Here is a 57,671-nt window from a genome sequence, read left to right on the forward strand (position 1 = left end):
GCCGGCACCATGACGACCTCCGGGATCGTCGAGGCCCAGGCGGGCGGGAACACGATGTCCCTGTTCGGCAACGAGGTGTGGGCGCCGTCGTGGTTCGCGATCCTGCTGCTCCCCTCGTTCGTCATCTACCTGATCACCATGGTGGGGGAGACGAACCGGCTCCCCTTCGACCTCGCCGAGGGTGAGGGCGAGATCGTCGGTGGGTTCCACACCGAGTACTCGTCCCTGAAGTTCGCGATGTTCTTCATCGCCGAGTACATCAACATGGTGACCGTGTCCGCGCTGGCGGTCACGCTGTTCCTCGGGGGGTACCACGCCCCTCCGCCGCTCACGGCGGTGTGGGCCGGCGCCAACGAGGGGTGGTGGCCGCTCCTGTGGTTCATGGTCAAGCTGGCCGCCGTACTGTTCCTCTTCATCTGGCTGCGCGGCTCCCTGCCGCGCGTCCGCTACGACCAGCTTATGAAGCTCGGCTGGAAGATCCTGATCCCGATCCAGTTGGTGTGGATCGTGGCGATCGCCGTCATGCGCCAGATGCGCAACGACGACGTGACCCTTCCCGTCGTCGCCGCGGTCGTCATCGGCATGGTGATCGCCGTGGGCGGAGTGATGATGCTCTGGTCCAACGCAGCGGAGCGGGAGCGGGAACGCGAGGCGGCGCGGGTGAGCGCGGAGGACGAGGCGCTGCGCAGCGACCCGACGTACGGCGGTTTCCCCACGCCGCCCAAGAGCGCGCCGCACTACGGCAACAGCGTGGACGCGGAGTCCGCCACGCCCGCGCAGGAGCGACGCAAGGAGGTCACTGGTGCTTGACTTCTTGAATCCCGTCAAGGGTTTCGGGGTCACCTTCCACGCGATGTTCAAGAAGGTGGTGACCGAGCAGTACCCGGAGGATAAGCGGGCCACCATGCCCCGGTTCCACGGCCGACACCAGCTCAACCGCTGGCCCGACGGTCTGGAGAAGTGCATCGGCTGCGAACTGTGCGCCTGGGCGTGTCCCGCCGACGCCATCTACGTCGAGGGCGGCGACAACACCGAGGACGAGAGGTACTCCCCCGGAGAACGCTACGGCCGGGTGTACCAGATCAACTACCTCCGGTGCATTCTCTGCGGCCTGTGTATCGAGGCGTGCCCGACCCGTGCTCTGACCATGACGAACGAGTACGAGCTCGCCGACGACAACCGCGAGAGCCTCATCTGGACCAAGGAACAGCTCCTCGCCCCCCTGCGGGAGGGGATGGAGGCCCCGCCGCACCCCATGCGGTTGGGCGACGACGAAGCGGACTACTACTCGATGGGGCGCGAACGGGGCCCGGCCGGGAGTGGCTCCGACAGTGACGGCAATGTCAGGGACGGCAGGGTCGCGCAGTGAGTACCAACCAACCCTTCCAGCTCGCGAGCACCGCCATGGGTGGCGGGCCGATCTCCGGTGGCGAGACCGCGGCGTTCTGGATCCTCGGCGTGATAGCGGTCGCCGCCGCGATCGGGGTCGTGATCTCCCGACGGGCGGTCCACTCGGCCCTCATGCTCGCCGTCGTGATGATCACCCTGGCCGTGTTCTACGGCATCCAGCAGGCACCGTTCCTGATGGTGGTGCAGATCGTCGTCTACACCGGCGCTGTGCTGATGCTGTTCCTGTTCGTGGTCATGCTCGTGGGCGTCGGCTCGGCCGACTCCCTGGTCGAGACCATCCGCGGCCAACGCGTGATGACGGGGATCCTCGCGGTTCTCATCCTGGGCGCCGTGGTCTACGGCCTGACCCGGGCGGTGCTGGGGGATCCAGCCGGCCTCGCCGCCGGCACAGAGGAGGCTGGGGGCAACGTTCCGTGGCTCGCCACGGAACTGTTCCACCGCTACGTGATCGCCTTCGAGGCCACCGGGGCGCTCCTGATCGTCGCGGTGCTCGGGGCCCTGGTCCTCGCACACACCGAGCGCCTGCGTCGCCGCAGCCAGCGGGACATGTCCAAGGCGCGGGTGCGCAGCGGCCACCCCACACCCCTGCCCGGGCCGGGTACCTTCGCGCGTCACAACGCGATCGACACCCCCGCCCTCCTACCCGACGGCACCCCGTCGGACCTCGCGGTCAACCCGGTCCTCGCGGCCCGGGAGGAACGGCGTCAGGAACCGCTGGGCGAGGTCGGCCCCCGGGACGAGCCCACCGAGGAGCCCGACGTGGGCGACCGTGACCCAGGATCAGGATCACCCCCCGGCGACGCTCCGGACCCCGGTAGCTCGGACCACGACAGCACGGCCACCGATGGTGCGGACACCACCGGCGACGTCGAGGGCACCGACGGTGGCGGTGACGCCGCCGACGGGGACGGCCCCGACGACGCAGGCACCGAGCGGAGGGACCAGTAGCCGATGGACCCCATCAACTACATCGTGCTCGCAGCGATCCTGTTCACGATCGGTGCCGTCGGTGTCCTGGTACGCCGCAACGCGATCATCGTCTTCATGTGCGTCGAGCTCATGCTCAACGCGTGCAACCTGGCGTTCGTCAGCTTCGCCCGCATGCACGGGACGATCGAGGGCCAGGTCATGGCCTTCTTCGTGATGGTGGTCGCCGCCGCGGAGGTCGTCGTGGGCCTGGCGATCATCATGCAGATCTTCCGGACCCGCAGGTCGGCGTCGATCGACGACGCCAACCTGCTCAAGCACTGAGGGACAGCTTGTGAACGAGACCTCAGCCTGGCTTCTGATCGCCCTGCCGCTCGTCGGCGCCGCCGTGCTCCTGCTCGGTGGCCGCCGCACCGACTCCTGGGGCCACTGGCTCGGAGTGGCGACGCCCGTCGCCAGCTTCGCGCTCGCCGTGACCTACCTGGTCGAGCTGCTGGGCCGCACCCCCGACAACCGCGAGATCGCGGTGACGGTCTACGAGTGGATCTCGGTCGGCACACTGTCGATCGGTGTGGATCTCCTCATCGACCCGCTGTCCATCAGCTTCGTCCTCCTGATCACCGGAGTGGGATCCCTTATCCACATCTACTCCGTTGGCTACATGGCCGAGGACGCGGGCCGTCGCCGGTTCTTCGGATACCTCAACCTCTTCGTCGCCGCGATGCTCATCCTGGTGCTCGCCGACAACTACGCCCTGCTCTTCCTGGGCTGGGAAGGGGTCGGGCTCGCGTCCTACCTGCTCATCGGGTTCTGGCAGTTCAAGCCGTCCGCGGCGGTGGCGGCGAAGAAGGCGTTCCTCGTCAACCGGGTCGGCGACATGGGCCTGCTGTTGGCGATGATGCTGATGTTCACCACATTCGGCACGGTCGCCTTCACCCCGGTGTTCAGCGAGGCGGGATCCGCCTCGAGCGCGATGACCACGGCGATCGGACTGCTCCTGCTCCTGGCGGCCTGCGGTAAGTCGGCACAGCTCCCACTGCAGTCCTGGTTGCTGGACGCGATGGAGGGCCCCACCCCCGTCTCCGCCCTGATCCACGCGGCGACCATGGTCACGGCCGGTGTGTACCTCATCGTCCGCTCGGGCCCCATCTTCGAGCTCGCTCCGGCGGCCCAACTCACCGTGGCCATCGTCGGTGCGGTCACCCTGCTGGCCGGTGCCGTCATCGGCTGCGCCAAGGACGACATCAAGAAGGCCCTGGCCGGTTCGACGATGAGCCAGATCGGCTACATGATCCTGGCGGCGGGACTCGGGCCGATCGGCTACGTCTACGCCATCGCCCACCTGGTGACCCACGGCTTCTTCAAGGCCGGCCTGTTCCTCGGTGCCGGCTCGGTCATGCACGGCATGAACGACGAGGTCGACATGCGGAAGTACGGCGGGCTACGCGGCAAGATGCCCGTCACCTTCGCGACGTTCGGCCTGGGCTACCTGGCGATCATCGGTGTCCCCTTCCTGTCCGGCTGGTGGACCAAGGAAGGGATCATGGCGGCCGCCTTCGGCGCCGACTCCCTCCCCGGCGGCGCCACCACCGGCTACGCGCTCGGCGCGGCGACCCTGATCGGTGCCGGACTGACGGCGTTCTACATGTCGCGCATCATGTTCCTCACCTTCTTCGGGGAGCGCCGGTGGGCCGAGGACGCCCACCCCCACGAGTCGCCGCGCACCATGACCTGGCCGATGATCGTGCTGGCCCTCGGGTCCGTGGCACTGGGCGGACTGCTGGTCTACGGCTACCGGTTCGCCGAGTTCCTCGCTCCCGCGACCGGCGCTGAGGTCGGCCACTTCGACCTGGCGCACATGCTGCTCGACCCCGTGGGGCTCGCCGCGTTGGCCCTGCTGATCGTCGGGGTCGGCTACGCGTGGATGCGCTACGCCCGCGCGTCCGTACCGCGGGAACAGCCCGCCGGCTCCTTCGTGACGGTGGCCGCACGGCGGGACCTCTACGGCGACGCCCTCAACGAGGCGGCGTTCATGCGGCCCGGCCAGGTGCTGGTCCGCGCGCTCGCCGTCGTGGACAGCCGGGCGGTGGACGGGATCGTCAACGGCATCGCGCTCGGTGTGCGCCGCAGCTCGGAGTCGCTGCGCCTGACGCAGACCGGATTCGGCCGTAGCTACGCCCTGACCATGGTCTTCGGCGCCGTCCTCGCGGTCGCCGCGACGCTGGCGGTGACCCTTGCCTGAACATGAGGTGGCTCTGTGACGACTATCCCCTGGCTCACCCTCGCCATCGCGGCCCCCGCCGTGGGCGCGCTGGTGGTGGCTATGCTCCCCCGCGAGCAGGCGGCGCTGGCCAAGCGGATCGCCTTGGGTTTCACCCTGGCGACCCTTGCCGTCGTCGCCGTGATCGCGGTCAACTTCGATCCGAACGGGCCGCGCCTGCAGTTCGCGCAGGAGCACCCGTGGATCGAGAGGTTCGGGGTCCACTACGCGGTCGGCGTGGACGGGATCTCCCTCGTCCTCATCGCCCTGTCGGCGGTCCTCGTGCCGCTGGTCATGGTGGCGTCCTGGTCGGGACGTGACGGCGCTTCCGCGGATTCCGACGGCAGTACCCCGGACCAGGGCAAGGCCTACTTCGGCCTGATCCTGATCCTCGAGGCGATGATGATCGGGGTCTTCGCCGCCGCGGACGTGTTCCTGTTCTACGTCTTCTTCGAGGCGATGCTGATCCCGGTCTATTTCATGATCGGGCGCTACGGACGGGGCGACGCCGGCGAACGACGCCGCGCGGCCCTGAAGTTCCTGCTGTACAGCCTCTTCGGTGGCCTGTTGATGCTGGTCGCCGTGATCGGCGTCTACGTCTACGGCGGAACGTTCCTGTGGAGCGAGCTCGTCGGGGCCGACGGCGCCCTGTCCGACCTGGACTCCACGGTCGGGATCTGGCTCTTCCTCGGCTTCTTCGTCGCCTTCGCGATCAAGGCGCCGATGTGGCCCGTGCACACCTGGCTGCCGGCCGCGGCCGGGTCCTCCCGTCCCGGCACCGCGGTGCTCCTGGTCGGTGTGCTGGACAAGGTCGGCACCTACGGAATGCTTCGGTACTGCCTGGAGATGTTCCCGGCCGCCGCCCAGTGGTTCGTCTGGCCGGTCGTCGTGCTCAGCCTGATCAGCATCATCTACGGCGCCCTGCTGGCGATCGCACAGACGGACATGATGCGCCTGATCGCCTTCACCTCGGTGTCGCACTTCGGGTTCATCACCCTGGGCATCTTCGTGATGACGACACAGGGACAGTCCGGCGCCGCCCTGTACATGGTGAACCACGGGCTGGCGACCGGAGCGTTGTTCCTCGTGGTCGGGTTCCTGATCGCACGCAACAACTCCGCCTCGATCACCGACTACGCCGGTGTGCAGCGCATCGCGCCACTGCTCGCCGGATCGTTCCTCGTGGCGGGTCTGAGCAGCCTCTCGCTGCCCGGCCTGTCGCCGTTCGTCAGCGAGTTCCTCGTGTTCCTGGGTGCCTACGCCTTCCACCCCGTGCCCGCGATCATCGCCGTGATCGGCATCGTCCTGGCCGCCATCTACATCCTGTGGATGTACCAGCGCACCATGACCGGCGCGACGCCGGACCGGTTCCGGGGATGGGCGGACCTGTCGGGGCGGGAACTGTGGGCCGTCGGTCCGTTGGTCGCTCTGCTGGTCGTGTTCGGGGTCTACCCGAAGCCGCTGCTGGACACCATCAACCCGGCCGTCGAACAGACGATGGACCAAATGGACGTCTCAGATCCGGCTCCGGCGTTCCCGGCCGCGCAGTCGGGCAGTGAGGAAGGGGAAGCCGAGTGAGTTCGTTCCTGGCGTCGCCCGGCGGGATACTCGCCGCACCGGAGGTGACCGAGCGGGCGCCCGACCTCAACTATGGCCTGTTGACGCCGATGATCGTGATCCTCATGGCCGGCGTCCTCGCTGTCCTCGTGGAGGCCTTCGTGCCACGCGAACGGCGTCGCGAGGTGCAGGTCACCCTGTCGCTCGGCGCGATCGGGATCGCGTTCGTCGTGATCCTCGGCCAGGCGGTCGGCTACTTCGGGGCCCCGTTCGAGGGCGGAGCGGCGGGCCAGCTCATCGCCTACGCGACCGTGGCCATCGACCGTCCCACCCTGTTCCTTCAGGGCGCCGTTCTGATCATGGCGTTCCTGAGCCTGTTGCTGATGTCCGGCGCCCGTCAGGTGGAGCACGCCTTCGCCGCGCAGGCCGCCGCCGTCCCCGGCGGTGAGGAGGAGCGGGAGCACGTCCTCGCCGGCTCGCGGCACACCGAGGTCTACCCGCTGGTGCTGTTCGCCGTCCTGGGCATGATGCTGTTCCCGGCGAGCAACGACTTCCTGACCATGTTCATCGCGTTGGAGGTCCTCAGCCTGCCGCTGTACCTCCTGTGCGCGCTGTCGCGGACCCGTCGTCTGTTCTCGCAGGAAGCCGCGGTCAAGTACTTCCTGCTCGGCGCGTTCGCCTCCGCGTTCTTCCTCTTCGGCATCGCGATGATCTTCGGATACGCGGGGTCGGTGCACTTCGCCGACATCTCCGCCGCGGTCGACTCCCACGGCACCGGTCTGGTGACCGAGGGAGAGACGTTGCTGATGATGGGCATCGCGCTCGTCGCGGTGGGGCTCCTGTTCAAGGTGGGCGCGGTGCCGTTCCACAACTGGAAGCCCGACGTCTACCAGGGTGCCCCCACTCCGGTCACCGCGCTGATGGCGTCCGCCACCCTCATCGCGGGCTTCGGCGCGCTGCTGCGGGTGTTCGCCTCCGCGTTCGACGGAATGGCGTGGGACTGGCGTCCCATGCTGTGGATCATCGCGATCCTGACCATGGTCGTCGCCTCGATCATCGCCGTGACCCAGCGTGACATCAAGCGTCTGCTGGCCTACTCGTCGGTGATCCACGCGGGGTTCATCCTCACCGCGGTCGTGGCGTTCGGCCCGGACCAGGCGATCAACGCCTCGGCCCTGTCCGCGGCCCTGTTCTACCTCGGTGCCTACGGCTTCGCCACCGTGGGAGCGTTCGCCGTCGTCACCCTGGTGCGGGTGCGTGGCGGCGACGCGGAGGCGGGCGACCTCGCCGCGTGGGCTGGGCTCGGTCGCACCGCGCCGTGGCTCGCCGGGGCGCTCACCCTGTTCCTGCTGGCGTTCGCGGGCATCCCGCTCACCAGCGGGTTCATCGGGAAGTTCGCGGTGTTCGAGGCCGCGATGTCGGCGGGTGCCTGGCCTCTCGTCGTCATCGGTGTTCTGGCCAGCGCCGTCACCGCGTACTTCTACCTGCGGATCGTCGTCCTCATGTACTTCCAGGAGGCCCCGGAGGACGGGCCCCGGGTCGTTGCTCCGAGCTGGCTGACCGGCTCGGTGATCACCGTGGGCGCGGCCGCCACGATCGCGTTGGGGGTTCTGCCCGGACCGGTGTTCAACACACTCCTTCCCGACCCGGATCAGAGCGCCGAGGCCGTGGCCGAAACCCCTGCCCCCGGTACCGAGCAGGTGGAACCAGTCGATATGTTCGTACGGTGAGTCGTTAGTGCCGATCGGCGGTGTGACGTTGGGGCGCGGGGTGGGTTCGACTACCTTCGTGTCGGTGCCGCGATGCACCGCCGGACGGTGGATCCTGCTGGAGGACGTTCCACGGGACGCCACTCGACCGCGAAGGCCTGGAACGCCAGGCCCAGAAGACGATTGTGGTTCCGCGAGCGTGCCAAGGGTCCCGCGAGGGGGCCGAAGCACGTGCCTGCTGATGTTGGAGCGTTCAGGTGAGTGAAGTTGTGGCGAACGGTTACCTCGGTCTGCCGGGCGTCGACACCGATCTCGCCCGCGATATTCAGGACGACCTCGTCCGCGTCGAGGACGCTCTGCGTACGGCGGTCACCGTCGACGACCCGCTCCTCGCGGAGTCGGCGGCGCACCTGCTCGGCGCGGGCGGGAAGCGCTTCCGGGCGACCCTGGTCCTGCTCGCCGCCCGCTTCGGCGACGCCAAGGCACCCGAACTCATCCCCGCCGCCACCGTCGTGGAACTGACCCACGTGGCGACCCTCTACCACGACGACGTGATGGACGAGGCGGAGCTGCGTCGCGGCAGCGCCAGCGCCAACCTGCGGTGGGGCAACTCGGTGGCCATCCTCACCGGTGACTACGTGTTCGCCCAGGCGTCGATGCTGCTCGCCGACCTCGGCGCCGAGGCGGTGCGGCTCCAGGCGAGTACCTTCAGTCGCCTGGTTCGCGGCCAGATACTGGAGACCTCCGGGCCCGCGGAGGGCGTGGACGCGGTCGAGCACTACCTCGAGGTGATCGCGGACAAGACGGCGTCGCTCATCGCCACCTCCTCCCGGTTCGGCGCCATGTTCTCCGGCGCCTCACCCGAGGTCGTGGAAGCGGTGACCCGCGCCGGTGAGGCGTTGGGCATGGCGTTCCAGCTCTCCGACGACCTCCTGGACGTCGCCGCCGACGCCACCTCCTCCGGCAAGGAGCCGGGCACGGACCTCCGCGAGGGCGTGCTGACGCTCCCGATGTTCTACGCGCTTCGGGAGACCGGTCCCGAGGCCGATCGCCTTCGGGAGCTCCTCGGACGCCCCCTGGACGACACCGAGACCGCCGAGGCGCTCGCCCTGCTCCGCTCCCGTCCGGCGATGGAGCGGGCAATGGCCGACCTGCGCGGATGGGCCGACCGGGCCCGGGACGAACTCGACACACTACCGGTGGGGCCCGCCCGGGACGCGTTCGCGACCCTGTGTGACTACGTGGTCGAGCGCTCCGGCTGACCAGGAGGCCCGACCACTGGAGCGCGGCGTGGGTCCCCGGTAGCCTGGAACCATGTTCGGAATGGCGAAGACGCGGATGGTCGACCGGGACGACGCCCTGCGGGGCCGGGACACACCGGTTCCCGTCGCTGAGCGCAACATCGTGCTCGGAACCCCGATGACCCCGCCGTACCCGCCGGGGAGCCGGATCCTGGACGTCGGCATGGGCTGCTTCTGGGGAGCCGAACGCGTCTTCTGGCGCCTGGGCGCTGAGCACGGCATCATCACCACGGCGGTCGGGTACGCCGGCGGCTACACCAAGAACCCCACCTACGAGGAAGTGTGCAGCGGCCGCACCGGCCACACCGAGGCGGTCCGGGTGGTGTTCGACCCCCAGAAGACCACTGACGCCGACCTGCTGCGCGTCTTCTGGGAGAACCACGACCCCACCCAGGGCATGCGCCAGGGCAACGACGTGGGCACGCAGTACCGCTCCGCGGTCTACTACCAGGACGAGGAACAGCACGCCGCCGCCACGGCGACACGCGACACCTACCGTGCCCAACTCCACCGTGCGGGCTACGGCGACATCACCACCGAGATCGCCCCCGCCGGCCCGTTCTACTTCGCCGAGGACTACCACCAGCAGTACCTGGAGAAGAACCCCCTCGGCTACTGCGGTATCGGCAGCACCGGCGTCACCTGCCCCGTGGGGCCACTGCCCACCCAGGGGTGACGATTCCGGGCCATCGGACGGTGCTGGCGGTGTTGGGCCGCGACGCGAGGGGGATACATGACCGCTCTCCCGTCTCGGCCTGACGCCGAGGAAGCCCATGCGGCGCGGTTGGCACTGCCGCGTGTCCGCGGGTATCTCGAGGATCACCAGGAACACGTCGCGGAGGTGCCGGTGGTCGTCGAGGGCGGGGGTGAGCCCCTCGTCCTGCCTCGGGCCGCACTGGAACTCCTGACCAGCGCGCTCGCCCACATGGCGGCCGGTCGCGGGGTCACGATCGTGCCGAGGCACACGGAGCTCACGACGCACCAGGCGGCGGGGATCCTCAACGTGTCCCGGCCACACCTCGTTGGCCTGCTGGACGCCGGCGAGATCGAGTTCCGTCTGGTCGGCACCCACCGCCGAGTACGGATGGATTCTCTCCTGGACTACCTTCGACGAGACGACCAGCGGCGCCGAGAGGTCGGGGATGAGCTGTCGGTCCTCGGCCAGGAGCTCGGACTCGACTGACGAGCCGACCGGGGGCCGCTACGCCGCGTGGGTCTCCGAGGGGTGGGCGTGCGCACCGGTGTTCAGGATCCGTTCGGCACCGAGGTGGGGGCGGAGCCGGACCTGGAGCCGTCCACATGGGCAGCGGGCGTAGCGAACGACGCCGGCGGCGACGCGGTGTTGGGAGAGGAGCTCGTGGTCCCCGTCGGAACCGTTGCCGCATCCGGGGCACGTCGAGGGTCGGTTGGCGGTGTCTCCGGTGGTCATGGTCGTGGTCTCCGCTCGGCAACGCGTCGTGGACGTAGGAGTGGCCGGACGGAACGCGGGGGCGTCGGTTCTCCGTGACGATGCTTCTCCGAGACGGCCATAGAGTCGAACGGCCCGCTGTGACCGCCTCATTCCGTGATTCGTGTCATCCCCGTGGGTGGGGCCTGGACACGAGGAACCCCACCGGTCGCGCCACCGCGGAGCGGTGGGGACACGATGGGGTTCTCGACGAGGATCGACTCAGGCGGGACCGGCGGTCACCACTGCTGTTGCCCGTATCCCGGGTACTGCTGCCCGTAGCCGGGGTACTGCTGGCCATAGCCCTGCTGCTGTTGGCCGTAACCGGGATACTGCTGCTGTCCGTAGCCGGGGTACTGCTGGCCGGTCGGGTACTGCTGGTAGCCGCCGTAGGGGTCGGGGGCCTGCTGGCCGCCGGTCTGCGGTTGGGGGGTCTGGGGCGGCGGGGGCTGCGGCTGGGAGGCCTGCTGTGCGCCCGACTCGGGCTCGGCGGGCTTGTCGGTCTTCTCCGACGAGGGGCGGAAGACGAACAACTGCGCGGGCTCGCCGTTGGTTCCCTGGCTGTAGGAGGTCTGGTCCAGCCGCCACCCCGCCTCCTCGATCCCCTCCAGGATGCGGGTCAGGCCCGGACGGACGCTGCTGGAGGCGTCATCGTAGGTGTTGACGCGGAGCTGCACGACGAACATCGACCGGTTCTGTTGTGTCGCGACCTTGGCATGCTCGACGACTGCGCTGTCCCTCACGACCTGTGTGACGCTCATGTGCCAACCGTACCTATCTGCCGTTGCGGCGTTGCCCGGGCGTAACCGCCTCCCCCGTGGGAGGTGAGCCCCCGACTCCGTTGCGTTGGGGCTGCGCCAACCCGAATGTCACCCAGTCTCACCGGTCTGACGCGATCGGTCGAGACCTGGTTCCCTTCAGGGTAGCCACAGCCAGGGTAGGCACACGCGGCGTCGCACACACAACGTGTGCCGAATGTCAGCGATGGTCCGCCGAGGTGACGGCCGCGTACTGGCCGGTCTCCTCGGACGCCGTCCCGTGCCGGGGGACGTACGGACGACGGTCCCAGCGTCGCAGGGAGTCCGATAGGAAGGTCCACAGGGCCAGAGTGAAGCAGACGACGGCCACACCCAGCGCCATCCCCGCCACGACGTCGGTCACCCAGTGCACGCCGAGCATCGGGCGGCTGCCCGCCGTGCTCAGGACGATGAGCACCGCGAGGACCCCGGCGACGTACCGCCAGGCCCCGCGCAGCAGCGGCAGGGTGGCGTAGAGCAGGATCGCGATGCCCACGGCCGACATCAGGGCGTGGCCAGAGGGGAACGAAGGGCCGACGCCCTCGGCGATCGGGTCCACGAAGTCCGGCCGCGGACGGTCGATGCCCAGCTTGCCGACGAGGCCCGCGAGATTGGCGCAGAACACGGTCACCAGCGCCCACGCGGCCGCCGTGAACTGCCGGCGCAGCGCCAGCCAGAGAGCGACCACGACCGAGAGGATGCGCATCGCCCAGGTGCCGAACGCCTCGGTCCACAGGTCGATGCCGTGTGCCAGTCCGGGCCGGGGATACACCACGTCGTACAACAGGCGGGCGACGGCCAGGTCGCCTTGGATCAGGAACTGCCACTGCATCGCCACCAGGACCGCCAGCACGGCGAACACGGTCAGGGAGAGACCGCCGAACGCGAGGAGCGGTCCACGGCGAGCCGGCAGGAAAGGGGATGGGGAGTCGGCGTAAACCACGGGTGCAGAGTATCAACGCGATCGACGCCTGACGTCCACCACATGTTGGGATGTCGTTCACCCGATGGACGCCGAGCCATGATAAAGGGGGCAGGCGCGGCCCGCCGCGGTCCTGCCCCCTTCGTATGACGACGCCTACCGTCGACGCCGACCTCGGTCGGTCAGTCGCCGACGGTCCAGGTGTCCCCACTACCGAGGAGACCGGCGAGGTCCCCCGCACCGCGCTGATCAACGGCGGCGTCCACCTGACGGTTCATCTCCCCGTCGTAGGTGGGGCGCTGGACGTCGCGGAACACCCCGATCGGCACGTGCTGGAACGCCGGGTAGTCCAGGCGGGACAGGGCGAAGGCGTAGTCCGAGGAGTCCCGGTGCGCGTCGTGACGAACGACGCGCTCGGCACCCACCGTGGACAGATCCTCCATGGAGAGTTCGCCGTACTCGCCGAGCACCACGCCACGGTCCTCACCGATGGTGAGGGGCTCGCCGTGCTCCATGCGCAGCAGCCGGACGTCCCGCTCGGCGGAGTCCTTCAGCGGCTGGAACGCGTCGTCGTTGAAGATCGGGCAGTTCTGGTAGATCTCCACGAACGACGCCCCCGGGTGGTCGGCCGCGGCGCGCAGCACGCTCGTGAGGTGCTTGCGGTCGGAGTCGACGGTCCGCGCGACGAAGCTGGCCTCTGCGCCCAGCGCCAGCGACACCGGGTTGAACGGCGTGTCCAGCGACCCCATGGGTGAGGACTTGGTGACCATGCCCGGCTCGGACGTGGGCGAGTACTGGCCCTTCGTCAGCCCGTAGATCCGGTTGTTGAACAACAGGATGTTGACGTTGACGTTGCGGCGCAGCGCGTGGATCAGGTGGTTGCCACCGATGGAGAGTCCGTCGCCGTCACCGGTGATGACCCAGACGGACAGGTCCGGACGGCTCGCGGCGAGGCCGGTCGCGATCGCGGGGGCGCGGCCGTGGATCGAGTGCATGCCGTAGGTGCTCAGGTAGTACGGGAACCGGGAGGAGCACCCGATGCCGGAGACGATGACGATGTTCTCGCGGGGCACCCCCAACTCCGGCAGGAAGCTCTGGAACGCGGCGAGGATCGCGTAGTCACCGCAGCCGGGGCACCAGCGCACCTCCTGGTCGGACTTGAAGTCCTTGGCCTTGAACTGCGTCTCGGTGCTCGGGACCAGGGCCAAACCGCCGAACCTCGGCTGGTCGCCATCGCTTCCCTGGGCGTGCCCGTTCTCACTCGACACGGTCGATAACCTCCTGCACCACGCCCGCGAGCTCCTCGGCCTTGAACGGGAGCCCGTGAACCTTCGTGTAGCTGACGATGTCGACCAGGTACTTGTCGCGCAGCAGCGACGACAGTTGGCCGAGGTTGATCTCTGGGACGATCACGCGGTCATAGCGGGCGAGTACCTCGCCCGTGTTGGCCGGGAAGGGGTTCAGGTGTCGCAGGTGCGCCTGGGCCACCGATCCGCCCGCGCGCCGGACCCGGCGCACGCCCGCGGTGATGGATCCGTACGTCCCGCCCCAGCCGAGGACGAGAACCCGGGCGTCACCGGAGGGGTCGTCGACCTCCAACGGGTCGACGTCGCCGGCGATCCGGTCGATCTTGGCCTGACGCGTACGTACCATCAGGTCGTGGTTCGTGGGGCTGTAGGAGATGTTCCCCGACCCGTCGCTCTTCTCGATCCCACCGAGTCGGTGCTCCAGTCCGGGGGTCCCGGGAACCGCCCACGGCCGCGCGAGCGTCTCGGGGTCACGCGAGTAGGGCAGGAACTCCCCGTCGCCCTCCTGGGGAGCTTCCGCGATGTTCGGGTGGATCACCGGCAGCCCGGCGACGTCGGGGATCTGCCAGGGCTCCGAGCCGTTGGCGAGGTAACCGTCGGAGAGGATCACGACCGGCGTCCGGTAGACGGTGGCGAGGCGCGCCGCCTCGATGGCGGCGTCGAAGCAGTCGGCGGGCGACCGCGGCGCGACCACCGGCAGCGGCGACTCACCGTTGCGGCCGTGGATCGCCATCAGCAGGTCGGCCTGTTCCGTCTTCGTCGGCATCCCGGTGCTCGGGCCCGCGCGCTGGACGTCCACGACGAGCAGCGGGAGCTCCATCATCACCGCGAGACCCATGGTCTCCGCCTTGAGCACCATCCCCGGGCCCGAGGTGGTCGTCACCCCCAGCGACCCACCGAAGGAGGCGCCGAGCGCGGCGCCCACCCCGGCGATCTCGTCCTCCGCCTGGAACGTCCGCACCCCGAAGCGCTTGTGCTTGGAGAGCTCGTGCAGGATGTCCGACGCCGGGGTGATCGGGTAGGAGCCGAGGAACAGCGACAGCCCCGACAGCCGCGAGGCGGCGATCAGTCCGTATGACAGCGCGAGGTTCCCGGTGATGTTGCGGTACAGGCCGGGGGGCAGGGTGGCCGGCTGGACCTCGTAGGAGACCACGAAGTCCTCGGTGGTCTCCCCGAAGTTCCATCCGGCGTGGAACGCGGCGAGGTTCGCCGCCAGGATGTCCGGCTTCGAGGCGAACTTGGCCTTCAGGAACCCCTCGGTGCCCTCGGTCGGACGGTTGTACATCCACGACAGGAGCCCCAGCGCGAACATGTTCTTCGACCGTTCGGCGTCCTTCTTGGACAGTGTGTGGTCCTCGAGCGCCTTGACCGTCATCGACGTCATCGGCACCGCGTTCACCTTGTAGCCGCCGAGGCTGCCGTCGTCCACGGGGCTCGCCTGGTAGCCGACCTTCTGCAGGTTCCGGCGGGTGAACTCGTCAGTGTTGATGATGATGTGCGCGCCGCGCGGCAGGTCCTCGAGGTTGGCCTTCAGCGCCGCGGGGTTCATGGCGACCAGGACGTTGGGGGCGTCGCCCGGCGTCACGATGTCGTGGTCGGCGAAGTGGAGCTGGAAGCTGGACACCCCGGGCAGGGTGCCCGCGGGGGCGCGGATCTCCGCGGGGAAGTTGGGCAGGGTCGACAGGTCGTTACCGAACGACGCCGTTTCCTGGGTGAATCGGTCGCCGGTCAACTGCATCCCGTCGCCGGAGTCCCCGGCGAATCGAATGATGACGCGATCGAGTTGCTGGACCTCTTTGGCCACTGAGATCGTCGACCTCCTGAAGTTGCCGGTGCGACTGTGGCGCCGGTCTGCGCCCATCACCTCGGCTTCGTGGCGGCGGGTGGTGGGGGCGCTGATGCTCGTTCTGGCGGGACGGGACTGTCGTAGCGGGACCAACGTCCGGCGAGGGACGCCGTGATCATCAGCCTCGCGATCGGTTTCAGCCTAGGCCGTGGGCGCGGCGGCTCGGCCGCGGATACCGCACCGACACAGCGCGCTCCGGGTGCGCATGAGGTCGACGTAGGGCCGACCCACCAGCGTTGCCGCGCGAGCGCCCCGCAACGCCGTCCACATCAGAGCCACAGCCATAGTTGCACTATAGGTGATGGATGCATCGTCGGCGGGGCCCGGGGATCGGCCACCACCCGTGGGCGCCTTCACCGTGGAGACGCCCACGCTGGCCCCACGGTGACCAGGAGCCGGGGTCCGGCTCGTCCGCCACTGTGCCAGAGATCACGGTTGGTTCCGGCGTCGCCCCGTAGGCCCGGGAACCTGGTGCGTCGCACAGGAGTCGAACCTGCCACATGTCGCCACGGGGAACACTGGTGACGGGTTCGGACGTTTGTCTTCCGAGGCGTCTGGGAGGCGGACCCGGAACCACGTGCGAGGAGAGGGGGCAGTGACGCGACGTGTGCGGTAACGCGATCCGTTCGATCGGACTTCTCGTCGGCATCGCCGCCCTGATCCTGCTGGTCGGAACGACCGTGGGGGGACTGATCGGCCTCGCGGTCGGCTCCCTGGTGCTGGTCGCGGTCGTGGCGTTGGGGTTCACCATGAGCGAGCGCCTGGCGATCCGCGCCGTGGGGGCCCGCCCCGTGAGCGAGATCCAGTACCCGAGGCTCTACCACGTGGTGCGCGAACTGGCCACGGACGCCCGCCAGCCGGTCCCTCGGATCTTCCTCGCCCCACTGTCGACACCCTCGGCGTTCGCGGTGGGCCGCAGCCCCCGCCGGGCGGGGGTCTGTGTGACGGCGGGGCTGCTTCGGCGGCTCAACGAGCGCGAGCTGCGTGGGGTGCTCGCGCACGAACTCTCCCACGTGTACCACCGGGACGCCCTGATCTCCTCGATCACGATCACCGTGGCCACTCTCATCACCTGGGTCGCCAACCTGGCGTGGCTGCTCCCGCTGGGGGAGACCGAGGACGACGAGGGCCTGCAGGTCCTCGACGCACTCATCTTCCTGCTGGTGGGCCCGTTCGCGGCGCTCGCCGTGCGCGCCGGGGTGAGCCGGCGGCGGGAGTACCGAGCCGACGAGACCGCCGCGCACCTGACCGGGGACCCCGAGGGGCTCGCCGAGGCACTCCGCAAGATCGACGCCGGGATCAAGGAACACCCCGCCCCACCCCAGCGTGCCCTCCTGGCCACCAGCCACGTGATGATCGCGCACCCCTGCGCCCAGCGGGGGATGGGGCGTCTCTTCTCCGCGCACCCGCCGATCGAGGAGCGCATCCGGCGGCTCCGCGCGATGGACGATTTCCGACTCTGACCCGGACACTCGCCACCGGGGCACGGACATGGGCCCGAACCAGCCACCCCACGACCGGCCAACCGTGTGGCCTCCCAGCGCGGCCCCTCTCGCCGGTGCCGCCGCGACGCGGGTGGCCGCCGGTGGCCACGGCCCGCCGGAGACGGGGTACACAGACGGGGGCCGGACGCCAGTCTGAGCTGGTGTCCGGCCCCCGTCGTCTCTCCGTCCGCGGGGGGCGACTACACGTCGGTCGTCACCTTGGTGTCGCGCATCCTCGCCTGCACTTGGCCGAAGATGATGGCCGCGACGACGATCGCCACTCCGATCAACGAGACCCAGCTCGGGTAGACGAGCAACAAACCACCGCCGACCAACAACAACCGCTGCAACAGGGAGTCCCCGTCCTTGCGGAAGCCGATCAGGCCGGCGGCTATCGCGCCGATCCCGATCACCGCCGTCGCGAGCGCCGGTACGAAGCCCGCCAAAGTGACGTCGATCAGGAGCAGCTCCGGTTCGATCACGAACATGAACGGGACGATGAACGCCGCGATCGCGAGCTTGAACGCCGTCACTCCGGTCTTCATCGGATTGGATCGGGCCAGGCCCGACGCGGCGTACGCCGCCAGACACACGGGCGGAGTGATGTCGGCGACGATGCCGAAGTAGAAGACGAACATGTGGGCGGCGATCAGCGGGACGCCGAACTCCACCAGGATCGGTGCGGCCACGGTCGCGGTGACCACGTAGTTCGCCGTGGTCGGCAGGCCCATGCCGAGGACGAGGCACGCGAGTGCCGTGAGCAGCAGGATCAGGAAGAACTGGCCCTGCGCGAGGTCCAGGATGCCTCCGGCAAGCTTCCCGCCGAGCCCAGTGGTGGTGACCGTGCCGGCGATGATGCCCGCGGTGGCGCAGGCGGAGATGACCGGCAGGGCGGCCCGGGCGCCGTTCTCCATGAGACGGCCGAGCTCGGGCAGCGACATCCGGGTGTCCCGGCGGAAGAGGCTGACGACCAGTGCCGTCAGGATGCCGAACAGCGCGGCGTTGGCCGGGGAGCGGCCGGCGAGCAGCAGGCCGAGGATCACGACGAGCGGTGCGACCAGGTAGAACCGCGGCAGGAGCGCCGCGAAACGCGGCAGCATGTCCTTGGGTGAGCCGTGGACGCCGGTGCGCCGCGCCTCGAAGTGAACACTGAAGAAGAGACCGAGATAGTAGAGGGCGACGGGGATGACGGCGATCAGGATGATGTCGCTGTAGGGGACGCTCGTGTACTCCGCCATGATGAACGCCGCCGCGCCCATGACCGGCGGAACGAGCTGGCCCCCCGTGGAGGCCGTGGCCTCGACGGCACCGGCGAACTGGGGCCGGAAGCCGGCGCGTTTCATCATCGGGATGGTGAACGAACCCGAGGCGACGGTGTTGGCCACCGAGCTTCCGGACACCATGCCCTGGAGCCCGCTGGCGACGACGGCGGCCTTCGCCGTTCCCCCGGTGAATCGCCCGGTCGCGGCGAACGCGAGGTCGTTGAAGAACTGACCGATGTTCGTCTTGACGAGGATGACGCCGAAGAACAGGAAGAGGAAGATGAACGTCGACGAGACCTGGATCGGGGTGCCGAAGATCGAGCGCGAGGTGTAGTAGGACTCCGTGGCCAGTTGACGGAGGTCCAGCCCCGCGTGTCCGAAGACGGGGATGTAGGAGCCGAAGTAGCCGTAGGCCAGTGCCGCGCCCGCGATGACCACGATGGGCACGCCCACGCAGCGGCGGGTGGCCTCGAGGATGAGCAGGATGCCGGCCACGGCGATGCCGAAGTCGTAGTCGGTGAACCCGAAGATCACCGTCTCGGTGGTGAGACGTTCGTAGTTACTGACGATGTGGAAGTTGGTCCACAGCGCCAGGCCACACAGGACCACGTCGTACCACGGCACACCCGGACGGGTCGCCCACGCCTTCTTGGCGGGGTAGAGGAGGTAGACCAGGCTCATCGCCCCGGCGACGTGAATCGCGCCCTGGATCAGGGATACGTAGTTGCCGAACAGCGCGGTGTACAACTGGAACGCGGTCAGCGCGGTACCGATCGCGAGGACGACCCATTTCCACATCCCGAGCTGGGTGCGGAAGGTGCTCTCCTGATCGTATTTGCGCAGCGTCTCCTCGAGGGTCTTGTCGTCGACCGCCTGGGCCTCACCGGAGGCAGGCTTCGCAACGTCCTCGGCCATTCAGCGGCTCCTTGGCGAGAGTGTGCGGGCCGGCTGGTCCCTGCCGGCCCGCGACGGGTTGATTAGTCCAGCAGGCCTTGCTCTTCGAAGTACCGCTCCGAACCCGGGTGGAAGGGAACATCGCCCTGTCCGAGCAGGGCGTCCTCGATGTCGATCAGTTCGCCCTGGGCCATGGTGATCGCGTCGGCGTTCTCGTAGAGGCTCTTGGTGATCTCGTAGCCGAGGTCCTCGCTGATCTGGTTCGTGGAGCCGTACACGGCCGCGAACACCGAGATCGTGCTCACCGGCTCGTCGAGGAAGTCGTAGATCTCCGGAGTGATCTCGTACTCCTCGAAGTTCGTCTCCTCGACGATGCTCTGGAGCTCGTCGCCCTCGATCGGAACGAGCTTGACGTCGCCGGCGGTGCTCTGGAGCTCCTGGAGGCTGGCCGCGGGGGCGCCGAGGATCTCGATGGAGGCGTCGGCGTTGCCGTCCTGCAGCTTGCTCCGCGCGTCGTCGAACCCTTCCTCGAGCGGGGTGTAGTCACCCTCCTCGATCCCGTGCGCCGACAGGATGGCCTCCGCCGCCTGGCGCGTTCCGCCCCCGGGGGGTCCCACGGCGACGGTCTTGCCCTCGAGGTCGGCCACGGAGTCGATGCCGTTGGACTCCAGGGTGATGACCTGGGCCGCCTCGGGGTAGAGCTGGCCCATGAATCCGGCGTTCTCCACCTGGGCGCCGTCGAAGTCACCCTCTCCGTTCGCGGCCTCGATCGCGGTGTTGGTCTGCGCGATGCCCAGTTGCAGCTCGTCCCGCGCGATCATCGCGAGGTTCTCCACCGAAGCGCCGGTCTCGACCGCGCTGACCTGGAGTCCGTCCTCGTCGATGTTGTCCTCGAAGATGTTGGCGTACTCCTGCCCGAGCGGGTAGTAGACACCGCCTACACTTCCCGTGCCGAGTTGCAGGCTCGAGGTGAAGTTCTCCTCCGGCTCCGCCGAACCACCGTCGTCGCCGCAGGCGACCAGCGTCGCGGGCAGGACGGCAGCGGCCACGAGCGCGCCTACGCTCCGGTGCTTCCGGTTGGTCCATGCCTTGCGCATGATGTGCCCCTTTCGTCCTTGTTTGGGGTCTCGTCAACGTGGGACGTGCAGCCGCCACATGGAGGAGGCCAGCCATCGATGGCCTTCTGTGCAGGTGCTGCGATTGTGGTCGGGTGACCACCACTGGGGCAACTTGCCCCAGAAAGGATGATTAGTCCAGTCGCGTGTCCGCCCGATGCGACGCGGCGGACCAGCGAGGCACGGCCCCGCGGTCTCGCGGAGGCGTTCCAGGGACGCTGGCGCCGCGGCGGGTCCGTCGTGACCGGATCTCCGCGGGTCCCTGTTCCAAACGACCAGCGCCACAGGGGATGAGGACACTGCTCGGGTCGTCGATGAGCAATCTCTCTCCCCATCGGTCCAATGTGGGCTGATGAGGGACTTTAAGCCGCGAGACGAGGGTACTGGATCATCCTTCAAGGATGATCTCCAAGTTGTGATGGAACACAAATGGAACACAATGCGTCGGCCGGGGCGGGGTGCGTTCACCCGCCCCGGCCGAGAGGGGTCGCATCACCGCGCGTGCGGGCACGGTCCGCGTTCGCGCGGCGCGCCGATGGGCGCGGGCGCCCTATGGTTCGCCGCTACCGGTAGTTGACGAACTGCAGCGCGACGTCGAGGTCCTTCTCCTTCAGGATGGTCATGACCTCCTGCAGGTCATCCTTCTTCTTCGAGGTGACCCGCAGTTCGTCACCCTGGATCTGGGGCTTCACACCCTTGGGGCCCTCGTCGCGGATGATCTTCGAGACCTTCTTCGCGTCCTCGGTCGAGATCCCCTCCTTCAGGGAGATCATCACGCGGTACTCCTTACCGGAGGCGCGTGGCTCCCCGACCTCGGTCGCCTTGAGCGAGACACCGCGCTTGACCAGCTTGGTCTCGAAGACGTCCACCACCGCCTTGGCGCGCTGTTCGGCGTTGGCCCGAATCTCCACCGCCTGGTCCCCCGACCAGGTGATGGAGGCGCCCGTACCGCGGAAGTCGAACCGCTGCGCGATCTCCTTGGCCGTCTGCTGCAGCGCGTTGTCGACCTCCTGCCGGTCGAGCTTGGACACGATGTCGAAGCTGGATTCCGCAGCCACGAACGAACTCACCTCCGGGACGATGGGATATGGCCCCAAAGCTTAGCCCCCACCACTTCGGACGCCCAGTCAACCGGCCACGCGCCCCACCAGACCGCCGCGCCCGCCGACGACCGTCGCCCACGAATCGATTTCACCCTCGGCCGCCATTTCAGCTATCCTCGTACCGCAGCGGCGCCAAGGCGCCGCTCACGGCAGGTTGCCCGAGTGGCCAAAGGGAACGGTCTGTAAAACCGTCGGCTCAGCCTACGTTGGTTCGAACCCAACACCTGCCACCACATCGAACACCCCGTGACCAGTGGTATTGGGTCACGGGGTGTTTTCGTCGCGTCCGGGAGTGTCCGGCGGGGGCCGGGAACATACGGCGGTTCGCGGCGAATACGCGGCGAAACTCGGCGCCTCACTCACCCGCAGTGGGCGCGCAGGCCCCGGTCGGCGAAGTCGACGAGCCACTCGAAGCTGTCGTCGATGTCGGTGCTCCACTGGAAGCCGTTGGTCGCCTCCAGGGTGGCGAAGCCGTGGAAGAGGCTGCGGAGCGTGCGGAGGGCGTGATCGACGTCCGGTTCGTCGATCTCGTAGCCACGGAGAACCGCCATGAACGCGCTGAGCAGGCGTTGGCTCGCCGTGGCGAGGGGATCGTCCGGGCCGGACGGCTCCATGCCGATCGTCGCGGTGTAGCGGCCGGGGTGTTGCACGACGAAGGCGCGGAAGGCGCGGGCGGCGGCGGCCAGGGCGTCTCGGCCCGCGTACCCCTGGACCGCGCCGCCGACCGCGTCGGCGGCCTGGACCAGGGCGAGGGCGGCGATGCGCCGGTTGAGATCCTCCTGGCCACCCACGTGCTTGTACAGGGAGGGTGCCCGCACACCGACCCGTTCGGCCAGCAGTCCCATGGTGACGTTCGCGAAACCCACCTCGTCGGCGAGAGTCGCGCCGGCGGCGACCACCGCCGTCGGGTCCAGACCGGCCCTAGCCATGGTGGGTGTCCGATCGAAGGAAGGCGAGCACGAGAGACACCACGTCCTCTGGGAACTGGTCGTGTGGGTAGTGGCCGGCACCGTCGATCATCTCAAGGCGACCGAGGCCGGTCGGCAGGGCGTCGACGACCGCGGCTCCTTCCGCGTGGGGGTCGGTCCAGTCGGGATCGAGAGTGCCCATGACGACCAGGGTCGGGCTCTGGACGTTCCCGAGCTGTGCGCCCGCGTCGGTGGGCGCGCTGCGGCCCATGTTCCGAAGGGCGTTCATCCGGCCCGGCTCCCGGAGCATGGAGTCGATACGGTCGAGCCGTTCGTCCCAGTGGGCCGGACGGTCGCCCGGATAGGCGACGTGGAGGTAGGAGCGCCAGAGGGCCACGCTGCCGAGGAGACTCGTGCCGAGCAGCCGGAGCAGGGCCCGCCTGAAGGGGCGCACTCGCAGGTCTCCGAGGTAGAGCGACTGCGCACGAGTGAACGGTGCCAGTTCGACGACCGCGGTGACCTGCGCGGGTTCCTTCGCGGCGGCGATGGTGGCGGCGCCTCCGGATATCGAGTGGCCGACCAGCACGGCCGGACCTCCGAGGTGGTGGATCACGGCGAGAAGGTCGCCGGCGATGGCGGTACGGCTCCACTCGGGCCAGTCGACGCTGGATTCACCGAATCCACGGAGGTCAACGGCCGCGACCCGGTATCCGGCGGCCACCAGTGGCGGGATCATCGCGTGGTACGCGGCACGGCTGTCACCCATGCCGTGGGCGAGGAGGACCAGTGGGCCGTCCCCCGCCACCTCGTACGCGATCGTGCCGCCCGCGACGTTGAGGTACTCGGTCATGAATCCTCCTCTAGCTAATGTTCATAGCTACAAGCTAATCTCATTAGCTTTAGGTGTCAAATGCCCTCTGAGCAGGGGCAATCGACATGTTCAGACCGAGTGGGTCCGACCGTTCGACGGTGCGGGAACGGGAGGACGGGGGCGCGGTCCTATCCGGCCGCCGGGATCGGGTGGTTGGCGCGGAGCCGTTCGTGGGGGTCGGTTCGGGCCTTCACGTGGGTGAGACGCTGGTAGTCGTCGGCCGAGTAGCCCTCCCGGACCTGGTCCGGGGTCAGGAACCCGTAGCTGAAGTTCAGGCCGCGGCCCAGGTGGTGACGCCGAAACGGCTCGGTGAGTTCGGTGCGTAGGGTGTGGGTCGCCTCTTCCACACTCGGGTCGACCAGGTTCAGGACGGTCAGTGAGTGGGTGGCCGCGCGGTGGCCCACCGCGTTGGGGACCTCCGGAGTTCGGGCGAGGCCGCCGCCGAGGTGCCGCAGCGAAATGACCGTCAGCGCCGGTGCGGAGGTGCCGGAACGCCCCGGCAGTGCGTCCAGGGCGTCGGTGTCCAACTCCGAGACCAGCAGGTTCTCCGACGCGTAGGCGTGAGGCTCGGTCGGCTCGTCGAACACCGATCCGGACGCGGAGAAGGGCAGCTCCCGGAGTGTGTCTATGACGACGGGGCCGAGGCCACGAAGCGGCCGAACGAGATCCTCCCCGTCCTGCGGTGAGCCGAGCCACACCGCCTGCACCTGCGCGACGTGGCGCCCACGCAACACCTCGGGGAGAGCGGGGAGGTCAGGCATCGGCATCATCGTGACCCCCGAGGTCATCCCGTCGGGCAGCGTGGCGGTCCACTCCCGCCACCCGGCCAGCACGTGGGGGACCTGGGCGACGTCGAAGTAGAGCGAACCCCCGTAGATACGGCTGATCGGGAAGAGGTCGATCTCCATCTCGGTGACGATCCCGAAGTTCCCCCCGCCGCCGCGCACCGCCCAGAAGAGGTCGGACTCGTGGTCGGGGGACACGTGCACCGATCGGCCGTCGGGGGTCACGAGGTCGAGCCCGCGGACGTGGTCCGCGGCGTAGCCGTACTGTCGTGCGGCGAGGCTGAGACCACCACCGAGGGTGTAGGACACCGCTCCCACCGACGGCAGACTGCCCGACAGCGGCGCCAGGCCGTGAGGAGCCGCCGCGTCGATCACGTCCTGCCACGTCGCGCCGGCCTGGAGCGTCGCGGTGCGGGTGTCCGGGCGCACCCGTACCCCGTTCAGCCTCCCCGTCGTGACCAGGACACCTCCGGTGAGCGGCGTGCCGAGACCGTGTCCGGTGGCTTGGACCGCGATGGTGGAGTCGAAGGTGGACGCCAACTCCACGCCAGCACGGACGTCCGGCTCTCCGGCCGCGACGATCACCACGTCGGGCCGGTGCGTCGCGCGCCGCTGGAACCCCGAGCGGGCGTCGTCGAAGGCGGAGGTCTCGGGCGTGTGGACGCCGCCCAGGACGCGGGGTCGGAGGGAGTTGGCTGCGGCGATGAGATTCACGTGAGGTGCGGTCATGACCGTCACCGTAGGACGTCTTGCGGCCACATCCTGGCCGCAACACGTGGCAGCCTGAGGTCATGTCCGAGAGTTCGACGCGGAGCGAGATGCCAGGACGGATACTCCGTCTGTTGTCCCTCCTCCAGAACGGGCGTGTCTGGTCCGGCGCGCAGCTCAGCGACCGACTCGACGCGAGCCCCCGCACGGTGCGCCGGGACGTCGATCGTCTCCGTGCCTTGGACTATCCCGTGGAGGCGACGACCGGAACGGGCGGCGGGTACCGACTCGCCGCGGGGGAGAGGATGCCCCCGCTGCAGCTCGACGACGAGGAGGTGGTCGCGATCGCGGTCGCCCTCGTCACGGTGGGCAGCAGCAACGTGGCCCGGGTGAGCGAGAGCGCGACCCGGGCGCTCGCCACCTTGGGTCAGGTCCTGCCCCCGCGACTGAGACCGCGGGTCGACGCCCTCGCGCGTACGGCGTCCGCGGTGCCGCACCGGTCCTTCGGCCCACCGGTCGACCCCCCGCTCCTGGCGGCGCTCGCTCGAAGCTGCCGGGACACCGAGGGCCTCCGATTCGACTACAGCGACCGCGACGGGAGGGAGACCCGCCGCCGAGTGGAACCCCACCACCTGGTGGCGATGCGCGGGCACTGGTACCTGCTGGCCTTCGATCTCGACCGCTCCGACTGGCGTGTGTTCCGCGCGGACCGGCTCTCAAGCCTGTTCCCGACCGGGCGGCGCTTCACCCCGCGCGACCTTCCCGAGGTGGACCCCACGACCGTCGTCGAGCGGGCCTTCGCCACCGCGCGCTACGCCCACACGGCCTGGATGGAGGTGGCGCTCCCGGCGGAGCACGTGCGAACCCATCTCCTCGCCCCGCCCCTCGGCGAGATCCAGGAACGCGGGCCCGGGACGTGCGGGGTCCGCGTCTCCGCGGAGTCGCCCGACCTCGTGACCCAGTACGTCGCCGCCGTCGCGGCGCTGGGCGCGGACTTCTCACTGTGCGCGACCGACGAGGTGGAGGCGAGAGTGCGCGGTGTGGGCCGTCGCCTCACGGATCCGCCGCGACCCCCGCACGACCCGGCCGAGGACGGCGGGGCCGCCGCGGACCACCGCCCCCGCCGCGGACGGCCCCCGGCCGACGCCGCCGACGCCTCGCCGCACGCTCCGCCGGACTGAGGCCGCCCCAGATACCGTGCGCCTCCCGCTGGGCCAGCGCGTAGGCCAGACACCCCGGCCGCGCCGGACACCGACGACAGATCCGCTTCGCTCGCGCCTCCCGCTCCTTACGCTCCGTGGGTAACTCGCCCGGGCTGCCGTAGAACAGGGCCAGTTCCTGCCCAACACAGGCGGCGTAATCCCACCACGCCTGTCGGACCCAGGAGCCTCCACCCGTCGACGTCTCCATCGCACCTCCACGGTGTGGCCGATGTGTCCCGCTGGTTCCAGGATGGAGCGCGACACTGCGCTTCGGCGGTTATCCACAGCCTGTAACCCGACCGGCGCCGATCTCGGTACGCCGGGCGATCGGGGTCCACGCCTCCGGCCGGGTCGCGGCCGGACCGTCGCGGCCTCGACGGTGACTCCGGCCGCCGCACGGGTGCTGTCACGGCGGCCGGAGGCATGAGGCGCCGACGCGAACGCTGCCGCGTCTCCCTCGGTAAGCACAGTGTGACCACGTGTGCAAGGGAACCGCCGATATGCGTGCGAGAAGAGCCGGAATTCCGTGATCATAATCGGATCGAATCCAGCCCGGTTTCGAATTCGCAGCTCAGGACAGTCGCTGTGTCGGGGTGAGGGGCGTCGCTGGCGGAATCGGGGGCACAAGCCCGGCCAGAGTCCGTAGTCTGCGTAGTTGTGGGCGACTCAGCGAAGCACGACGAGACAAGCGATGCCGGCGGCATCGGTTCCGCGGTCGCGTCCGCGGCTCCCGCGTGGCGGTCTTCCCTCCTGCGTCTGGCGGCCCGTCTGGACTCCGCGTCCGACGCCGAGGCCCACGGAATCGCGGCGGCGGCGTACTCCATGTTCCCGGCCCGCACCCTGATGGTTCGGGCCCGTGAGGCGAGCGCGCCCGTGAGCGGGGCCACGAGCTGGTGGCGAGCACCGCGCACGGCAATCGACGTCGGAACGTCGGCGGTGGAGGCTGGCGTGGTCCCCGGCAACGACCACAGCCACCAGCGGGCCCGCCTGCGTGAGGCCGCGGAGTCCACGGCCCGATGGCGTCGCGCCGCGGCGCGGGAGATCCGCGCGGAGCTCGGCGTCCCCACCGCGAGCGCCGGAGAGAGCCACGTCCCCCTGTCCGGGGCGGCGTTCACCGTCCTGCTGGAACTGCTGGCCGCCACCTTCGGAGCCGCGGGGTTCGGCGCGACGGGTGAACGGCCCCAACCGGGATCGGCGGGGGAGACGGCGTTGGACCTGCGTGTGCACGTGGCGGACGCGCCCGAGGCCTCGGTGACGCTGCGCGCCGCCGAGGGAGAGCTCTGTTTGGAGGGCCTGATGATCTGGGCGACGGGCTACGCGGAGCGGTCCCATGGGTGAGGGACGGGGCGGCGACATCGCCCTCACGGTGGAACGCCAGGCGGCGGCCCGGGTGCTGCTCGTCAATCCGCTGGTGCGCGCGGCGACCAGCCCGGAGGACTTCGCGGGGATCACCACCCACGCGGACTGGCTCATCCAGCGGTTCACGGGTCTCCTGGGCTACTCGCTGACGGTGGAGGCCCAGTTCGCCCGTCTCCACAAGGGCGCCCCCATCGGTGTCGAACCCTCGGGCCTGCGGCAACGTAGCGGTTCCCCGTTCACCCCGCGCGGCTACGCCTACCTCACCGTGGCGTTGGCCGTGCTGGGAACCGGACCGGCGACGGTGTCACTCGCCGACCTCCTGTCCGAGGTGCGGGCCACCGCGATCGAAGCCGGTGTCCGTGTCGGCCCCGCGGAGCGCCTGGCGGAGCGACGTCCACTGGCCGCCGCCCTCGTCCAGCTCGCCCAGTGGGGGGTGCTGTCAGCGGAGGCGACGACGCCGGCGGATATCGGGTCGCGCGTGGAACGTGGCGCGGAGCGATCCCACGACCTGGAACTCCAGGTCGACCACGATGTCCTGCGCGCCATCCCCGGCCCGGCCGTCGAGGAACCGGCCGCGACCGCCGCACCGGACGAGGACCCGGCGGAGCAGGAACGCACCATCGAACTCGCCGTACGTCGCCGCCTGGTCGAGCAGGCGGTGGTGTACCGCGACGAACTCACCGAACGGCACCGCGAATGGCTGGCCCGCAACCAATGGCGCACCATCGCCCAGTTGGGGGACTTCCTGGGGTGTGACGGCGAGATCCGTGCCGAGGGCGTCGCGCTGGTGGGCGTCAGCGACGGGCGCGCCACGGGGTTCCCCGCCGTTCCGCTGGACCGACCGGCGGTCCGGCTGGTGTCGCGGATCGCCGAGGAACTCCGTCCGAACCGGACCGCCCGGGCCACCCCCATCCCCGACGACCTCCTCGACCGGGCCCTGGCGACCATCCCCGAGCAGGGGTCCCGGACGGTCGCCCTGGAACGCCTGGCGGAGTTCGGGCTGATCGAGCGGCGCGACCCGGAGGACACCCCGGAGTGGTCCCTGCTCGCGGCCGCGGCCCGCTTCACCCCACACCCCGCGGAAAACCCCGCGGAGCCCACCGCGGACCCGGACACCACGCAGTAATCCCCCCGGCGAGACGTGAGGGTGTGACGCGGGGGTCCCGCGCCACACATGGCGAACAAGCGAGGCCGTCGCTCGGCCATGGAAGGAGTCCTCGTGCGTGATGCGCGGAGTACCGTCCGCCCAGGGATGGGGGATCGGTGGACCGCCCCGGGGGCCGACGCACGCGGAGGCGGTCGTGGTCGCGGCGGGGCGCCGACGACACCCCTCACTGCCGTGGCCTTCCGGGCCGGCCGGAGACACCTGGGTCACGTGGGTGATCCGATGTGGGGGTTGACGCGAGGGGTCCGTCCCAGGAATGTGCACGGTAGGGGTGTCCCGCCCGGACAGTGGGACACCCCGGCCGACGCCATCGGCGGCTCGGCGACCCCAGCCGCCCCTCACGAAGTGACCGACGTCCACACGACGTGGGAGGACGCATGACCGACGCGCCGGCAGTAGACACCTCACCCCAGGCGGCCCGATACCGCCTGAACCGGGCCGGCATCCACAACGTGTGGCAGTACGACAACCAGGTCTTCCACTTCGCCGACGGCCGACTGTTGCTGCGGGGCCGCAACGGCGCCGGCAAGTCGAAGGCGCTGGAGGTGTTGCTGCCGTTCCTGCTCGACGGCGACGCCCGCCGCCTCGACACCGCCGGCAACGGACGCACCACACTGCGCTGGCTGCTCCGGGGGGCGAAGGCCGCGACCGGCGTCGACGACGAGGGCGTGGTCCTCGGGCACGCCTGGGTGGAGTTCGCCCGCCAGGAGGACGACGCGCCGCACCACCTCACCCTCGGCGCCGCGGTCTCCTCCGCCTCCGACGAGGAGGAGGCCCGGTGTCTCTTCTACGTCACCCCACGCCGGGTCGGGGAGGACCTCACCCTCGTCCGCGACGGCCGGCCGCTGCCCGCCGACGAGGTGCGGGCCGAGTTGGGCGAGGACAACACGTTCACCAGCCCCGCCCAGTACCGCGCCCGTGTCATGGACGAACTCTTCGGTCTGGAGGATCCGCGCCGCTACCGGAACCTCGTCCATCTCCTGTACCGGCTGCGCCGCCCCACCATCGGTGAACGCCTCGAGGGCGGGGAACTCGCCACCGTGCTGGCCGAGGCCCTGCCCCCCACCGACGAGGTCGTCCTGGACACCGTCGGCCGCAACCTCACCGACCTCGAGGCGGCCCGGGCGCATCTCGTAGGCCTGCAGGCCACCCGGGACCACATCGCCGAGTTCCTCGAGGACTATCGCGGCTACCTCCACGGTGTCATCCGCGGCCGAACCCGCGCCGTACGCACCCAACTCGAGGACCACACCCGCCGCACCGACGAGGTGGAACGCCTCGCGGCCGAGCTCGCGACCCTGGTCTCCGCCGAGAGCTCGGCTCAGGAGGACCGCGACCGGGTGCGCCGCACCCGCGACACCGCCGACGGCGACGGCTCGGTGCTGGAGACCGCGGCCGAGACGGCCGAGGACCGCGACCGCCGGATGGTCATCAACGCGTTCATCCGCACCGCGCGCGCCGCCTGGCACGCCGCCGAGTACGCCCGCGCCGCGGAGGAGAACGCCCAGGACTCCCTCGCCAAGGGCGTGGCGACGCTGAACGAGCAGCTCGAGTCCCTGCACCCCACCGCCGAGGCTCTGACCCAGGGACTGCGCGACGCCGGCCTCCCTCCCGACACCTGGGGAGAGATCCCCCAGACCGATCCCACTGTTCTCGCCCCCCGGGAAAGCACGACCGCGGTCGACCTGGAAGGACTGGAGCACGCCGTCGAGCGCGCCCCCGTCCCCGGAGTCGACGCCGGCGCCCTACGCGGACGACTCGCCCGACTCCACGACGAACTCGCGGAATGCGCGCAGCAGACCGAGGGGCGCGACACGGCCGCCGCCTCCCTGCTCGAGGTCCTCGACACCCTCGGCACCGCGCACACCACGTCCGACGCCCTGTCCGACGAGGCGGAATGGGCCGACCGTGCTCTGACCGAGGCCCACGAACGACACAAGGCCGCCGAGGAACGACTCGTGTCCGCCCGCGGCGAGTACGTCGAACGGGTCCACCAGTGGTGCGAGCGACTGCGCGGTATCGTCGTGGACCCCGAGCTCGGAACCGCGCTCGCCCCCATGATCGACCGGATGCGCACCCGGACCGACGCCGGCCAGCTCACCCCCGACGACGAGACCGACACCGCGATCCGCGGCGTCGTCGCCCCCCACCTCGAGGACCTGCGCGACCGCCGTGACGTGGCCGTCGGGGAGGCGAGGGAGCTGCGGGTCGAACTCGACGAGCTCGCCGAGCGCCGCACCGCCCTGGAGAAGGCGAACGCGGAGATCACGGGAGAGCAGGAACACGGCCTCCCGCTCTACCAAGCCGTGGAGTTCGCCGGCGACCTCTCAGACGAGGAACAGGCGGCGATCGAGGCGGGCCTCGAGGGCAGCGGCCTGCTCACCGCCTACGTCATGCCCGACGGAAGCGTCGTCGACACCGAGGCCAACCGTCTCCTGCTCAGCCCCCGCCCACCACTCTCCGGACCCACCCTGTTCGACGTCCTGCGTCCACGGGAGCACTCAGCGGCCGGGGTCAGCGCGGCGACGATCGCCGAGCTCCTCACCTCGGTGAGCGTCGAGGGCCTTCCGCCCGAGCGGACCGGACACGGCCTCGAGCCGGGTGGCCAGGCCACGCCGGCGGCCGAGTGCGCCATCTCCGTCACGGGACACTGGCGCCTGGGAGTCCTCAGCGGCACCGGGACCAAGACAGCGCCCGAACTCGTGGGAGAACGTGCCCGCTCCGCCACCCGGGAACGCGACCTCGCCAAGCTGGACCGCAGGATCGCGATCGCCGAGGCCCTACTGGCGGAGGCCCGGGAGCGCTGCACCGGACTGGAGAACCAGACCGACGACCTGGCCACGACCCTGGCCAGCGCCCCCACCAAGGTGGGTCTGGCCGGCGCGGCGGCGATCGCCGACCAGGCGCGCGCCGACCACGAAGCGGCACGCGAGGACGCCTCCGCCGCCGCCGAGGCCGCCCGCGTCGCACGCCAGGAGGTCCTGGAACTCACCAAACGCGTCAACACCGCGGCGGAGGAACACAGCCTGCCCGACAACGCCGGCGAACTCACCGCGACACGTAACGCCATCCACCGCGCCCGCACCCACCTCTCCACACTGCGCCGCGATCTCGCCGTCGTCGCGCGGCGCGTGGAGGACTACCGCGCCGCGGTCGGCGCCTGGGAGGAACAACGCCGCCGCCGGATCAGCGCGGAGGACTTCCGGACCCAGGCGATCCAGGAAATGATCCAGGTGCGGCGACAGATCGAGCTCACCGAGCGCGCGCGGTCCGCCCACCCCGACCAACTCGCCCAGGCACGCGAACAGGTCCGAGAACGCGGCGCCGAGGCCGGATCCCGCCTCCCCGAACTGGAGCGCACGGCGCAGCGGGCCCGGGACGAACGCGTCGCCGCCGAGGCCCGTCTGGCGATGGCCCGGGCCGAACAGGCCGAACAGGCACGACGGGTTCTCCGCGTCGGTCGGGGACTGCGTAAGGCGTTCGCGCGCCCGGACGCCGGCGTCGGACTCGACCGGCGCATGCTCACCGCGACCGGTCTGGACCGCATCGCCGGCGGCCTCCAGGCCGCGACCATCGACACCGGGGACGACGACTCCGCGGCCGACCTGGGACACCAGGTGCGCCAACTGGCGGCGTTCACGGCCGCGGTCGAGGCGGGACTCCCCGAGAGCGGCGACCCGGTCGACGACAGCGCCATCCTCCGCCGACACGACGAGCTCCAGCAACGCCTCGCCAAGGCCGGAGCGCACGCCCGCAGCCGACTCACCGAACGCAACAGCGTCAAGCGCGTCCTCGTCGAGGCCGGACGCGACGAGTGCGACATCATCGAGTACGCCGAACGGCTGGACGCCGACATCACCGAGGCTCAGGAGACGGCCTCCCTACGCGAGGAGGAGGCGTACGAACGCCACCTCCTCGGCGAGATGGCGGGGCACCTCGGTCAGCAGATCGAGGAGTCCAAGTCCCTCGTGGCGACCATGAACGCGCTGCTCGGTAGAGTCACCACCTCCCAGGGGCTGGGGGTGCGCCTGGACTGGACCATCGCCGCCGACGCCGACGAGGACATCCGCGCCGTCGTACCGCTCCTCGAACGCCCACCGGAGCAACGCACGCGCCTGGAGACCACCCGGCTGCGTGACGCCCTCCGTCGGTGCATCGAGGCCATCCGACGTCTGGACCCCGGATCCACCCAAGGGGCCCAGCTCCGCGCGGCCCTCGACTACCGCTCCTGGTTCGACTTCACGGTGTACGTGACCGACACCCGCAGCGGGGGAGAGGAACGTCGCCTCTCGCACCGCACCGGCCTGAGCCAGGGTGAGCAGCGCGTCGTCGCCTACCTCGTCCTCTTCGCCGCGGCGGCCGCGGAGTTCTCCGCGCTCGGCCGCCGCAGTGACCGAGCGCCACGCCTCATCCTGCTGGACGACGCGTTCGCCAAGGTCGACGAACCCACCCACGGCCGACTCCTGGGACTGCTCAGCGAGCTCGACCTCGACTTCGTGCTGACGTCCGAACGCCTGTGGGGGTGCTTCCCCAGTGTGCCCAGCCTCGAGATCTACGAGTGCCTACGGGACCCGGAGGTCCCGGGAATCTCGACCATGCGGTTCAGCTGGGACGGAACCCGTCGCAGCTTGCAGGACTGACACGGTGCCATCGCGCCCCGAGGCAGCCGTCCAGGAACCCGGCCCATCCGTGGCGGGCTCGGCGGCGTGCGCCCGTCCATCGGGCGCCGGCCGCCCACGAACGCTCGGCCGGGACGCCTGGCGGCCCGCTCCGGTCCCTGGCGCCACACCCGGCGGAGGAGGTTCCACCGGGTCGAGGGTGGTCACCGCACCGGCGGGCAGGAGTGGCGCTGTGGCGCGGCGCCACTCCGATAGCGGCGACGGCGCGGGTGCGCCGGCCCCCGCGGCCGAACCGTCGCTCGCCCCTCTCCCCGAGATATTTGGTCGAGGGCGCGCCGTCTCGGCCAACGGCCGCCCCACGCGGTTCGCCGGACCAGATCCCCGGTGGGAGCCTCGTGCGGTACCGCGGCCTTCCACCGGGCGCGTCCAGGCATCCGGGGGGATCGCCGGGAGGACCGGCGGGAGGCTGGGCGGCGCCGCGCCGAGGATCCACGGTGGGCCCGGCCCGCCACCGCGACGACGTCATGGGTCGTGGACGGTCGGTCACGCCGGCACCGCCGCCGAAGACTCCCTGGGACGGCGTGTGTGGCCGTCGACATGCCAGCCCCTCCGGTCATGTGCTCTCCTCAGCGACCGCCGGAACCGGTCACCGTGGGAGTGAGGGCTCCTGGGCGGGCACGGGTCGCCACGAACGGGGTGCCGTGGGCGATCCGATGCGACAGCGGCGACGCCGAGCGCGGTCCCGCGGTCGAAACAGCGTGGTTGAGCTGCGCGGACGACACCGGCGTCGGTAGGTCCCTCGACCCGGCCCCGCGGAGTCGCCGGGGATGGTCGACGCGCCCGCCGCTGGCGGGTACGTCGGATCTGGGGGAAGTGCCACCCGTTCGGGCTCTACGCGGCGGCGTGCCACTGGCCTACTCTGCTAGGACAATCGGAAAATCCCCCGGCGTCCAATTGGTCCGCCACCGGCGGGATGAACGGGCAAACGGCTGGTTTGGACGAGGTGATCACGGTGTCGACCGGAGTGGAGTTCACGGTGACGCCAACGGGCGGCGTTCCGCCGGCTCGGGAGCCTTCCGTTCTGGAGCGGCTGAGTCGGTCCCCACTCGACGCTGACACACTGCAGTGGGTGGTCGCCGCCCTCGATTCCGAGGACGCGCTCTCGGCCCGCGCGCGCGGCGAGACCGTGCCCGTCCCCGCCGACGAGCCGATGGTCGAACCGGCCCCGGCGGCCGCGCAGTGCTTCCTGGGCCGCGTCGAGGTGCGTGGCTTCCGCGGGATCGGACGCTCCGCGGTCCTGGACCTGACGCCCGGGCCCGGGCTCACCGTCATCGTGGGCCGCAACGGCTCGGGGAAGTCGAGCTTCGCCGAGGCGATCGAGGCCGCTCTCACCGGCCGCAACCGGCGTTGGGACGCCATGCCCGCGGCGTGGCGGGACGGATGGCGCAACCTGCACGTCGACGAGCAGACCGAGGTCGCGGTGGACGTGCACACCGCCGGTGTCGCGGCGCCGCTGCGCATCGCCCGCTGGTGGACCGGGGAGAGCGTCCGTTCGGCGAGGGCCGAAGTACGCCACGCGGGGGGTGAGACCGCGCCCGTCAGCAGCCTGGGCTGGGTGGGCGCGCTGGGGCGCTACCGACCCTTCCTCTCCTACGACGAGCTGGGACGCGCCGTCACCGGCCGGGCGGCGGAGCTGTACGACACGCTGACGGAGCTGCTCGGCCTCACCGACCTCGCGGAGGCGGAGAGGCGCCTGGCGAAGTTCTGTGACCGACTCAGCAAGCAGGAGAGCAGGCCGCGCCGTGAGCGCGACTACCTGCTGGAACGCCTCAACGCGTGTGCCGACCCGCGAGCACGCCGCGCGGCCGCGATGCTCCGGTCCGACTCCGTCTCCCTGGACCGACTCGCCTCGCTCGCCGCCGACGACGGCCCCGCCGACCCCAACCAACAGCGTGTACTGCGTCGCCTGCGACGCCTTTCCGTCCCCGAGCGGTCGCTGATGAGCGACGTCACCAGCGAGCTTCGGGGCGCGTCCATGGAGCTGGAGATGACCGCCGACAGCAAGGCGGCCCAGGCGCGCGGCCTGGCGGACCTGCTCCGGTCGGCCATCGACCACGCCGAGCGGCACACCGGAGTCCCCGAGTGCCCCGTCTGTGACTCGGGGATCCCGCTCGACGGGGAGTGGATGAGCCGCGCCCGCGCGGAGATCGCTCGGCTCCAACCCACCGCCGAGGCGGCCTCCTCCGCCCACGAACGCGCCGACAACGCGCGCGACCAGGCGCGTTTCCTCATCGCGCCCCGGCCGTCCTGGCTGCCCGAGCACACCGAACTCGGCCAACTGTGGGACCAGTGGAGTGCTGGCAGCCAGCTCACCGATCTCGGTGAACTCGCGCGGCACATCGACGACCTCGGACCACGGCTGCGCTCCGCCGCCGTCGCGGCGCGCAAATCCGCGACCTCCGAACTGGAGAACCCGGAGAGCGGGTGGCGCGAGGCCTCCGAACAGCTCGCCGCCTGGGTCGAGGACGCGCGCGCCGCGATGGAGTGTCGTGAGGTCCTGGGACCCGCCACGCGCGCGCTGGAGTGGCTGACCACCGCCGCTCGGGAGATTCGTGACGAACGTCTCCGTCCGCTCTCCGTGCACACCGAACACGTCTGGCAGAACCTGCGCCAGGAACGCCGGATCGACATGGAGGCGCTGCGCCTCGTGGGCCGTGGAGCCGGGCGCCGTGTCGCGGTCGACGTCCGCGTGGACGCGGTCCCCTCCAGCGGGGACGACGGCGGCAACGCGCCCGGGCTGCTCAGCCAGGGAGAACTACAGGCGCTGGCGCTGTCGATCTGTCTCCCGCGGACCCTGCTCGCCGGAAACCCGTTCGGTTTCCTGGTGTTGGACGACCCCGTGCAGGCGATGGACACCGAAACGGTCGAGGGGCTGGCCGGAGTCCTCGCCGAGGTCGGGCAGTACCGCCAGGTGGTGGTCTTCACACACGACACGCGGCTTCCCGACGCCCTGACCCGTGCGTCGCTGCCCGCCACCATTCGCGGCATCCACCGGGATTCGGTGTCCAACGTTGAGGTCGACTCTTCCCCGTAGTGCCCTTGTGTGGGCCTGACCAGCGGCGGTCCGCCCACCTGACATGGCGGGGGAGGCCGCTCCGGCTCCCACGCGGGATTCGATTTGGCACAGGGTGGACCAACGCCGTATAGTCATCAGCGCCAGCAGGGCGCGGGCACGCGTTCGGAGTCTGGCAGCCGGCCCCTTTAGCTCAGTCGGCAGAGCGTCTCCATGGTAAGGAGAAGGTCTACGGTTCGATTCCGTAAAGGGGCTCCACCACCGGATAGCATTGATTCCGCCGAGTCTCCGGCGGAACCGCGGCGAAGAATGCGTTCGCCGCCCGGTGAGGGTTCCAGTACCATAGGGAACTGGTTCGCCCGGCGGGGTAGCTCAGTTGGTAGAGCAAACGGCTCATAATCGTTGTGTCGTCGGTTCAAGTCCGGCCCCCGCTACGACCTGCGAGGCAGTGGATGCTATTCCGCGGGTTTGTCCGTAGTCTTCAAGCTGAAAGGCACTCCACGTGGCTGCCACAGACGTGAGGCCGAAGATCACCCTGGCCTGCCAGGAGTGCAAGCACCGCAACTACATCACGCGCAAGAACCGGCGGAACAACCCCGACCGTCTCTCGCTCAAGAAGTACTGCCCGAACTGCCGGAACCACTCCGAGCACCGGGAAACCCGCTAGACCGCGGCCTTCTTGGGTCAACGAGGCGCACCGCGTGGTGTGACCAAGCGACTGTCAGCCCAGTGAGATACCAATCTCGCTGGGCCGCTTCTATGCGTTGTGCCGGGTCGGGTTTCATGGGTACCCGAGACACGACCTATGCGTGAGGGAGGTCCACGGTGGGGATGAACCGCGACTGCCTGGGACGGCAGTACGCGCCGACGGAGCCCTACGTGGTGACCCGGCGGAAGATCGTCGAGTTCGCCGACGCGATCGGTGACACCAATCCCATCTACCGGGATGTCACCGCCGCGACCGCGGCCGGGCACAAGGACGTCGTGGCACCCCCGACGTTCCCGATCGTCCTCGGGGCCGAGGGGTTGGACATGGTGACCGCCGACGACGAGCTCGGCCTGGACTTCACCGCCGTGGTCCACGGTTCACAGGCGTTCTCCTACACGCGCCCCGTCGCCACCGGGGACGTGTTGAACAGCGTCACCACCATCGCCGAGATCAAGGCGTTGGGCGCCACCGAGATGATCACCCTGGACACCACGGTCACCGACGAGGACGGCGCGCACGTGGTCACCGCGAGCAGCATGCTCGTGGTCCGAGGTGACGCCGGCGAGAAGGGGCAGTGACGATGGGGACCGAGTCTGTGACATCGAACGCGACGCCCGCGGTGCGTTACGCCGACGTCGAGGTCGGCACGGAGCTTCCGCCCCAGGACTTCGTCCTGCGCCGTGGTGACCTCGTGCGCTACGCCGGCGCCTCCGGAGACTTCAACCCCATTCACTGGAGCGAACGTGTCGCCACCGGCGTGGGCCTGCCCAACGTCATCGCGCACGGAATGCTCACCATGGGAGTGGCCGGACGCGTCGTCACCGACTGGACGGGCGACCCTGGCTCCGTCACCTCCTACGAGGTGCGCTTCGCGCAGCCCGTCGTGGTACCGGACGACGACGAGGGCACCACCGTCTCCATCTCGGGGAAGGTCACCGAGAAGAGAGACGGCAACGAGGTCGTGGTCGCGTTGACGGCCACCGTCGAGGGGCGCAAGGTCCTCACCCGGTCCAGCGCGGTCGTGCGACTCCCATGAGCGACGCCACCCGCCCCGACGACGCCACCGCGAACATCCGCCGGGAGGCGACCGCGAACGTGCCGCTCGCGGAGCACACGACACTACGCCTGGGCGGCCCGGCGCGTCGGTTCGTCACCGCGCGGGACACCGAATCGCTGATCGCGGCGGTGCGCGCGGCGGAGGCGTCCGAGGACCCGTTGCTGGTCCTGGGTGGAGGCAGCAATCTCGTCGTGAGCGATTCCGGTTTCCCCGGGACCGTCGTCAGCGTCGCCTCCACCGGGATCGCCGTCCGGGAGGACGGCGACCGCACGCGGGTCCGTGTCGCCGCGGGTGAGGAGTGGGACCCCTTCGTCCGCTGGTGTGTCACGGAGGGGCTCAGCGGAGTCGAGTCACTGTCCGGCATCCCCGGACGCGTCGGAGCGACCCCGATCCAGAACGTGGGTGCCTACGGCCAGGAGGTCAGCGAGACCCTCGTCGAAGTCGTCGCCTATGACCGCGACACCGGCGAGCGGAGGACCCTGACCAACGCGGAGTGCGGATTCGCCTATCGGGACAGTGTCTTCAAGCGGTCCGGGCGGTTCGTGGTGTGCGAGGTCGTGTTCTCCCTGCGACGTTCCCCCCTGTCCCAGCCGATCGCCTACGCCGAGCTCGCACGAGCCCTGGACGTCGAGGTGGGCGCCCAGGCCGACCTCGGCAAGGTGCGCGAGTCGGTGCTGCGCCTGCGCCGCGGCAAGGGCATGGTCATCGACCCCGACGACCCCGACAGCCACAGCGCCGGATCGTTCTTCACCAACCCGATCCTCTCCGCGGACGCGTTCGCCGCGCTGCGCGCCACCGTCCAGCGGACGCTCGGCCCCGATGTGGCCCCACCCGCCTTCCCACTCGAGGACGGCCGTGTGAAGACCTCCGCGGCGTGGCTCATCGACCGCGCCGGATTCGCCAAGGGCCACGCGCTGGGCCCAGCCCGCATCTCCACGAAGCACACGCTGGCCCTCACCAATCCGGGCGCGGCGACCACGGCGGATCTCCTCGCGCTCGCGCGTCACGTGCGCGACGGCGTCGCCGAACGGTTCGGGGTGACCCTCGTGCCGGAACCGGTACTGGTCAACACCCAGTTTTAGGGCCTCTCCGCTCCTCCTTCCTCCTGGAGCGTCGCCTTCGATTCGCGTCACCCCGGCTCGGACCATCCCCGGTGGGAGGGGTCGCCGCGGCGTCGTCGGACTGACTCCGTCGAGGCCACCGGCCGCTCCCTCCTCCCCCTCCCTCCACGCCCATCGTCCACCACGGCGCCGGCAGCCGCTTCGTCGCCGTGCCACGGGGACCAAACAACCATTCCGTATATCCGGATTCGGCCCACGCGTCGAATTGTTGTCGGTGCGCCTAACTTTCGACTTTGCCCCGTGTCTGGAATGGCTTCGCTCTGGCAATTAATTGCGATATCGAATTTTCTTGGTAGTGTCATTTCTGGCGAAGGGGAGTAGTCCTCAAACCGAATGGTCGACATACTGGAGCGCCCGACCGCGCTCCCGGCCATCGGGCCTCCCAGGCGGACGAGACCTTCGAACCGATGCGGTGGACACGGCCTTCCCGTGGCCACACGCACCGCGAGTCGAAGGGGTGTGCACATGGGAATGCTGGCCGCGTTCGGCCTCAGCGCCGGAGCGATTTTCGTGGCGGAAATGGGCGACAAGACCCAGTTGGTCGCTCTTTCTCTGGCCTCGCGCTATCGCGCGTTCACCGTGCTGTTGGGAATCACCATCGCCACCCTCGTCGTGCACGCGTTGAGTGTGCTCATCGCCGAGGTTCTCGGTTGGGCCATTCCGCTGGACTGGGCGACACTGGTGGCGGGACTGGCGTTCATCGGCTTCGGCGCCTGGAGCCTCCGTGGGGACGACCTGACCGAGGCCGACGAGCGTCGAGCCTCGAGCCGCAAACTCCGCTCCGGCCTGCTGACCGTCATCGCGGTCTTCTTCGTGGCCGAACTGGGTGACAAGACCATGCTCGCCACCATCGCGGTCGGTACCCAGGCCCACTGGCTGCCGGTCTGGATCGGTTCCACCGTCGGCATGGTGCTCGCCGACGCACTGGCCGTGGGCCTCGGCGCGTTGCTGGCGAAGTCGATCCCCGAGCGCGCCATCCGCGTCGGCTCGGCCGTGGTGTTCTTCCTGGCCGGCACCATCATGGCCGCGCAGGGCCTGCGCCTGGTCCTCGGTTCCTAGCGCCGCTTGGCGGTGGCCCTCGCTACTCGATCGGGTCGGCCAGCCAGGAGTCGATGTCGCCGAGCATCCGCTTACGCCGCGACTCCGGCATCGCCGAGCCCCGGACCGACATGCGGGCCAACTCCGCCAGCTCGGAGTCGGTGAACCCGAAGGACTCGCGCGCGATGTGGTACTGCTCCGCGAGCCGCGGGCCGAACAACAGCGGGTCGTCGGAGCCGAGCGCGATCGGTGCCCCCCGGTCGAACAACCGACGCAGCGGTACCTCCGCCACGTCGCGCACCACGCCCAGACTGGCGTTGGAGCTGGGGCACACCTCCAACGTGACCTCCTGTGTCGCGATCCGCTCCACCAGGTAGGGATCCTCGATCGCCCGCACACCGTGCCCCACCCGGTTGGCCTCCAGCTCGTCCAGGCACTCCCGGACACTGCGCGGACCACCCAACTCGCCGCCGTGCGGGACCGACAGCAGGCCGGCGCGCCGCGCGATCCGGAACGCGCCCTCGAACTCCCGCGCGCGTCCGCGTCGTTCGTCGTTGCTCAGGCCGAAACCGACGACGCCGTGGTCGACGTACTTCGCGGCGAGCCGGGCGAGGGTCTTGGCGTCCAGCGGGTGTCGGGTGCGGTTGGCCGCCACGACCACGCCGATTCCCAGCCCCGTGTCGCGTTCGGCCGCGCGGACACAGTCGAGAACCAACTCGAGGGTCGACGTGAGCCCGTCGAACCGCGTCGCGTACCCACTCGGGTCGACCTGGATCTCCAGCCACTGGGCCCCGGCGGCGACCTCGTCCTCGGCGGCCTCGCGGACCAGCCGGTACACGTCCTCTGGTCGCTGCAGTACCGATCGGGCGATGTCGTAGAGACGTTGGAACCGGAACCATCCGCGCTCGTCGGTGGCCCGCAACCGTGGCGGCCATTCCTCGACGAGGGCGTGGGGCAGGTGCACTCCGCGTTCCTGGGCAAGCTCGACCAGCGTGCCGTGGCGCATGGAACCGGTGAAATGCAGATGCAGATGTGCCTTGGGGAGCAGTTCGATGGGTCGCTGGCGCATGGCTACTAGCGTGCCGTATTTATCGCGTTACAGCGGACCACTCGCGGGAACGACCGCGGAACGCGCCGCGGCCTGCCCGGCTGGTGCCGGGCAGGGCCACAACGCCGGCGGGTGCGCCACGTGACATGTCCGATCGCTGGACCGCCACACGACCCAGCGGTCGAACGTCGACAGGGCGACGCACCACGACCACGATGCTTGTCAGACCGCCTCATTGAGCAGCTTGGCGACGCGGTCGACACCCTCGACGAGGTCGGCATCCCCCAGCGCGTAGGACAGACGGAAGTACCCGGGGGTACCGAACGCCTCGCCCGGAACCAGCGCGACCTCGGCCTCGTCCAGGATCAATCCGGCGAGCTCGGCCGACGTCGAGGGACGGCGTCCGCGGATCTCCTTGCCCAGCAGACCCTTGACCGAGGGGTAGGCGTAGAACGCGCCCTTCGGCTCCGGGCACACGACGCCGGGAATCTCGTTGAGCATGCGCACCATGGTCGAGCGGCGCCGGTCGAAGGCCTGCCGCATCTCCGCCACCGCGGCGAGGTCACCGGAGACCGCGGCCAGCGCGGCGACCTGGGAGACGTTGGCCACATTCGACGTGGCGTGCGACTGGAGGTTGCTGGCCGCCTTGATCACGTCCTTGGGGCCGATGGTCCACCCCACGCGCCAGCCGGTCATGGCGTAGGTCTTCGCGACACCGTTGACCACGAGGGTCCGGTCGGCGAGTTCGGGCACCAGGACCGGCATCGAGGTGAACTCGGCGTCCCCGTACACCAGGTGCTCGTAGATCTCGTCGGTGAGCACCCAGAGACCGTACTCCAGCGCCCAGCGGCCGATCTCCTCCACCCGCGCGCGGGGGTACACCGCTCCGGTGGGGTTGGACGGGGAGACGAACAGCAGAACCTTGGTCCGCTCGGTTCTCGCGGCCTCCAGCTGGTCGACCGAGGCGAGGTAGCCCGTCGACTCGTCGGTGGTCACGTAGACGGGCACGCCACCCGCGAGCTTGATGGACTCCGGGTAGGTGGTCCAGTACGGCGCGATGACGATGACCTCGTCACCCGGGTCGAGCAGCGTGGCGAAGGACTCGTAGATCGCCTGCTTACCGCCGTTGGTGATCAGGATCTGGGCCGGGTCCACCCGCAGACCGGAGTCCCGCAGCGTCTTCGCCGCGATGGCCTCCTTCAGCTCGGGAAGGCCCCCAGCCGGGGTGTAGCGGTGGAACCGCGGCTCCCGACACGCCTGGACCGCGGCCTCGACGATGTACTCCGGCGTGGGAAAGTCCGGCTCCCCGGCGCCGAAACCGATCACCGGGCGCCCCTCGGCCTTGAGAGCCTTGGCCTTGCTGTCGACCGCGAGCGTCGCGGACTCCGAGATAGCACTGATGCGCGCCGAGACGCGCCTTGCGGGATGTTCGTGCTCAGTCATAGCTCATATGCAACCACGTGTGGCCAAACCGATTGCCGTGGACCGCCTTCCCGCCACGAGCGTCCGGAACACGGTTTGGCCTGCGGTGGGAGCAGGCCCTACACTCGACTCGGCGTCAATCGGTCGCCGTCGACTGTGTAATGCGGGTGCGTTCCACCGTCGAAGGCGGCTATGGTTGGGGTGAAGCGCCGAAGGGCAGTGGCTCAATTGGTAGAGCACCGGTCTCCAAAACCGGCGGTTGGGGGTTCGAGTCCCTCCTGCCCTGCAAGGTCAGTCCGAGACACGGACCGAGCCCCGTGCCCGCCGTGGCGGGTGGGTACATCGCTCGTCAATCGTTAGGGACTTTTCTGTGGCACAGACCCAGGGCGAAGCCGGTGCCAAGCCGGAGGGTGAGCGCAAGCGCGCCAACCCGGTTTTGTTCACCAAGCAGGTTGTGGCTGAGCTGCGCAAGGTGCGCTGGCCAACGCGCCGTGAGCTCATCACCTACACCATCGTCGTTCTGGTGTTCGTCCTCGTCATGATCGGCCTTGTCGTGGGGCTCGACTTTGTTTTCGGTGAAGCCGTGCTGCGCCTCTACGGGGGCGGCACCACGAGCTGACCGGCGGACGCGGCCGCGTTCCCGATGGACATCGTCGGGCCGCACCGTGCCGTAAGCTGACCGTAACGGCTGTTTCGGTCCTCGCGACCGGACGCCCCGGACGCGTACACGACGAGAGAAAGAGCTGCCTTGTCCGAGTCTCCAGTGACGTCCGACGGTTTCCCCGGCGACGAGCCGGAAACCGAGGTTGCGTCCTCCGCCGCCGACTCTGCCGACGCCGCGGGAACGGAAGAGACCGAGGACTCCCAGCCTGAGCCGTCGCCGTCCGCGGACGATCACGACGAGCCGACCACCGACGACTCCGAGTCCGACGCTCCCGAGGACGCGCCGGACGAGTCCGAGGAGTCGGACACCGAGGCCGCCGAGAGCGAGCCCGAGGTCCCCGCCCTCGACCCAGCGGAGGAGTTCCGCATGGGTCTGCGCATGCTCCCCGGTGACTGGTACGTCGTGCACACCTATGCCGGCTACGAGAACCGCGTCAAGGCGAACATCGAGAGCCGCACCCAGTCACTGAACATGGAGGAGTACATCTTCCAGTGTGAGGTGCCCACCCAGGAAGTCACCGAGGTCAAGAGCGGCAAGCGCCAGCAGGTCACCGAGAAGGTCCTGCCCGGCTACGTTCTGGTGCGGATGGATCTCATCGACGAGTCCTGGGCGGCCGTCCGAAACACCCCGGGCGTGACCGGCTTCGTCGGACTGTCCAACCGTCCGGCTCCGTTGAGCCTGCAGGAGGTTTCCGACCTGCTCGCTCCGGAGATCCAGGAGCAGGCCGCCCCGGCGGAGAAGAAGGAGAGCGAGCCGCGCAGCGACGTCGCCTTCGAGATCGGTGAGTCCGTCACCGTGATGGAGGGCCCGTTCGCCACGCTGCCGGCCACGGTCTCCGAGATCAGCCCGGACACCCAGAAACTCAAGGTGCTGGTCTCGATCTTCGGTCGGGAGACACCGGTCGAGCTCGCCTTCAACCAGGTGTCAAAGATCTGACCCGGTCCACGCACCGGTGCGTGGTCACCTAGACTTGGTGGGTCCGTCCTCGTCGGGCCCGTCATAACGCCCCCGTGGACGAAAGAGCGCGGCCGAATCCGGGTCCCGGTCTGCCGCGCCGCACTTTCCGTCCCGTGCTGGAACACGAGTCGCCGCCCGTTGGGCCACGGCCCGCGTGCGTCCGGCCGGGGACAAGGGACCCGTACGACAACGCAGATCAGGCTAAGGACCCGAAATGCCTCCAAAGAAGAAGATCGCGGCACTGGTCAAGGTCCAGCTTCCCGCTGGCCAGGCCACGCCGGCGCCGCCCGTCGGTACCGCCCTCGGTCCGCACGGCGTCAACATCATGGACTTCTGCAAGCAGTACAACGCCGCGACCGAGGCGCAGCGCGGCAGCGTCATCCCCGTAGAGATCACGATCTACGAGGACCGCTCCTTCAGTTTCGTCACCAAGACGCCACCGGCGCCGAAGCTGATCCTGAAGGCCGCGGGAATCGACAAGGGAAGCGTCGACCCTGGGCGCACCCCTGGTGGCAGCATCACCGCTGAGCAGGTGCGTGAGATCGCGCAGACCAAGCTGCCCGACCTCAACACCGACAACGTCGACGCCGCCGCGAAGATCGTCGCCGGGACCGCCCGGTCGATGGGGATCGAAGTCAAGGGCTGAGCACCGTCTCACCCCCCGGCGGCCCCCGCCCAGTGCGGGGGCGGCGGGTGGACACGGCGAGTGTCCAGACAGCCCCGTGACGCAGCAGAGACACCCGCATCTCCTCACGGAGGTGCGCCTGTGGAAGGGCCATGCGCTGGCCCGTGACCACGAATCCCAATGAGGAGCACCCATGCAGCGCAGCAAGAACTACCGCCGGTCCAGCCAGCGGATCCCACGCGACCAGCCGCTCGCCCCGCCTGAGGCGGTGCAGCTGGCCAAGGACACCAGCACCGTGAAGTTCGACGCCACGGTTGAGGTGGCCCTGCGTCTCGGCGTGGACGCCCGCAAGGCGGACCAGATGGTGCGGGGAACCGTCAACCTCCCGCACGGCACCGGTAAGACCGCTCGGGTCCTGGTCTTCGCGACCGGTGAGAAGGCGGAGCAGGCCATCGCGGCGGGAGCCGACCACGTTGGCGACGACGAGCTGATCGAGCGGGTCCAGAAGGGCTTCCTCGACTTCGACGCCGTCGTGGCGACGCCGGACATGATGGGCAAGGTCGGCCGGCTGGGCCGCGTGCTCGGTCCGCGCGGCATGATGCCCAACCCCAAGAGCGGGACCGTCACGCCGGACGTCACCAAGGCCGTCACCGACATCAAGGGCGGGAAGATCGAGTTCCGGGTGGACCGGCACTCCAACCTGCACTTCGTGATCGGCAAGGTGTCCTTCACCAACGAGCAGCTTCTGGAGAACTACGGTGCGGCCCTCGACGAGGTCCTGCGGCTCAAGCCGTCCGCGGCGAAGGGGCGCTACCTCCGCAAGGCCACGATGACCACGTCCATGGGCCCCGGTATCCCGGTGGACCCGAACGTGACGCGTGTCGTCGCCGCTGGCTGATCTCGCGACATCGCACCCGGGATCGGTCGGGTGCGCGAGGTATTCACACGGCGGGGCCGGAGACACTCCGGCCCCGCCGTCGTCGTGTCGCTGGGCCTTCGCCACAGCCCACGTGGCCAACCCACTCTCCACGTCGCATATGATGAGTTTCGCCGAAGACCGCTGGTCGCTGTCCAATCGGGCAGCCTAAGGCCCCATCACCGATGGGCGGCCCGCGCAGGTTACACACGCGAGACGATGACGACCCCTCGGTCGTTCCTGACGCCCTGTGCCCTGCGCCGGGGCGTTCCTTGTTTCTACGCCGGGATCCTTCCCGCCCACGGTGACGCCCTGTCCAGCGTTCCCAGTTGGAAGGAGTCCCATGGCGAGGCCGGACAAGGCAGCCGCGGTGGCCGAGCTCACGGAGGAATTCCAGGGCTCGCACGGCGCCGTGCTGACCGAATACCGCGGGCTCACTGTCGCGCAGCTCAAGGAGCTGCGGCGCAACCTCGGCGAGAACGCGCGGTTCCGTGTCGTCAAGAACACGCTGACCAAGAGGGCGGCCAGCGAGGCCGGGTTCGACCAGGAGGTCGTCGACCTCTTCGAAGGTCCGTCCGCTGTCGCCTTCGTCCGTGGCGACGTCGTCGAGACGGCCAAGGGTCTGCGTGACTTCGCGAAGGCGAACCAGGCGCTGGTCATCAAGGGCGGTGTCATCGACGGTAAGCCGATGTCGCCGGAGCAGGTCACGAAGCTGGCCGACCTGGAATCCCGCGAGGTGCTTCTGTCGAAGCTCGCTGGCGCGATGAAGGCCAAGCAGGGCCAGGCCGCCGCCCTGTTCCAGGCGCTGCCGTCCAAGACCGTGCGACTTGCCCAGGCGCTGCACGACAAGCGCTCATCCGAGGCCTGACCGAACTACCGAGGGAAGAGAGAGACCTATCATGGCGAAGCTCAGCAACGAAGACCTGCTTGACGCTTTCGGGGAGATGACCCTCCTTGAGCTGTCCGAGTTCGTGAAGCTGTTCGAGGACAAGTTCGACGTCACCGCCGCCGCTCCGGCCGCCGTGGCCGTCGCCCCCGCCGGTGGTGGCGACGCCGCTCCGGCCGAGGAGGAGAAGGACGAGTTCGACGTCATCCTCGAGTCCGCTGGTGACAAGAAGATCCAGGTCATCAAGGAGGTGCGTGCGATCACCGGTCTCGGTCTGAAGGAGGCCAAGGACCTGGTCGACAACGCGCCGAAGCCGCTGCTCGAGGCCGCGAAGAAGGAAGACGCGGAGAAGCACAAGGAGACCCTGGAAGGCGCTGGCGCCACCATCACCTTGAAGTAATCCGCTCGTCGAGCGTTACGGGCGGTCGCCCCCAGCGGGGTGCGGCCGCCCTTCTCTATTGCGCGCACGTCTGTTCCACACGCCAACCACCCGCGGTTCACGTCGGTCGTGCTTCACGGCCGCAGGCGGGGGGCACACTGGGAGCCAGCCGCGGGAGAGCGCGCGACGCGCGACCGCGGACCGTCTCGCCCCTCGATGACGGACCTTCGACGACAGAGTCTGATGACGCGGTGCCTAAGGGACGCCCGTAACTACCGCCGTGGTGAGTCAGAAACGAACACCGTGGTGGGCGCGGCGGGAGTGTGCGCGGCCGGATGGGGCCGCGCCCAGGGAGCTTGTCCGCACGAACCGTCGCAGACTGCTAAGGTCATCCAGGTGGACACAGAGGTATGCCCGGCTGTCGCGTCGCTCACACCTAGCGTTTGCTGTGGGTCCTTTCACTTCGCGTGATTCGCCCTATCCGCGGCATCCGGGCTTGACGGATCCGTCGATCGGAGCGATGCTGCGTTGTGTCGTGACCAACTTCGGGGAGCGTCGTTGGACAGCAGTGTCGCATTCGGCTACACTGCCCTTTTGCGCTGCCCATTGACGATCCCAGTTCAGAGTCATGCTTCGTGTCCGCGTTCCAACTCCGGAACGCAGGGGGCATGTCGTCACTGAAAGAGCTTCCACCGCCGGCCCTGTGCCCCGGTCCAGCGCTTCGTGACCTCGGATCGTACGGCGTGCGCGCGCATCAACCGCCACAAGTCTTCGGAAGGACCTTCTGTTGGCAGCCTCGCGCAACGCCTCCGCTAATGCCCTCGGTCCACACCGCGTCTCCTTCGCTCGGAACAAGGAACCTCTCGAAGTCCCGAACCTGCTCGCTCTGCAGAGCGACTCCTTCGACTGGCTGCTTGGCAGTGACAACTGGAAGACCCGAGTCGCAGCGGCGAAGAACGACGGACGCCGGGACATCCCGGAGCAGTCCGGCCTCGAAGAGATCTTCGAAGAGATCAGTCCGATCGAGGACTTCTCCGGCACGATGTCGCTGTCGTTCCGCGACCATCGATTCGAGCCGCCCAAGTACTCCGAAGAGGAGTGCAAGGACAAGGACATGACCTACGCCGCACCGATGTTCGTGACGGCGGAGTTCATCAACAACGACACCGGCGAGATCAAGAGCCAGACGGTGTTCATGGGCGACTTCCCGCTCATGACCGCCAAGGGCACCTTCATCATCAACGGCACCGAGCGTGTCGTTGTCTCCCAGTTGGTGCGTTCGCCGGGTGTCTACTTCGACCGTCAGGTCGACAAGTCCTCCGACAAGGACATCTACGGCTGCAAGGTCATCCCGTCCCGTGGGGCGTGGCTGGAGTTCGAGATCGACAAGCGCGACTCGGTCGGTGTGCGCATCGACCGTAAGCGCAAGCAGGGTGTCACCGTTCTGCTCAAGGCCCTGGGGTGGACGAACGACAGGATCCTGGAGCGGTTCGGCCAGTACGAGTCGATCCGGACCACCCTCGAGAAGGACCCGACGTCGGGCACCGACGACGCGCTGCTGGAGATCTACCGCCGGCTGCGTCCCGGAGAGCCCCCGACGAAGGAGTCCGCGCAGACCCTGCTCGAGAACCTCTACTTCAACCCCAAGCGCTACGACCTCGCCAAGGTCGGCCGCTACAAGATCAACAAGAAGCTGGGGTTGGACACCGAGGTCAGCCAGGGAACACTGACCGAAGAGGACATCGTCGCCACGATCGACTACCTCGTCCGGCTGCACGCCGGCGAGGAGGAGATCGAGACCGCGCGGGGCACCCTGCCGGTCGAGACCGACGACATCGACCACTTCGGCAACCGTCGTCTGCGCACCGTGGGCGAGCTCATCCAGAACCAGGTCCGCCTGGGTCTCGCCCGGATGGAGCGGGTCGTGCGTGAGCGCATGACCACCCAGGACGTCGAGGCCATCACGCCGCAGACCCTGATCAACATCCGTCCCGTGGTCGCCTCGATCCGGGAGTTCTTCGGCACCAGCCAGCTCTCCCAGTTCATGGACCAGACCAACCCCCTGGCCGGGCTGACGCACAAGCGTCGTCTGTCCGCGCTGGGCCCGGGTGGTCTGTCCCGGGAGCGGGCCGGCTTCGAGGTCCGAGACGTCCACCCGTCGCACTACGGGCGTATGTGCCCGATCGAGACCCCGGAAGGCCCGAACATCGGCCTGATCGGGTCGCTGGCGGCGTTCGGCCGGGTGAACTCCTTCGGTTTCGTGGAGACGCCCTACCGCAAGGTCGACAACGGTCGGATCACCGACGAGATCGTCTACCTCACGGCGGACGAGGAGGACCGTTTCGTCATCGCGCAGGCGAGCACGGCTTCCGAGGACGACGGCACCATCATCGAGGACCGGGTCCTCGCCCGTCGGAAGGGCGAGGAGTTCGAGGCGGTCGCCGCGAACGAGGTCGACTACATCGACGTGTCGCCGCGCCAGATGGTGTCGGTCGCCACCGCGATGATCCCGTTCCTCGAGCACGACGACGCCAACCGCGCGCTCATGGGCTCCAACATGCAGCGCCAGTCGGTGCCGCTGCTGCGCAGTGAGGCGCCGCTGGTCGGAACCGGCATGGAGTACCGCTCCGCCACCGACGCCGGTGACGTGATTCTGGCGGAGAAGGCCGGTGTCGTCGAGGACGTCACCGCCGACTACGTCACCGTCATGGCCGACGACGGCACGCCGCACCTACCGGGTCGCCAAGTTCCAGCGCTCCAACCAGGGCACCTGCTTCAACCAGCGTCCCATCGTCGCCGAGGGCGACCGGGTCGAGGCGAACCAGGTCCTGGCCGACGGTCCGTGCACCGACACCGGTGAGACGGCCCTGGGCAAGAACCTCCTCGTGGCCTACATGTCGTGGGAGGGCCACAACTACGAGGACGCCATCATCCTGTCCCAGCGTCTGGTGCAGGACGACGTCCTTTCCTCGATCCACATCGAGGAGCACGAGGTCGACGCCCGGGACACCAAGCTGGGCCCGGAGGAGATCACCCGCGAGATTCCGAACGTCAGCGAGGAGGTCCTCGCCGACCTGGACGACCGCGGAATCATCCGGATCGGTGCCGACGTCGAGCAGGGCGACATCCTGGTCGGCAAGGTCACCCCGAAGGGTGAGACCGAGCTGACCCCGGAGGAGCGCCTGCTGCGCGCCATCTTCGGTGAGAAGGCCCGTGAGGTCCGCGACACCTCGATGAAGGTCCCGCACGGTGAGCGCGGCAAGGTCATCGGCGTCCGGGTGTTCAACCGGGACGACGGCGACGAGCTCCCGCCCGGTGTCAACGAGCTCGTTCGGGTGTACGTCGCGCAGAAGCGCAAGATCACCGACGGTGACAAGCTCGCTGGCCGGCACGGCAACAAGGGTGTCATCGCCAAGATCCTGCCGCAGGAGGACATGCCGTTCCTCGAGGACGGAACTCCGGTCGACGTCGTCCTGAACCCGTTGGGTGTTCCGGGACGTATGAACGTCGGTCAGGTGCTGGAGACCCACCTCGGGTGGATCGCGCACAGCGGTTGGGAGATCCACGGGGAGGAGGAGGAGTGGCAGCGGGCCATGGCGTCGGTCGGCGCGAGTTCGGCCGCTCCCGGCACGCGGGTCGCCACCCCGGTGTTCGACGGTCTGCAGGAGAGTGAGATCGGCGGGCTCCTGGCTTCCACCCTGCCCAACCCGGACGGCGACCGTATGGTCCACTCCGACGGTAAGGCCGTGCTGTTCGACGGGCGTACCGGCGAGCCGTTCAACGAGCGGGTCGCGGTCGGCTACACCTACATCCTGAAGCTGCTGCACCTGGTCGACGACAAGATCCACGCCCGGTCCACCGGCCCGTACTCGATGATCACGCAGCAGCCGCTGGGTGGTAAGGCGCAGTTCGGTGGCCAGCGCTTCGGCGAGATGGAGGTCTGGGCGCTGGAGGCATACGGTGCCGCCTACGCGCTGCAGGAACTGCTCACGATCAAGTCTGATGACGTTCTCGGCCGGGTCAAGGTCTACGAGGCCATCGTCAAGGGCGAGAACATTCCCGAGCCCGGTATTCCGGAGTCCTTCAAGGTCCTCATCAAGGAGATGCAGTCCCTGTGTCTCAACGTCGAGGTGCTCTCGAGTGACGGCATGTCGATCGAGATGCGTGACACCGACGAGGACGTCTTCCGGGCGGCGGAAGAACTGGGGATCGACCTGTCCCGGCGCGAGCCGAGCAGCGTCGAAGAGGTCTAGTTCGCGAACCAAGAGCAGGGGACGATATTCAAGTGCTCGACGTCAACTTCTTCGACGAGCTTCGGATCGGTCTCGCCACCGCCGACGACATCCGTCAGTGGTCGCACGGCGAGGTGAAGAAGCCGGAGACCATCAACTACCGCACCCTCAAGCCGGAAAAGGACGGGCTCTTCTGCGAGAAGATCTTCGGTCCCACCCGTGACTGGGAGTGCTACTGCGGCAAGTACAAGCGCGTGCGCTTCAAGGGCATCATCTGCGAGCGGTGTGGCGTCGAGGTGACCCGGGCGAAGGTTCGTCGTGAGCGCATGGGTCACATCGAGCTGGCCGCGCCGGTCACGCACATCTGGTACTTCAAGGGTGTGCCCAGCCGGCTCGGCTACCTCCTGGACGTCGCGCCCAAGGACCTCGAGAAGATCATCTACTTCGCGGCCTACATGGTCACGTGGGTGGACACCGAGGGCCGGGAGCGGGACCTGCAGTCGCTGGAGGCCAGCGTCTCGGTCGAGCGCCAGCACATGGAGCAGCGCCGTGACTCCACTGTCGAGGAGCGGCACCGCAAGCTGGAGAACGACCTCGCCGAGCTGGAGGAGCAGGGAGCGAAGGGCGACGCGCGCCGTAAGGTGCGCGAGGGCGCCGAACGCGAGATGCGCCAGATCCGGGACAAGGCCCAGCGTGAGTTGGACCGCCTGGAGGAGGTGTGGACCCGGTTCAAGAACCTGAAGGTCCAGGACCTCGAGGGCGACGAGATGCTGTACCGCGAGATGCGGGACCGTTTCGGCAAGTACTTCCGCGGTGGCATGGGCGCCCAGGCGATCCAGGAGCGGCTGGCCAGCTTCGACCTCGACGCCGAGGCCGAGAAGCTGCGCGAGACGATCCGCACCGGCAAGGGCCAGAAGAAGGCGCGTGCCCTCAAGCGGCTCAAGGTCGTGTCGGCGTTCCTGAACACGCGCAACAGCCCGAACGGCATGGTGCTGGACTGCGTTCCGGTCATCCCGCCGGACCTGCGCCCCATGGTGCAGCTCGACGGCGGTCGGTTCGCGACCAGTGACCTGAACGACCTGTACCGCCGGGTCATCAACCGGAACAACCGGCTCAAGCGTCTGCTCGACCTCGGTGCGCCCGAGATCATCGTGAACAACGAGAAGCGGATGCTGCAGGAGGCCGTCGACGCGCTGTTCGACAACGGCCGTCGTGGGCGTCCCGTGACCGGTCCGGGCAACCGGCCCCTGAAGTCCCTCTCGGACATGCTGAAGGGTAAGCAGGGGCGGTTCCGGCAGAACCTGCTGGGCAAGCGCGTCGACTACTCCGGCCGTTCCGTGATCGTCGTCGGTCCGCAGTTGAAGCTGCACCAGTGTGGTCTGCCCAAGCAGATGGCGCTGGAGCTGTTCAAGCCGTTCGTGATGAAGCGTCTGGTTGACCTCAACCACGCGCAGAACATCAAGAGCGCCAAGCGGATGGTCGAGCGGTCCCGCCCGGTGGTGTGGGACGTGCTGGAAGAGGTCATCACCGAACACCCGGTGCTCCTCAACCGTGCGCCCACCCTGCACCGCCTCGGGATCCAGGCCTTCGAGCCGCAGTTGGTCGAGGGCAAGGCGATCCAGATCCACCCGTTGGTCTGCACCGCCTTCAACGCCGACTTCGACGGTGACCAGATGGCGGTCCACCTGCCGCTGTCGGCCGAGGCGCAGGCCGAGGCCCGCATCCTGATGCTCGCCACCAACAACATCCTGAAGCCGTCCGACGGTAAGCCGGTCACCATGCCCACGCAGGACATGGTCATCGGGCTGTACTACCTGACGACGCTGAAGGAGGGCGCGGCCGGCGAGGGACGGGTGTTCCGCACCCCGGGCGAGGCCATCATGGCCCTCGACCTCGGGCAGCTCGACATCCGTGCGCGGATCCGCCTTCGGATGGAGGGCCACGTCCCGCCGCCGAAGGAGTGGGTGGCTCCGGACGGGCACACGCCCGGCGACCACTACATGCTGGAGACGACCCTCGGTCGGTACCTCTTCAACGAGACCACGCCCGAGGACTACCCGTTCGTCAACTACCAGGTCGGCAAGAAGCAGGTCTCCAACCTGGTCAACGACCTGGCGGAGAACTACTCCAAGGTGCAGGTGGCCTCGACGCTGGACGCGTTGAAGGACGCCGGCTACCGCTGGGCGACGCGTTCGGGCATGACCATCGGTATCGAGGACGTCGTGGCGCCGCCGAACAAGGCGACGATCCTGGAGTCCTACGAGCGTCAGGCCGACAAGATCCAGCGCGAGTACGACCGTGGTCTGATCACCGACGACGAGCGCCGTCAGGAGCTCACCGAGATCTGGACCAAGGCCACCGCCGACGTGGCCAAGGACATGGAGGACAACGCCTCCCCGGATAACACCGTCTGGATGATGGTGAACTCCGGTGCGCGTGGTAACTCCATGCAGGTCCGGCAGATCGCCGGTATCCGTGGTCTGGTCTCCAACACCAAGGGTGAGACCATCCCGCGGCCGATCAAGTCCAGCTACCGCGAGGGCCTGAGCGTGCTGGAGTACTTCATCTCCACGCACGGTCAGCGAAAGGGTCTGGCCGACACCGCTCTGCGTACCGCGGAGTCCGGCTACCTCACCCGACGGCTGGTGGACGTCGCCCAGGACGTCATCGTCCGCGAGATCGACTGTGGCACGGACCGTTCGGTCTGGCAGCAGGTCGGTGAGAAGAACGCCGCCGGCGAGGTCGTGCGCAAGTACAACGTCGAGAACGCCGGGTTCGGCCGCACCATCGCCGAGGACGTCGAGGTCGACGGGAAGGTCCTCTTCCCCGCCGGCACCGACACCTCCGAGGGCACCATCGACGCGCTGGTCGAGGCCGGCGTGGAGTGGGTCCGGGTGCGGTCCTCGCTCACCTGTGAGGCCCAGATCGGCGTCTGCAGCACCTGCTACGGCCGGTCCATGGCGACGGGCAAGTCCGTCGACGTGGGTGAGGCCGTCGGTATCATCGCCGCGCAGTCGATCGGTGAGCCCGGTACCCAGCTCACGATGCGGACCTTCCACATGGGTGGTTCCGCGGGTCAGGACATCACCCACGGTCTGCCCCGTGTGCAGGAGCTCTTCGAGGCACGGACCCCGAAGGGTGTCGCACCGATCAGTGAGGTCGACGGCCGGATCCGGATCGAGGAGACGGAGAAGAGCCGCAAGATCGTACTCATCCCGGACGACGGGTCCGACGAGATTCCCTACCCCGTCCCGATGCGCGCCCGCCTGCGCGTCTCGGAGGGTGCCCACGTCGTCGTGGGGGAGAAGCTCATCGAGGGTGCGATCAACCCGCACGAGGTGCTGCGGATCCAGGGGCCCCGGGCGGTGCAGCAGCACCTGGTCTCGGAGGTTCAGGAGGTCTACCGCTCGCAGGGTGTGTCGATCCACGACAAGCACATCGAGCTGATCGTGCGGCAGATGCTCAAGCGCGTCAACGTCCTGGAGTCCGGCGACACCGAGTTGCTGCCGGGCGAGATGGTGGAGCGTCCGAAGTTCGAGGCGATCAACCGTCAGGTCGTGGCCGAGGGTGGCGCTCCCGCCGCGGGACGTCCGGTCCTGCTCGGCATCACCAAGGCCTCGTTGGCGACGGAGTCGTGGCTGTCGGCCGCGTCCTTCCAGGAGACCACCCGGGTGCTCACCGAGAACGCGATTCACGGTAAGAGCGATCCTCTGGTTGGCCTCAAGGAGAACGTCATCATCGGTAAGCTCATCCCGGCGGGTACTGGAATGCCCCAGTACCGCAACATCCGGGTCGAGCCCACCGAGGAGGCGAAGGCGTCCATGTACTCGGTTTCCGCCTACGAGGAGCCCGGCGAGTACACGTTCGGCCAGGGCTCGGGTGAGGCCGTTCCGTTGGAAGAGTACGATTTCGGGCCGTACAGCCGGTGACCGGAGCAGTGCGCTGATTTGCAGTCGAACGGCGGTAGTCCACCCCGGTGGGGTGGGGCTACCGCCGTTCGCCGTCACAGCGGTAGTCCGGGACTGAAGGTCGAGTCTGGAGATAGAGACAGTGACACACAGTGGGGGGAACCCGGACGCGTGGCCGGCCGGGGAAAGTACTGCACGGGGGGACACTGGTGATCCCAGCTCGTGGTTCCGGCCCAGCGAGGATCGGCACCGCGCACAGGCGCATTACCAGGATCCGTACGACGACGAGCTGTCGCCTCGGGCACCGTTGGGGGACGGTACCGGCGAGGAGACGAATCCCGGCGACGGGCCCCCTTTGGGGCTCGGCGTGGACAGCGGTCCCGCGTGGGACATCGCGGCCGCGGAGCCGCTGGGTATGGCGGAGCCCTACCCGGACGCGCTCGGCGGTCCCTCACTCGGCGCACCGCTCGGTGGCGACACGACGGGAGTAGGGGAGGGCCAGGGAGGATCCGGCGACGCCCGGGAGCTGCCGCCCTGGGCGTCATCGACTCCCACCCCACTCCCCGATCACTTCGGTGGGGCGCCCGGTCCGGCGACCCCCGCCGCGCCGATGCCGCCGGTATCCGCCCACGAGTTCACCTCGGGGCAGGAGCCGTACTCGCCCACGGTTCCCCCTGGGACGTTGCCGTCGGGAACAGGGCCACCGACAGAGGCCCAGCCCACCACGCAGGGTTCGGACGGTGGCCCCGACCTGGGCTCTTCGCCGTTCGCGTACCCGGTCCCCGGGACTCCTACCTCCTATGACCCCACCGCCGAGGCGTGGAGCCCCCAGGGCCCCGGCCCCACGGACGCCTCCACGCCGGCAACGCCGTCTCCGGAGTTCCCCAGCGAGACGTTCGGCGGACACCTGGGATCCGTGGCGGAGTCCCAGCCCTTTCCCTCCGTTCCAGCCACGCACGGCGACCCCAGCGGTGCCGCCGCGGTGGAGTACGCAGCCATGGAACAGCCCCTGAGCGACCACTCCGCGGGCTGGGGATCCACCACCAACGACTCCGGCGACGCCCCGGCGGCGCCTGCACCGAACGACGCGCCTCCACCCAGCGGAAACACCTGGGCCTTTACACGTGACTCGGTCGAGTCCCTGATGCGCGACGCCGACCTGGAGCGTCCCGGCCCCCCGGCCGCCGAACCGTCCTTCTCGGAGTCGTCCCCGACGTCGACCGGTCCGTTCGGTGCGGTGGATCCGACGAGTGGCCCGGAGTCGCCGCAGTCCCCGACTGTTGGCGGGGACCCGTGGACATCGTCCGCGAGCGGCGGGGACTCGTGGACATCGTCGCCGTCGGCGGCGGACCCTTCGTGGTCGGAGCCGTCGGTGACCTCCACCGGTCCGTTCGGCACGACCGGCCCCGCGACCGGACCCGACTCGCGGCCGTTCTCGACGGCTGGAGGGGACTCATGGTCCCAGTCGGGGGCCGGGGAGTCGTGGACGGACCCGGCGACGGGTGCCATTCCCTGGTCGCCGTCGTCTCCGACTCCGACCGCTTCCTTCGGTTCGGTGAGTGCCCCGGACTCGCGCCCCTTCCCCGCGGTGGGCGGGGACGCGTGGACCCAGTCGACGTCGGGGGACGCATCGGCGTCCCCGGCGGTGGACCCTTCGTGGTCGGAGCCGTCGGTGACCTCCACTGGCCCGTTCGGCACGACCGGCTCCGCGACCGGACCCGACTCGCGGCCGTTTCCGGCGGCTGGAGGGGACTCGTGGGCACAGTCCACGACAACCGGCGACTCATGGACTCAGTCAGGGTCGGCGAGCGCCTGGTCATCCTCCGGCATCGGTGAGAGCCCCACCGGCTCGTCGACGTATCCGGGTGTCGGTGGCTACACGAACGGGCCGTCAACGGGGGACTGGGCGACACCGCCCTGGGCCACCGGGGAGACGACCGGCAGCCAACGGGTTCCGGACGAGCTGAGCCCGGAGACCCCGTGGGGTACTCCCGATCCGCTGTCGGGCTCAAGCGCGGCGGCCCCCTCGGCCACCGGAACCTGGGGTGTGACGTCGTCGAGTTCGGACCCCACGTACGGTTCCGGTTCTCTCACCGGCGGTCCGGGAACATCGGCGAGCGAGGCCCTGGGAATGGGCGAAGCCGATCAGGAGGGGCCGTCCACCCAGGAGTTCGCCACCGTTGAGGAGTTCGGGGAGGACGACGAGTACCAGCCTCAGGCCGAAGGGCCCTGGGACGTCACCGACTCCCGTGACGATGCCCACGGCGGGACGCCGGGGGAGGAAGTGGAGCTCGGTCAGGGGCAGTCCGCCGAGTTCGACAACCGGGGGGCCAACCGTGGTCTCCGGGCGCGCATCGGCAAGAACTCCTTCGCTGACGAGTTCCCCGACTTCGACGAGAGCCAGGGCGGAGAGGTCGTCTATCCGGGGTACGACAACATCGCCTACCTCCCGGAGACCGCCGGCACCGCCAAGGCCGTCCTGGGGTTGGGTATCGCTTCGGTGCTGTTCTTCCCCCTCGGGCTGATCCTCGGTGCGATCGGCCTGCTGCTCGCGCCGAAGGCCCGACGGAGTATCCGGGAGTCCAACGGCGAGCTCGAAGGTAACGGAATCGTTGCGGCTGGCGCGGTCCTGTCCTGCGTGGGGATTGTTCTCTTCGTCGTCGCCGTGATTCTCGCCG

General features: G+C 69.1%; 45 protein-coding genes, 4 tRNA genes and 2 pseudogenes (2 of these 51 cut by a window edge). 35 read left to right on the plus strand and 16 right to left on the minus strand.

The window, feature by feature from the left end:
• From nuoH to J4H86_RS19480, 10 genes are all read left to right on the plus strand, one after another.
• A protein-coding gene (gene nuoH, locus J4H86_RS19435; protein WP_236539306.1) for an NADH-quinone oxidoreductase subunit NuoH crosses the window boundary here: on the plus strand, positions 1-810 show its 3' portion. The gene continues 582 nt to the left of window position 1, outside the view; only the last 810 of its 1,392 coding nucleotides appear in the window; its start codon lies off the left edge, out of view; its stop codon occupies positions 808-810.
• Positions 803-1,369 (plus strand): NADH-quinone oxidoreductase subunit NuoI, encoded by a 567-nt coding sequence (gene nuoI, locus J4H86_RS19440; RefSeq protein WP_236539307.1) that lies wholly within the window; start codon positions 803-805, stop codon positions 1,367-1,369. Before nuoH ends, nuoI begins: the two co-directional genes overlap by 8 nt.
• On the plus strand, positions 1,366-2,358 hold the full coding sequence (locus tag J4H86_RS19445; RefSeq protein WP_394356396.1) for an NADH-quinone oxidoreductase subunit J: 993 nt from the start codon (positions 1,366-1,368) through the stop codon (positions 2,356-2,358). Before nuoI ends, J4H86_RS19445 begins: the two co-directional genes overlap by 4 nt.
• Before the next feature lie 3 nt (positions 2,359-2,361).
• Positions 2,362-2,661: an NADH-quinone oxidoreductase subunit NuoK gene (gene nuoK, locus J4H86_RS19450; RefSeq protein ID WP_236539308.1), complete on the plus strand. Its 300-nt coding sequence runs from the start codon at positions 2,362-2,364 to the stop codon at positions 2,659-2,661.
• 10 nt (positions 2,662-2,671) lie between these two features.
• Positions 2,672-4,579 carry an NADH-quinone oxidoreductase subunit L gene (gene nuoL / locus J4H86_RS19455; RefSeq protein WP_236539309.1) on the plus strand — a complete coding sequence of 636 codons (1,908 nt, stop codon included), beginning with the start codon at positions 2,672-2,674 and terminating at the stop codon, positions 4,577-4,579.
• 15 nt (positions 4,580-4,594) lie between these two features.
• Positions 4,595-6,175: an NADH-quinone oxidoreductase subunit M gene (locus tag J4H86_RS19460; protein WP_236539310.1), complete on the plus strand. Its 1,581-nt coding sequence runs from the start codon at positions 4,595-4,597 to the stop codon at positions 6,173-6,175.
• A complete protein-coding gene (gene nuoN / locus J4H86_RS19465) occupies positions 6,172-7,884 on the plus strand; it encodes an NADH-quinone oxidoreductase subunit NuoN (protein WP_394356397.1) in 1,713 nt (570 codons plus the stop codon). Before J4H86_RS19460 ends, nuoN begins: the two co-directional genes overlap by 4 nt.
• A gap of 236 nt (positions 7,885-8,120) precedes the next feature.
• Positions 8,121-9,125: a polyprenyl synthetase family protein gene (locus J4H86_RS19470; protein ID WP_236539311.1), complete on the plus strand. Its 1,005-nt coding sequence runs from the start codon at positions 8,121-8,123 to the stop codon at positions 9,123-9,125.
• Positions 9,126-9,177: 52 nt separating this feature from the next.
• Positions 9,178-9,840: a peptide-methionine (S)-S-oxide reductase MsrA gene (gene msrA / locus J4H86_RS19475; protein ID WP_236539312.1), complete on the plus strand. Its 663-nt coding sequence runs from the start codon at positions 9,178-9,180 to the stop codon at positions 9,838-9,840.
• A 57-nt stretch (positions 9,841-9,897) separates the two neighbouring features.
• On the plus strand, positions 9,898-10,347 hold the full coding sequence (locus tag J4H86_RS19480) for a helix-turn-helix domain-containing protein (protein WP_236539313.1): 450 nt from the start codon (positions 9,898-9,900) through the stop codon (positions 10,345-10,347).
• 18 nt (positions 10,348-10,365) lie between these two features.
• Here the strand turns inward: J4H86_RS19480 and J4H86_RS19485 are convergent, their stop codons facing one another.
• The 6 genes from J4H86_RS19485 to J4H86_RS19510 all read right to left on the minus strand — a co-directional run bounded on the left by J4H86_RS19485 (position 10,366) and on the right by J4H86_RS19510 (position 15,768).
• Positions 10,366-10,593: a hypothetical protein gene (locus tag J4H86_RS19485; RefSeq protein WP_236539315.1), complete on the minus strand. Its 228-nt coding sequence runs from the start codon at positions 10,591-10,593 to the stop codon at positions 10,366-10,368.
• A gap of 257 nt (positions 10,594-10,850) precedes the next feature.
• Positions 10,851-11,372: a hypothetical protein gene (locus tag J4H86_RS19490; RefSeq protein ID WP_236539316.1), complete on the minus strand. Its 522-nt coding sequence runs from the start codon at positions 11,370-11,372 to the stop codon at positions 10,851-10,853.
• Between the two features lie 217 nt (positions 11,373-11,589).
• Positions 11,590-12,351, minus strand: coding sequence for a phosphatase PAP2 family protein (locus tag J4H86_RS19495; RefSeq protein WP_236539317.1), 762 nt, complete (start codon positions 12,349-12,351; stop codon positions 11,590-11,592).
• Between the two features lie 161 nt (positions 12,352-12,512).
• Positions 12,513-13,598 carry a 2-oxoacid:ferredoxin oxidoreductase subunit beta gene (locus tag J4H86_RS19500; RefSeq protein ID WP_236539319.1) on the minus strand — a complete coding sequence of 362 codons (1,086 nt, stop codon included), beginning with the start codon at positions 13,596-13,598 and terminating at the stop codon, positions 12,513-12,515.
• Positions 13,588-15,441 (minus strand): 2-oxoacid:acceptor oxidoreductase subunit alpha, encoded by a 1,854-nt coding sequence (locus tag J4H86_RS19505; protein WP_236539320.1) that lies wholly within the window; start codon positions 15,439-15,441, stop codon positions 13,588-13,590. Before J4H86_RS19505 ends, J4H86_RS19500 begins: the two co-directional genes overlap by 11 nt.
• Positions 15,442-15,624: 183 nt before the next feature.
• Positions 15,625-15,768: a hypothetical protein gene (locus tag J4H86_RS19510; protein WP_236539321.1), complete on the minus strand. Its 144-nt coding sequence runs from the start codon at positions 15,766-15,768 to the stop codon at positions 15,625-15,627.
• A 320-nt stretch (positions 15,769-16,088) separates the two neighbouring features.
• Between J4H86_RS19510 and J4H86_RS19515 the strand changes: the two genes are divergently transcribed.
• Positions 16,089-16,946, plus strand: coding sequence for a M48 family metalloprotease (locus tag J4H86_RS19515; protein ID WP_236539322.1), 858 nt, complete (start codon positions 16,089-16,091; stop codon positions 16,944-16,946).
• A 221-nt stretch (positions 16,947-17,167) separates the two neighbouring features.
• On the opposite strand, the gene J4H86_RS19520 is transcribed toward J4H86_RS19515, so the two are convergent.
• The 3 genes from J4H86_RS19520 to J4H86_RS19530 all read right to left on the minus strand — a co-directional run bounded on the left by J4H86_RS19520 (position 17,168) and on the right by J4H86_RS19530 (position 21,296).
• A complete protein-coding gene (locus tag J4H86_RS19520) occupies positions 17,168-19,144 on the minus strand; it encodes a TRAP transporter permease (RefSeq protein WP_236539323.1) in 1,977 nt (658 codons plus the stop codon).
• 62 nt (positions 19,145-19,206) lie between these two features.
• Entirely contained in the window at positions 19,207-20,220 is a 1,014-nt protein-coding gene (locus J4H86_RS19525; protein WP_236539324.1) for a TAXI family TRAP transporter solute-binding subunit, read from the minus strand.
• A gap of 581 nt (positions 20,221-20,801) precedes the next feature.
• The gene (locus J4H86_RS19530; protein WP_236539325.1) at positions 20,802-21,296 is read right to left on the minus strand and encodes a YajQ family cyclic di-GMP-binding protein; all 495 of its coding nucleotides are present in this window, start codon (positions 21,294-21,296) and stop codon (positions 20,802-20,804) included.
• 193 nt (positions 21,297-21,489) lie between these two features.
• Between J4H86_RS19530 and J4H86_RS19535 the strand changes: the two genes are divergently transcribed.
• Positions 21,490-21,574: transfer RNA gene (locus J4H86_RS19535), tRNA-Tyr, on the plus strand.
• 126 nt (positions 21,575-21,700) lie between these two features.
• Here J4H86_RS19535 and J4H86_RS19540 read toward each other — a convergent pair.
• The 3 genes from J4H86_RS19540 to J4H86_RS19550 all read right to left on the minus strand — a co-directional run bounded on the left by J4H86_RS19540 (position 21,701) and on the right by J4H86_RS19550 (position 24,634).
• Positions 21,701-22,270: a TetR/AcrR family transcriptional regulator gene (locus J4H86_RS19540; RefSeq protein WP_236539326.1), complete on the minus strand. Its 570-nt coding sequence runs from the start codon at positions 22,268-22,270 to the stop codon at positions 21,701-21,703.
• On the minus strand, positions 22,263-23,099 hold the full coding sequence (locus J4H86_RS19545; RefSeq protein WP_236539327.1) for an alpha/beta fold hydrolase: 837 nt from the start codon (positions 23,097-23,099) through the stop codon (positions 22,263-22,265). Before J4H86_RS19545 ends, J4H86_RS19540 begins: the two co-directional genes overlap by 8 nt.
• A gap of 149 nt (positions 23,100-23,248) precedes the next feature.
• Positions 23,249-24,634: an FAD-binding oxidoreductase gene (locus J4H86_RS19550; RefSeq protein WP_236539329.1), complete on the minus strand. Its 1,386-nt coding sequence runs from the start codon at positions 24,632-24,634 to the stop codon at positions 23,249-23,251.
• Positions 24,635-24,696: 62 nt separating this feature from the next.
• Between J4H86_RS19550 and J4H86_RS19555 the strand changes: the two genes are divergently transcribed.
• Positions 24,697-25,794, plus strand: a complete 1,098-nt coding sequence (locus J4H86_RS19555; RefSeq protein WP_330932434.1) for a helix-turn-helix transcriptional regulator — start codon at positions 24,697-24,699, stop codon at positions 25,792-25,794.
• Between the two features lie 40 nt (positions 25,795-25,834).
• On the opposite strand, the pseudogene J4H86_RS27490 reads toward J4H86_RS19555, so the two are convergent.
• Positions 25,835-26,023 (minus strand): annotated as a pseudogene (locus tag J4H86_RS27490) (WhiB family transcriptional regulator); the annotation flags it as partial.
• Between the two features lie 449 nt (positions 26,024-26,472).
• Here J4H86_RS27490 and J4H86_RS19565 point away from each other — a divergent pair.
• The 11 genes from J4H86_RS19565 (at position 26,473) to J4H86_RS19615 (ending at position 39,977) form a co-directional block, all read left to right on the plus strand.
• Complete coding sequence (locus tag J4H86_RS19565) at positions 26,473-27,153, plus strand: DUF2397 family protein (RefSeq protein WP_236539332.1); 681 nt, start codon at positions 26,473-26,475, stop codon at positions 27,151-27,153.
• A complete protein-coding gene (locus J4H86_RS19570; RefSeq protein WP_236539334.1) occupies positions 27,146-28,300 on the plus strand; it encodes a DUF2398 family protein in 1,155 nt (384 codons plus the stop codon). The genes J4H86_RS19565 and J4H86_RS19570 overlap by 8 nt, the downstream gene beginning before the upstream one ends.
• A 416-nt stretch (positions 28,301-28,716) precedes the next feature.
• Positions 28,717-32,979 carry a TIGR02680 family protein gene (locus J4H86_RS19575; protein WP_236539335.1) on the plus strand — a complete coding sequence of 1,421 codons (4,263 nt, stop codon included), beginning with the start codon at positions 28,717-28,719 and terminating at the stop codon, positions 32,977-32,979.
• 952 nt (positions 32,980-33,931) lie between these two features.
• A complete protein-coding gene (locus tag J4H86_RS19580) occupies positions 33,932-36,052 on the plus strand; it encodes an ATP-binding protein (RefSeq protein ID WP_394356398.1) in 2,121 nt (706 codons plus the stop codon).
• 161 nt (positions 36,053-36,213) lie between these two features.
• A tRNA-Thr gene (locus J4H86_RS19585) sits at positions 36,214-36,289 on the plus strand.
• Positions 36,290-36,392: 103 nt separating this feature from the next.
• Positions 36,393-36,465: transfer RNA gene (locus J4H86_RS19590), tRNA-Met, on the plus strand.
• A 68-nt stretch (positions 36,466-36,533) separates the two neighbouring features.
• Positions 36,534-36,698 (plus strand): 50S ribosomal protein L33, encoded by a 165-nt coding sequence (gene rpmG / locus J4H86_RS19595; protein ID WP_236539336.1) that lies wholly within the window; start codon positions 36,534-36,536, stop codon positions 36,696-36,698.
• A 158-nt stretch (positions 36,699-36,856) separates the two neighbouring features.
• Complete coding sequence (locus J4H86_RS19600) at positions 36,857-37,318, plus strand: MaoC family dehydratase N-terminal domain-containing protein (RefSeq protein ID WP_236539338.1); 462 nt, start codon at positions 36,857-36,859, stop codon at positions 37,316-37,318.
• A 2-nt stretch (positions 37,319-37,320) separates the two neighbouring features.
• Entirely contained in the window at positions 37,321-37,776 is a 456-nt protein-coding gene (locus J4H86_RS19605; protein ID WP_394356399.1) for a MaoC/PaaZ C-terminal domain-containing protein, read from the plus strand.
• Positions 37,773-38,879, plus strand: coding sequence for a UDP-N-acetylmuramate dehydrogenase (locus tag J4H86_RS19610; protein ID WP_236539340.1), 1,107 nt, complete (start codon positions 37,773-37,775; stop codon positions 38,877-38,879). The genes J4H86_RS19605 and J4H86_RS19610 overlap by 4 nt, the downstream gene beginning before the upstream one ends.
• A gap of 504 nt (positions 38,880-39,383) precedes the next feature.
• Complete coding sequence (locus tag J4H86_RS19615; RefSeq protein ID WP_236539341.1) at positions 39,384-39,977, plus strand: TMEM165/GDT1 family protein; 594 nt, start codon at positions 39,384-39,386, stop codon at positions 39,975-39,977.
• 22 nt (positions 39,978-39,999) lie between these two features.
• Here J4H86_RS19615 and J4H86_RS19620 read toward each other — a convergent pair whose 3' ends face one another.
• Both J4H86_RS19620 and J4H86_RS19625 read right to left on the minus strand, forming a co-directional pair.
• Positions 40,000-41,025 carry an adenosine deaminase gene (locus tag J4H86_RS19620; protein ID WP_236539342.1) on the minus strand — a complete coding sequence of 342 codons (1,026 nt, stop codon included), beginning with the start codon at positions 41,023-41,025 and terminating at the stop codon, positions 40,000-40,002.
• A gap of 201 nt (positions 41,026-41,226) precedes the next feature.
• On the minus strand, positions 41,227-42,447 hold the full coding sequence (locus tag J4H86_RS19625; RefSeq protein WP_236539343.1) for a pyridoxal phosphate-dependent aminotransferase: 1,221 nt from the start codon (positions 42,445-42,447) through the stop codon (positions 41,227-41,229).
• Positions 42,448-42,639: 192 nt separating this feature from the next.
• Between J4H86_RS19625 and J4H86_RS19630 the strand changes: the two genes are divergently transcribed.
• The 10 genes and pseudogenes from J4H86_RS19630 (at position 42,640) to J4H86_RS19675 (ending at position 56,829) form a co-directional block, all read left to right on the plus strand.
• Positions 42,640-42,712 (plus strand) — tRNA-Trp (locus tag J4H86_RS19630).
• Positions 42,713-42,796: 84 nt separating this feature from the next.
• The gene (secE, locus tag J4H86_RS19635; RefSeq protein WP_236539344.1) at positions 42,797-43,045 is read left to right on the plus strand and encodes a preprotein translocase subunit SecE; all 249 of its coding nucleotides are present in this window, start codon (positions 42,797-42,799) and stop codon (positions 43,043-43,045) included.
• 129 nt (positions 43,046-43,174) lie between these two features.
• Entirely contained in the window at positions 43,175-44,026 is an 852-nt protein-coding gene (gene nusG, locus J4H86_RS19640) for a transcription termination/antitermination protein NusG (RefSeq protein ID WP_236539345.1), read from the plus strand.
• Positions 44,027-44,261: 235 nt separating this feature from the next.
• Positions 44,262-44,693, plus strand: coding sequence for a 50S ribosomal protein L11 (rplK, locus tag J4H86_RS19645; protein WP_236539346.1), 432 nt, complete (start codon positions 44,262-44,264; stop codon positions 44,691-44,693).
• Positions 44,694-44,865: 172 nt separating this feature from the next.
• Entirely contained in the window at positions 44,866-45,570 is a 705-nt protein-coding gene (gene rplA, locus J4H86_RS19650) for a 50S ribosomal protein L1 (RefSeq protein WP_236539347.1), read from the plus strand.
• A gap of 361 nt (positions 45,571-45,931) precedes the next feature.
• Positions 45,932-46,456 carry a 50S ribosomal protein L10 gene (gene rplJ, locus J4H86_RS19655; protein WP_236539348.1) on the plus strand — a complete coding sequence of 175 codons (525 nt, stop codon included), beginning with the start codon at positions 45,932-45,934 and terminating at the stop codon, positions 46,454-46,456.
• A 31-nt stretch (positions 46,457-46,487) separates the two neighbouring features.
• Positions 46,488-46,874, plus strand: a complete 387-nt coding sequence (gene rplL, locus J4H86_RS19660; protein ID WP_236539350.1) for a 50S ribosomal protein L7/L12 — start codon at positions 46,488-46,490, stop codon at positions 46,872-46,874.
• Positions 46,875-47,640: 766 nt separating this feature from the next.
• Positions 47,641-51,106, plus strand: a pseudogene (rpoB, locus tag J4H86_RS19665) (DNA-directed RNA polymerase subunit beta).
• Between the two features lie 32 nt (positions 51,107-51,138).
• Positions 51,139-55,014, plus strand: a complete 3,876-nt coding sequence (locus J4H86_RS19670; RefSeq protein WP_236539351.1) for a DNA-directed RNA polymerase subunit beta' — start codon at positions 51,139-51,141, stop codon at positions 55,012-55,014.
• Positions 55,015-56,286: 1,272 nt separating this feature from the next.
• Positions 56,287-56,829 carry a hypothetical protein gene (locus J4H86_RS19675; protein WP_236539353.1) on the plus strand — a complete coding sequence of 181 codons (543 nt, stop codon included), beginning with the start codon at positions 56,287-56,289 and terminating at the stop codon, positions 56,827-56,829.
• Positions 56,830-56,868: 39 nt separating this feature from the next.
• Here J4H86_RS19675 and J4H86_RS19680 read toward each other — a convergent pair whose 3' ends face one another.
• The gene (locus J4H86_RS19680; protein WP_236539354.1) at positions 56,869-57,087 is read right to left on the minus strand and encodes a hypothetical protein; all 219 of its coding nucleotides are present in this window, start codon (positions 57,085-57,087) and stop codon (positions 56,869-56,871) included.
• Between the two features lie 37 nt (positions 57,088-57,124).
• On the opposite strand from J4H86_RS19680, the gene J4H86_RS19685 reads away from it, so the two are divergent.
• On the plus strand, positions 57,125-57,671 hold the 5' portion of the coding sequence (locus J4H86_RS19685) for a hypothetical protein (protein ID WP_236539355.1). The gene runs 20 nt beyond the window's last position; 547 of the gene's 567 nt are visible here — the first part of the coding sequence; its start codon is at positions 57,125-57,127; its stop codon lies beyond the right edge, outside the window.

This window comes from Spiractinospora alimapuensis (genome assembly GCF_018437505.1).
GTDB classification, from domain to species: domain Bacteria; phylum Actinomycetota; class Actinomycetes; order Streptosporangiales; family Streptosporangiaceae; genus Spiractinospora; species Spiractinospora alimapuensis.

Bases quoted from the DNA above. Each gene is read 5' to 3' on its own strand.
- nuoK (WP_236539308.1), top strand. From the start codon at position 2,362: ATGGACCCCATCAACTACATCGTGCTCGCAGCGATCCTGTTCACGATC.
- msrA (WP_236539312.1), top strand. From the start codon at position 9,178: ATGTTCGGAATGGCGAAGACGCGGATGGTCGACCGGGACGACGCCCTG.
- J4H86_RS19480 (WP_236539313.1), top strand. From the start codon at position 9,898: ATGACCGCTCTCCCGTCTCGGCCTGACGCCGAGGAAGCCCATGCGGCG.
- J4H86_RS19485 (WP_236539315.1), bottom strand. From the start codon at position 10,593: ATGACCACCGGAGACACCGCCAACCGACCCTCGACGTGCCCCGGATGC.
- J4H86_RS19490 (WP_236539316.1), bottom strand. From the start codon at position 11,372: ATGAGCGTCACACAGGTCGTGAGGGACAGCGCAGTCGTCGAGCATGCC.
- J4H86_RS19510 (WP_236539321.1), bottom strand. From the start codon at position 15,768: ATGGCTGTGGCTCTGATGTGGACGGCGTTGCGGGGCGCTCGCGCGGCA.
- J4H86_RS19520 (WP_236539323.1), bottom strand. From the start codon at position 19,144: ATGGCCGAGGACGTTGCGAAGCCTGCCTCCGGTGAGGCCCAGGCGGTC.
- J4H86_RS19525 (WP_236539324.1), bottom strand. From the start codon at position 20,220: ATGCGCAAGGCATGGACCAACCGGAAGCACCGGAGCGTAGGCGCGCTC.
- J4H86_RS19540 (WP_236539326.1), bottom strand. From the start codon at position 22,270: ATGGCTAGGGCCGGTCTGGACCCGACGGCGGTGGTCGCCGCCGGCGCG.
- J4H86_RS19545 (WP_236539327.1), bottom strand. From the start codon at position 23,099: ATGACCGAGTACCTCAACGTCGCGGGCGGCACGATCGCGTACGAGGTG.
- J4H86_RS19550 (WP_236539329.1), bottom strand. From the start codon at position 24,634: ATGACCGCACCTCACGTGAATCTCATCGCCGCAGCCAACTCCCTCCGA.
- J4H86_RS19555 (WP_330932434.1), top strand. From the start codon at position 24,697: ATGTCCGAGAGTTCGACGCGGAGCGAGATGCCAGGACGGATACTCCGT.
- J4H86_RS19570 (WP_236539334.1), top strand. From the start codon at position 27,146: ATGGGTGAGGGACGGGGCGGCGACATCGCCCTCACGGTGGAACGCCAG.
- J4H86_RS19575 (WP_236539335.1), top strand. From the start codon at position 28,717: ATGACCGACGCGCCGGCAGTAGACACCTCACCCCAGGCGGCCCGATAC.
- J4H86_RS19580 (WP_394356398.1), top strand. From the start codon at position 33,932: ATGAACGGGCAAACGGCTGGTTTGGACGAGGTGATCACGGTGTCGACC.
- J4H86_RS19605 (WP_394356399.1), top strand. From the start codon at position 37,321: ATGGGGACCGAGTCTGTGACATCGAACGCGACGCCCGCGGTGCGTTAC.
- J4H86_RS19610 (WP_236539340.1), top strand. From the start codon at position 37,773: ATGAGCGACGCCACCCGCCCCGACGACGCCACCGCGAACATCCGCCGG.
- J4H86_RS19615 (WP_236539341.1), top strand. From the start codon at position 39,384: ATGGGAATGCTGGCCGCGTTCGGCCTCAGCGCCGGAGCGATTTTCGTG.
- J4H86_RS19620 (WP_236539342.1), bottom strand. From the start codon at position 41,025: ATGCGCCAGCGACCCATCGAACTGCTCCCCAAGGCACATCTGCATCTG.
- J4H86_RS19625 (WP_236539343.1), bottom strand. From the start codon at position 42,447: ATGACTGAGCACGAACATCCCGCAAGGCGCGTCTCGGCGCGCATCAGT.
- rplK (WP_236539346.1), top strand. From the start codon at position 44,262: ATGCCTCCAAAGAAGAAGATCGCGGCACTGGTCAAGGTCCAGCTTCCC.
- rplA (WP_236539347.1), top strand. From the start codon at position 44,866: ATGCAGCGCAGCAAGAACTACCGCCGGTCCAGCCAGCGGATCCCACGC.
- rplJ (WP_236539348.1), top strand. From the start codon at position 45,932: ATGGCGAGGCCGGACAAGGCAGCCGCGGTGGCCGAGCTCACGGAGGAA.
- rplL (WP_236539350.1), top strand. From the start codon at position 46,488: ATGGCGAAGCTCAGCAACGAAGACCTGCTTGACGCTTTCGGGGAGATG.